Genomic DNA, 57,132 nt, shown 5'->3' on the forward strand with positions numbered 1-57,132 from the left:
AGGAAGGTCTGGTAGCAATAGCGAAGAGGTCACACCTGTTCCCATCTCGAACACAGAAGTTAAGCTCTTCAGCGTCGATGGTAGTTGGGGCTTTGCCCCTGCAAGAGTAGAACGCCGCCAGGCATTAGCTACGAGTGAAGATACATAATTGTATCTTTACTCTTTTTTTGTACAAATTTTGTTGATCGCATGCATACTAATAGACGAGAAACTCTATTTCATAAATGTACTATTAATAGATAAATCTTTCCAAAAGGGGGTTAAAGAGATGGATTACATAGATCAACTATTAGGGGATGACTTTCTACTAATTGTTCTTCGCCTATTTGTTGCCTTAATATTATCTGGGTTTATTGGATTCGAACGGGAGATAAACAACCATTCAGCGGGTTTTCGTACACATATTTTAGTTGGTGTCGGTTCATGTTTAATGATGATTTTGTCCTTATTCGGTTTTACCTCATTTTTGGAAGTGTACGACAATATTCGATTTGATCCTGCACGTATACCATCCTATGTTATTAGTGGAATTGGCTTTCTTGGAGCGGGCACGATTATCGTATACGGAGGAACCGTACGAGGTTTGACAACCGCTGCCTCAATTTGGACAGTTGCAGGTATGGGCTTGGTAGTCGGAGCAGGAATGTATAGTGTAGCAATTGTGGCAACACTAATTATTTTGGTCAGTCTAATATTTCTTAACCATATTGAAAATTTCTTTCCGAAATCGAAATCAGGTAATTTTATAGAAATTGTAGTAGAAAAGGATTTTAAAATCCATCAAGTGGTTGAAGTGATGGAGAGATATGATTTATCTATTAAAAGCATCGAAGTTTTTAGGATAGAAAGTAATTTAAGGAAGATTTATATCAAAACAAAATTAAGGAAAAGCCAAGATGTCATTGGATTATTCGAGGAAATATCAAGAATTGAGTATGTGAATCACATTACCAAATTAAATAATTAAACTGTTTCTAGAACCTTATACATATAATTTGTATAAGGTTTTTGTTTTGTTTCCTTAAAATTTGTCTATTATATATAAAGTAAGATGTTTGCATCTCTTTCAATTTGGCGTATAATAAACGTAAAGTCAAAGATAGTCAAAGTCAAAATACCAATACAAACTAAGATAAACTCATAAGATAAGAGGTGTAAGACGAAATGAGCAATATTTCGGATATTATTGAACAATATTTGAAAGACGTGCTTTTTACGAAGGGTGAAAATACCATTGAAATAAAAAGAAGTGAAATCGCTAATCAGTTTCAGTGTGTGCCTTCCCAAATAAATTATGTCATTAACACGCGTTTTACAATGGAAAAAGGGTATATAGTAGAGAGTAAGCGTGGTGGTGGTGGTTATATCCGTATTATGCGTGTAAAGCATGAGGATAAATCAGATTTAATCGATGAAATTATTCAGATGGTTGGTACAGCAGTCACCCAACGGTCTTCCATCCATGTACTTGAACGTCTATTGGAAGAAAAAATCATTACAAAGCGTGAAGCTAAAATTATGTTAAGCGCGATAGATCGTACTACATTGGCATTTAGTTTGCCACTAAGGGATGAGGTTCGTGCCCGAGTTTTTTCCGCTATGCTCTCTACACTTAAGTATTTAAGAGAATAAACAAGTAATTTCTAAATGCAAAGGGGGAATAACTTTGGAATGCCAAGAATGCAATGAGAGAACAGCCACACTACATTTTAAAAGGATTGTTAATGGGGAAGAAACAATTGTAAAAATGTGTGAAGAATGTGCTAAGAAGAAAGGATTTGTTCCCTATCCAGAAGACGGTTATTCTCTGCACGATTTGCTTACTGGTTTATTTAATTTTGATAACTTAAAAATGGCAAATCCTAGTGGAAACCAGATTAATCAAGTGAAGGATTTACAATGTTCTTCTTGTGGAATGACGTTTTCCGAGTTTAAAAAGGTAGGGAAATTTGGATGTGCCCAATGTTATGAGTCGTTCGCTTCCAGATTGGAGCCTATCTTTCGTAGAGTGCATGCAGGTAACACAAAGCATTTTGGGAAAATACCAAAACGCGCTGGAAGTGATTTACATGTAAAAAGGCAGTTGAAAAGTTATAAAGAAGAATTGCAGCATCTAATTGAAACGGAAGCCTTTGAAGAGGCAGCAAAAGTAAGAGATAAAATCAAAGCACTGGAAAAAGGGCATAGAGAGCCGGAAGCAGGTGAAGACATATGACCTTAGAACATTTTATTAATGAAGCGATTAGTCCATGGATGCTTGAAGATGGCCCGGATAAGGATATTGTCATGAGTAGCCGGATCCGGTTAGCGAGGAATTTTGCCAATGTACCATATCCGATCCTTGCTGGTCAGGAGAAGTTGGAGGAAATTCGTGAATTTTTTGAGAATGAATATGCACATCAATCGTTTCATACTTTTGAAAATCTGGAATTTGTCAACGTCAGAGAATTGACTCCCGTAGAAAAAAGTGTGCTGGTGGAAAAGCATTTGATTAGTCCCCATCTTGTTAGACACACGGAAGAAGGGGCAGTATTAATTTCAGAAAATGAGCAGTTATCTATGATGATAAACGAAGAAGATCATATTCGTATTCAAGTATACTTCCCTGGTCTACAGTTAAAGAAAGCGTTGGAACATGCGTTTAACTTAGATGATTGGCTGGAAGAGAAGGTGAATTATGCATTTGATGAGACAAAAGGGTACTTAACCAGTTGTCCAACTAATGTGGGCACGGGGATGCGAGCATCTGTGATGATGCATCTTCCGGCACTTGCAATGTCAAATCAAATTAATCGAATGATTCCTGCAATCAGCCAACTTGGACTAGTAGTCAGAGGTATATATGGTGAAGGCAGTGAAGCACTTGGCAATATCTTTCAAATTTCCAATCAGATTACACTTGGGAAGTCTGAAACGGATATTATTGAAGATCTGGAAAGTATCGTGAATCAGCTGATTGAACATGAAAGAACAGCACGTATGCATATACTAGAAAGATCGGAAATGAGACTTCAGGATCGCATCTTTCGCTCATATGGCGTGCTGCAATACAGTCGCATAATAGATTCAAAGGAAGCAGCAAGATGTATTTCAGACGTGCGACTAGGTATAGATTTAGGTATTATAGAGAATACATCAGGAAATATCCTAAATGAGTTAATGGTTCTTACACAGCCGGGTTTTCTTCAACAATATGCAAATAGAACTTTAAAAGCTGGTGAGCGTGACACATTAAGAGCAACGCTCATTCGCGAAAGATTAGAATTAGAAAAATAGGAGGGAAATCCAGATGATGTTTGGACGATTTACAGAAAGAGCGCAGAAGGTATTGGCATTATCACAAGAAGAAGCGGTACGACTTGGCCATAATAATATTGGTACCGAGCATATTTTATTAGGCCTTGTTCGCGAAGGTGAGGGCATTGCAGCGAAGGCTTTGCAATCCCTCGGGTTGGAAGTATCAAAGATTCAGGAAGAAGTTGAAAAGTTAATTGGTGTCGGCAAACAGCCGATGCAATCTATTCACTATACTCCACGAGCAAAGAAAGTGGTTGAGTTGTCTCAAGATGAGGCGAGAAAGCTAGGCCATTCCTATGTGGGAACAGAACATATTTTACTTGGTTTAATTCGTGAAGGTGAAGGTGTTGCTGCACGTGTTTTAAATAACCTTGGTGTAAGTTTAAACAAAGCGAGACAACAGGTATTGCAATTGTTAGGCAGTAATGAATCACAGGCAGGTCGCCAAGGACGAGCAGGACAGCAATCAAACGCTAGTACACCTACATTGGATTCATTGGCAAGAGATCTAACTGTAAGTGCCAAAGAGGGCAAAATTGACCCTGTTATTGGTCGTGCGAAGGAAATTGAACGCGTTATCCAGGTGTTGAGCCGCCGGACGAAAAATAACCCTGTATTAATCGGGGAACCGGGTGTTGGTAAAACAGCTGTAGCTGAAGGGCTAGCACAGCAAATTATTGATAATGAAGTGCCAGAAACATTAAGAGATAAACGGGTCATGACACTGGACATGGGTACGGTTGTGGCAGGTACAAAATACCGTGGTGAGTTTGAAGATCGCCTAAAAAAAGTGATGGAGGAAATCCGTCAGGCAGGAAATATTATTCTATTCATCGATGAGCTACATACATTAATTGGTGCTGGTGGAGCAGAAGGAGCAATTGATGCTTCTAATATTCTAAAGCCATCGCTTGCCCGTGGTGAGCTACAATGTATTGGTGCAACAACATTGGATGAATATCGTAAATATATCGAAAAGGACGCTGCACTTGAACGAAGATTCCAGCCAATTCAAGTTGATGAACCAACATTGGAGGAAACAATTCAAATTTTAGGTGGGCTGCGTGATCGTTATGAGGCACATCACCGTGTAACGATTACAGATGAGGCGATTGAAGCTGCTGCAACACTTTCAGATCGGTATATTACTGATCGCTTTTTACCGGATAAAGCAATTGACTTGATTGATGAAGCGGGCTCGAAAGTACGTCTTCGGTCGTACACAATTCCACCTAATCTAAAAGAGTTGGAGCAAAAGCTTGAAGAAGTACGTAAAGAAAAGGATGCTGCAGTACAAAGTCAGGAATTTGAAAAGGCTGCCTCTTTACGTGATTCGGAACAACGTCTTCGTGAGGAACTGGAAAAGACAAAAGATGAATGGAAAGAGAAGCAAGGTCAGACGGACTCTGAAGTCACGGTAGAGGATATTGCAAGTATTGTTTCCGCATGGACCGGTGTCCCTGTATCCAAATTAACAAAAGATGAGAGCCAGCGACTACTGAACATGGAAGAAATTTTGCATGACCGTGTTATTGGACAGTCAGAAGCTGTTGATGCTGTATCTAAAGCGATTCGTAGAGCACGTTCTGGATTAAAGGATCCGAAGCGCCCAATTGGTTCATTTATCTTCCTTGGTCCAACAGGTGTCGGAAAAACAGAACTTGCCCGTGCATTGGCAGAGGTAATGTTTGCTGATGAGGATGCGATGATTCGTATTGATATGTCTGAGTATATGGAAAGACATGCCACATCCCGTCTGGTCGGTTCACCTCCAGGGTATGTTGGGTATGAAGAAGGCGGACAACTTACTGAAAAAGTTCGTCGTAAACCATATTCAGTTGTTTTGTTGGATGAAATAGAAAAGGCTCACCCGGAAGTATTTAATATTTTACTGCAAGTACTTGAAGATGGGCGTTTAACTGATTCAAAAGGTCGACTCGTTGATTTTCGTAACACAGTAATCATCATGACTTCCAATGTTGGTGCAAGCGAACTGAAGCGAAACAAGTATGTTGGGTTTAATATGGGTGATGAGAAGCGGGAATACAGTGACATGAAATCCAAAGTAATGGAAGAGTTGAAAAAGGCTTTCCGCCCTGAATTCTTAAACAGGATTGATGAAACAATCGTATTCCATTCCTTAGAAAGAAAGCATATGAAGGATATTGTCACCCTAATGCTAGATCAACTTCAACGTCGCTTGAAAGATCAGGAAATCGATTTGTCCTTGACGGATAAAGCAGTTGAAAAAATTGCTCATGATGGATTTGACCCTGAATATGGTGCAAGACCAATGCGTAGGTCCATTCAAAAGAATATTGAGGATCTGTTATCAGAAGAACTGCTGAAAGGAAGCATTGCTAAAGGAGAAAGTGTAAAAATAGGTTTAAACAACAAAGGTGATTTTACCGTTCTTGCTTAGCATGAAAACATGGTGAACGAGAATGACATAATTAAATAGGAAAAGAGTTATAATATATGAAAGCTAGAAGAGTAGAATCTTCTAGCTTTTCCTTCCATCTATACACAGTTGTGGCATAATTAAGGTAAGAAATTTAATGAAATGATAGGATTCTGTAACCTACCAGGCTCAAAAATGTTTTACAATAGAAAAAGGGGATAGTGATTTGGCTAAAAGAAAAGTAAAGTTTTCCTGCCAGGAATGCGGATATGAATCAGCAAAATGGATGGGCAAATGCCCCAGTTGCAATAGTTGGAATTCAATGGTCGAAGAGATTGAAGCATCAGATGTTAGAGGGAGAGCTTCACTTTCGAATGGAACGCAGTCAGTCAGTAAACCGGAAAGTATAACTGCCATTGAGTCAGAGAAAGAACCGAGAGTTACAACTGCCATGAAGGAATTTAACCGAGTTCTTGGTGGTGGTATTGTTTTAGGTTCACTTGTATTGATTGGTGGCGATCCGGGTATTGGTAAGTCGACATTACTGTTGCAAATATCATCTCAATTAGCAGACAAGAAACTTCCTGTTCTTTATGTATCTGGAGAAGAATCAACACGTCAGACAAAACTTCGAGCAGATCGATTAGGAATCAAATCGGATTTACTATACGTGTTATCGGAAACCAATCTATTTGATATTAGCAAGCAAATTGGAGAAGTCCGTCCCTCATTTGTGGTGATTGACTCGATTCAGACCATTTTCAAAGAAGAAGTGACCAGTGCGCCGGGAAGTGTCTCACAGGTGCGAGAATGTACGGTTGAATTGATGAAGATTGCTAAGACAAATGGGATTCCAATATTTATCGTTGGCCATGTAACAAAAGAAGGTGCCATTGCAGGACCGAGATTATTAGAGCATATGGTTGATGCAGTTTTATATTTCGAAGGGGAAAGGCATCACACCTATCGTATTTTGCGTGGTGTAAAAAATCGCTTCGGCAGTACAAATGAAATGGGAATTTTTGAAATGAAAGAAGAAGGACTCAGGGAAGTGATGAATGCTTCTGAAATCTTCCTGGAAGAACGTGCTGAGGGTGCGGCAGGATCTACAGTGGTAGCTTCAATGGAGGGCACAAGACCAATACTAGTTGAAATACAAGCACTAATTTCTCCTACCAGTTTTGGTAACCCACGAAGAACTGCAACAGGTATTGACCATAATCGTGTACCATTAATTATGGCTGTGCTTGAAAAACGGGTTGGACTAATGCTGCAAAATCAAGATGCTTATATTAAAGTAGCCGGTGGCGTCAAACTGGATGAACCTGCAATCGATTTAGCCCTTGCTGTCAGTATTGCTTCCAGTTTCCGCGATCAACCTACAGATCCGAACGATATTTTTATTGGTGAGGTTGGTTTGACAGGAGAAATTAGAAGGGTCTCTCGTATTGAACAACGTGTACAGGAAGCGGCTAAACTTGGGTTTAAACGGGTTATCTGTCCTAAAAATAATTTAAGCGGGTGGACGTATCCGAAAGGCATTGAAATAGTTGGAGTCAGTACGGTTCAAGAGGCGCTTTCGGAGGGTATTAGGTAATATAGTTATGGTTCTTTATACAAAATCCTAGTATTTACTCTATACGATAGTCTTTTTAATTTATTTTAAGGTTATGATTTAAAAATAAAGGCAATAATAAATGTTAGGAGGTGACGATAGTGATCAATAAAGTAGTACATTTATTTTTTATTGTTTTAGGTGGTTCCATTGGGTATTTGTATATACCAGAATTAGTTAGGATATTGAACTTCACTGATTCTGGGTGGGTGAGTTCGCCATATTTAGGTATGATCATTGGTGCAATTATATTTTTTATCCTATCTTACTGGCTGGCAGACTATATCGTTGATTTTTTAAAGTGGGTAGAAGAGGCACTTATAAAACTCCCTGCAATGGATTTATTTTTTGGTAGTATCGGTTTAATTGTTGGATTGGTAATTGCTTACTTTATCATCATGCCAGTGCAGGATATCAATATTCAAGTCGTTTCACAGGTATTGCCATTATTTATTATGATTATACTCGGTTACCTAGGGTTCCAAGTAGGTTTCAGACGTAGAGAAGAGTTTGTCAATCTGATGAAAACAAACAAGAAAGAACGTCGTCGTTCAGTGGAAGGCGAGGATGCTGAAATCCTCACACCGAAAGCAAAAATATTGGATACGAGTGTTATCATTGATGGTAGAGTTGCAGATATCTGCCAAACAAATTTCCTGGAAGGTACCATTATTATCCCGGGGTTTGTTCTGGGAGAGTTGCAGCATATTGCAGACTCTTCCGATACACTAAAACGAAATAGGGGACGCCGAGGATTGGATGTATTAAACCGAATCCAAAAAGAATTGCCTGTAAAAGTAGAAATATATGAAGGTGATTTTGAGGAGATTCCTGAGGTGGACAGTAAGTTAATCAAGCTTGCTAAAGTAATCAATGGGATTGTTGTTACAAATGATTTCAATCTAAACAAAGTATGTGATCTTCAAGGTGTTTCTGTGTTGAATATCAATGACCTTGCGAATGCAGTGAAACCGGTCGTATTGCCTGGTGAAGAATTAGTCGTTCAGGTGATAAAAGATGGTAAAGAGCATAATCAAGGTGTTGCATATTTGGATGATGGCACAATGATTGTTGTTGAAGAAGGGCGCGATTATATCGGTAAGACAATCGAGGTAATTATTACGAGTGTGTTGCAGACATCTGCAGGCCGGATGATTTTTGCAAAACCAAAATTACTTGAAAAAGCTCTCTAAAAAAGGTATAACTGATAAGAATGTAGTAAAGTGATAACATATATGATGTTATCACTTTTTCATATAAGTGAGTGTTCAGGTAAGGAGGGTGAAAGTGACGTTGCTTTTACCCGAAGCTATCCGAACACAAGTAACGGAATCTTTATATTATGAGAGGGGCATCACCATGAGTAATGAAGTTCGCGTACGTTATGCGCCAAGTCCAACGGGTCATCTGCACATTGGAAACGCACGTACAGCTTTATTTAACTATTTATATGCTAAACATTTTAACGGGAAATTTATTATCCGTACGGAAGATACAGATGAGAAACGTAATGTGGAGGGTGGCGAAGAGAGTCAGCTGATGTTCCTCAAATGGTTAGGTCTGGAATGGGATGAAGGAGCTGATATTGGCGGAGATTATGGGCCATATCGTCAAACAGAGCGTCTGGAAATATATGATAAATATGTCACCGAACTTTTGGAAAGAAACCTTGCATATAAATGTTATGTGTCTGAAGAAGAGCTTGAAGCAGAACGGGAAAAACAACGTGCAAATGGGCAAGTACCTAAATATTCGGGTGCACATCGTAATTTGACTGAGGAACAAATTGCTGCCTACGTCGCGGAAGGTCGTAAGCCAAGTATCCGATTCCGTGTTCCGGAAAATGTTACCTATACTTTCGACGATCTCGTTCGTGGGGAAATCACTTTTGAATCCAGTGACTTCGGTGACTGGGTGATCGTTAAGAAAAATGGAATTCCTACATATAATTTCGCAGTAGCAATCGATGATCATTTAATGGGAATATCAGATGTTCTCCGCGGAGAAGAACATATTTCCAACACTCCGAAGCAAATGATGGTCTATGATGCATTTGATTGGAAAGCGCCAAATTATGGCCATATGACACTGATTCTTAATGAAGACCGCAAGAAATTGAGTAAACGTGATGAACATATTTTGCAGTTTATTGAGCAATACCGTAATCTTGGTTATTTACCGGAAGCAATGTTTAACTTCATTAGTCTCTTGGGATGGTCTCCTGTCGGTGAGGAAGAAATCTTCTCGCAAGAAAAATTGATTGAGATATTTGATCCGGAACGTCTTTCCACCTCTGCTGCTATTTTTGATCAGCAAAAGCTGAAATGGATGAATAACGAGTATATTAAAGCAGCTGAGTTAGAGGCAGTGATTGAACTTGCGATGCCACATTTAGTGGAAGCGGGTAAATTACCACAAGATATGGATGAGTTGCAGAGGAATTGGGCTGAGAATGTGATTACCTTATATCGTGAACAGTTGCGTTACGGTGCTGAAATCGTTGAGTTGACAGAGCTTTTCTTTAATGAAGATATCTCTTATGACGAAGCTGCCATGGAAGTACTAAACCAAGAACAAGTACCTGAAGTTCTTCAAGTCTTTACCGATAAGTTGATACATTTGGATGAATTCTCAAAGGATTCCATCAAGGCACAAATTAAAGCTACTCAAAAAGAGACGGGCCACCGTGGGAAGAAATTATTTATGCCGATTCGCGTTGCGACGACTGGCCAAATGCATGGACCAGAGCTTCCATTTGCAATTGAACTTTTAGGAAAAGAAGTTATTCTTGCAAGGCTTGATAAGGTATTAAAAAAATTAGGGGCTTAAACGTCACATTTAGACGATTGTAATAGTATAATGAGATAAAAATAGATGAACGTTGAAGAGGGAAAGTAAGGGCAGATTAGCTTATCCAGAGAGAATCACAAGTGCTGGGAGTGATTTTAAGCAGCTGTTCTGAAGTGCCCCTTGGAGTCTGGTATGGAAATTAAAGTACATAACAGCGGTACTCTCCCGTTATGAGAGCACAAGTTGGGAGTTGTTAAAACTTCAAACAGAGTGGAACCGCGCATGTAAGCGCCTCTGTGTATCTATTGCACAGAGGCGCTTTTTATTTCTTTTTTACAAAGTAAGGTAAAGGGGGATACAAATGGGGATATTAAAAATAATCAAAGAAGATATGGAAGTCGTATTCGAACAGGATCCGGCAGCAAGGACTTATTTTGAAGTAGTATTAACCTATTCAGGCTTACATGCAGTTTGGAACCATCGGATTGCACATTGGTTTTATAAGCGAAGACTATATTTTATTGCAAGATCCATCTCACAAATTAGCCGGTTTTTTACCGGGATTGAAATACACCCAGGTGCTGTTATCGGGCGACGTCTTTTTATTGATCATGGTATGGGAGTCGTTGTCGGGGAGACATGTGAGATTGGTGATAATGTTACCATATTTCAAGGTGTTACCCTTGGAGGTACCGGCAAGGAAAAGGGGAAGCGGCATCCTACCGTGAAGAATAATGCACTTATTTCTACAGGAGCAAAAGTCCTTGGAGACATCACGATCGGCGAGAATTCCAAAGTGGGTGGTGGATCTGTCGTATTAAAAGATGTACCTGATAATTCGACTGTTGTAGGGGTACCTGGTAGAATTGTTGTTCGGAATGGTGAAAAGGTACGAAGAGATCTTGATCATCATAAAATACCCGACCCTATAAATGATAGATGTGAGCACTTGCAGGAGCAAATTAATTCATTAGAAGCTGAAATTTTATTATTGAAAGAAAGGAGCAATCAAGATCATGCCCATAAAAGTCTATAATACCATGACACGAACAAAGGAGGATTTTAAACCTCTCGAAAAGGGTAAGGTAAGTATGTATGTATGTGGTCCAACCGTATATAACTATATTCACATCGGAAATGCACGACCAGCGATTGTATTTGACACGGTGAGAAGGTATTTTGAATATAAGGGATTCAACGTAGACTATGTTCTGAACTTTACCGACGTTGATGACAAAATTATAAATACAGCGCATAAACTAGGGGAAGAGGTACCAGACCTTGCAGATAAATTTATTGCAGCATATTTGGAGGATGTTGGTGCATTAGGTGTTAAAAAGGCAACACATAATCCGCGTGTGATGGATTCAATGGATGATATCATTTCATTTATTGATGTTCTCGTGCAAAGGGAATATGCTTACGTGGCGGATGGCGATGTATATTTTAAACCGCGGGCGTTTGAAGGATATGGCAAGCTTTCCCATCAATCCATTGATGAATTACGGTCAGGAGCAAGAATTCAAATTGGTGAAAAGAAAGAGGATCCACTTGACTTTGCTCTATGGAAACAAGTGAAAGATGGGGAGATTTCATGGGATTCACCTTGGGGGAAAGGTAGACCAGGCTGGCATATTGAATGTTCGGCAATGGTAAAAAAATACCTCGGAGATACGATAGATATTCATGCCGGAGGTCAGGATCTTACCTTTCCACATCATGAAAATGAAATTGCTCAATCCGAAGCAATGACAGGACATACATTTGCAAACTATTGGATGCATAATGGGTATATTAATATAGATAATGAGAAAATGTCTAAATCCCTTGGGAATTTTGTGCTAACTAGAGACTTAATAGCACATCATAACCCACAAGTATTAAGGTTCTTTATGCTTAGTGTGCATTATCGGAATCCAATTAATTTTACGGATGAATTACTGGAAAGTGCAACAAACAGTTATGAGCGAATTAAGACTGCATATCATAATTTGGAACATCGCAAAAAATCAAGTATGAACCTGGTGAATGATAGGGATACATGGCTAGAAAAAATTGATGGAATGAAGGCCCGCTTTGAGTCTGAAATGGATGATGACTTTAATACCGCAAATGCAATTTCAGTGCTTTTTGACTTGTCGAAGGAAGCAAATGTGTATTTACAGGCCAAGCAAACATCGAAAACGGTTATTAATTATTTTCAGGAAACAATGGGATCATTGCTTGAGGTGTTGGGGATAGATATCACTGAAACAGATACAGACGAATTATTAGATGAAACGATTGAAGCACTCATCGAAGAACGAAACGAAGCAAGGAAAAATCGCAGTTTTGCTCGTGCTGATGAAATAAGAGATTTACTAAAGGAGAAAAAAATCATTTTAGAAGATACACCCCAAGGGATCCGCTGGAAAAGAGGCTAATCATGAAAATGGAAGTAAAACAAATGAAAAGCTTAGCCTTGGCATATATGGGGGATGCTGTGTATGAAGTTCATGTCCGCGATTATTTGTTAAGGAAAGGGAAAGTAAAACCTAATCAACTACATCGGGAAGCAGTCACCTTTGTTTCGGGGAAAGCTCAAGCAACCGTTATTCGTAACTGGATTGAAACAGAAGGATTTCTGAGTGGGGAAGAAGCAAGTATTGTAGCAAGGGGCAAAAATGCCAAGTCTGGCACGACACCTAAGAATATCAGTGTTCTAACATACCGTTACAGTACAGCATTTGAAGCATTGCTTGGATATCATTATTTAATGGAAAATAAAAAGCGGCTGAAAGAACTAATGGACTTAAGCATCCAATTTGTTGAAGAAAGGAGTGAATAAGATGGACCAGGAAATGATTATTGGAAAGAATCCCGTAATAGAGGCACTAAAATCCGGACGTTCCGTGAATAAAGTATTGGTTTCAGAGCAATTGAATCCCAATTTGCAAAAGAAATTAAACCAACTGGCTAAAGAAGCGGGTACAATCATGCAAAATGTACCAAGAAACAAGCTCGATCAGCTTGATTCCGGTAACCACCAAGGTATTATTGCATATGTTGCCTCCTATCAATATGCATCCATTGAAGATTTATTTCAACTTGCAGAAGAAAGAAAAGAAGATCCATTTTTTATTATTCTGGATGAATTGGAGGACCCGCATAACCTTGGTTCGATTTTGCGAACGGCTGATGCAACCGGTGTCCATGGGGTTATTATTCCAAAAAGACGCTCGGTCGGACTGACAGCGACTGTTGCAAAAACGGCTGCAGGTGCTATAGAACATATCCCAGTTGCAAGAGTAACGAATATCGCAAATACCATTGATGAATTAAAAGAACGGAATGTATGGGTAGTTGGAACCGAAGCAGAAGCAACAGAGGATTTCCGCAAACTTGATGGTCACTTGCCTATTGCTTTAGTTATAGGAAATGAAGGAAAAGGAATCAGTAGATTAGTACGCAAGAAATGTGACTGGACAGTGAGCCTCCCAATGAAAGGGCAGGTTTCTTCCTTAAATGCATCTGTTGCATGTAGTCTGTTATTATATGAAGTGTATCGTAAAAGGTATCCACTGGGTGATTCCTGATGGTGATACTTGTTGTTGATGGATACAACATTATTGGTGCCTGGGAAGAACTTAAGCGACTGAAGGAGAAAGAAATAGGACAGGCCCGTGACCGTTTAATTGAAATTATGGCGGAATATCAGGCCTACTCCGGGCATAAGGTCATTATTGTTTTTGATGCTTACTATGTTAAAGGTGTTGCAAGTTCGTTAAAAAAATACAAGGTTGATGTTATATTTACGAAAGAGAAAGAAACAGCTGATGAATGTATTGAAAGGCTTATAAAAAAAATAAAAAATATAAAAACACAAGTTTATGTGGCAACCTCAGATTATGCGGAGCAGCGAACAATTTTTGGGCAAGGTGCACTGCGGAAATCCGCCCGTGAATTGTTAATTGAAGTTTCGGATATCGAGCGGGAGATAGAAGCCAGCATTGAGATACACAAAAATAACCAGTCCTCATCAAAGATTACTTTGGATCAAGAAATTCTGGAGAAATTTGAAAAGATGAGGAGAGGAGAAACATAGCATAGAAGTCTGACTTTTATGCTTTTTCGACATTTTTCGTCATGTAATCGCTTCGATAGCGTGTTGACGGTTTTGAAATCCATCCTGTATAATACTTCTATAGCGATTAAAGGTAGTCAGGAGGACGGTCTTGGTGAATGTTGAGCAGATAGAAAAAAGCAACATAAGTATAGACAAGCTTAGTGATAATGATTTGCTGGACTTGGTTCGCCAAGGGGACAGTCGTGCTTTGGATGTGCTTATAAATAGATATATAAACTTTGTTAGGGCTAAGGCACGGACCTATTTTTTAGTGGGGGCTGACAAGGAGGATATCATACAAGAAGGGATGATTGGTCTCTATAAAGCCATCCGTGATTATGATGGGGAAAAGCTTTCCTCATTTAAGGGATTTGCTGAACTTTGCGTAACAAGGCAGATTATTACGGCTATTAAAACGGCTACTAGACAGAAGCATATTCCACTTAATTCCTATGTATCATTGGACAAACCAATGTATGAAGAGGAATCGGACCGTACTTTATTGGATATTATTGGAGGATCAAAGGAAACAGATCCACAGGAAATGCTTGTCAATCAAGAAGATTATGGAAATATGGAATATAAATTATCTGAATTATTAAGCGATCTGGAGAAGCGGGTGCTCCATTTATATTTAGATGGAAGAACTTATCAGGAGATTTCTGTTAGTTTAAACAGACATGTTAAGTCAATCGATAACGCCCTGCAACGTGTCAAGCGAAAGCTGGAGCAATTGATGGAGGCTAACGGGGTAACGTTTTAACATGGGATATTTTTTATGTAAAGTAAATTTAACATGTTACAAAACCGGTGAGACGTTGACATAATGTACGGAGCCGTGCTACATTTGTAACAGTAAAAATACCCTAAATATGGGGTGAGAAGATGAGTAATAAGATAACTTTAGCGTGCTCGATATGTTCCAGTAGAAATTATTCAACTAATAAAAATGTAGCCATAAAATCTACAAGATTAGAAGTAAGGAAATATTGCAAGACATGTGGAGAGCATACTTTGCATCGCGAAACAAAATAGATTCATTACTTTAAAGAAAGTTGATGACTTCTAGATATATGGTGAAAATGAGAGTTAGGTAGGTTCGGGGGGTACAAGCATGTTTAAATTTCTGAAGAATGTTTCAAGAGAGATGAAGAAAGTCAGCTGGCCAAAAGGTAAAGAGCTATCAAATTATACAGTCATTGTTATTTCAACTGTTATTTTTGTATCAGTGTTCTTTTTCGTTGTTGATCTTGGAATTACACAGATTTTAAATGCATTTTTTGAATAACTAAGCTATACTATAGCTATACTGAAAACATGATATTCTTTTTATAAAACCCGCAGAGATAACGGGTTTTTTAATTTGGCTTAATAAGTTTAAAGGTATGTTTTGTGAACACCTTAAAAATAAGTGTCCAATAAAGAAGGATAAAAAGGGCTTTTTAAAAATCCTATAAATAAATGCTGCAAGGGAGGGAAGGGCAAGGCATTGTCCCGAAATGATATGGAGAAGAACTGGTATGTGGTTCATACGTATTCCGGATATGAAAACAAAGTGAAAATGAATCTGGAAAAAAGAGTGGAAACAATGGGTATGGAAGATAAGATTTTCCGTGTTATTGTCCCAGAAGATGAAGAGACAGAAATAAAGGATGGTAAAAAGAAAGTAACGATGAAGAAATCATTTCCAGGATATGTATTAACGGAAATGATTATGACAGATGACTCCTGGTATGTGGTTAGGAACACTCCAGGTGTAACTGGTTTTGTCGGCTCAAGTGGTCATGGTGCAAAACCTACACCATTAATGCCAGGAGAAATAGATGTGGTATTAAAACGTATGGGTGAAGCGCAATCAACAGTTCAAGTAGATTTCGAATTGAAAGAAAGTGTCCGAGTTGCTGACGGTCCGTTTACCGATTTTTCAGGCACTATCGAGCATATTGATGTCGATAAACAGAAAGTTAAAGTTCATGTAAATATGTTTGGAAGAGAAACACCAGTAGAACTAGATTTCTCGCAAGTGGAGAAACTTTAATAAAGAGAGTACTCAATAAAATTCTTAAGGAAACTTGCATTTTTATTTAATACATGGTAAAATTCTTTTGTTATTCATACCCTGAATCAAAAGGTGTGTTTGTACATTGGAGTGGGAGGGTTTTCCAAAAAATAAGACTGGACCCTATTACCACATCACGGACTTAAGGAGGTGTGTCACGTGGCTAAAAAAGTAATCAAATTAGTTAAATTGCAAATCCCAGCTGGTAAAGCTAATCCAGCACCGCCAGTAGGACCGGCACTAGGTCAAGCAGGTGTAAATATCATGGGATTCTGTAAAGAATTCAATGCTCGCACGCAAGATCAAGCGGGTCTAATTATTCCTGTTGAAATTACGGTGTTTGAAGACCGTTCATTTACATTTATTACTAAAACTCCGCCTGCAGCTGTTCTTTTGAAAAAAGCAGCCGGTATCGAGTCAGGTTCGGGTGAGCCGAACAAGAACAAGGTCGCTACAGTTAAACGCGATAAAGTAATGGAAATTGCAGAAACTAAAATGCCTGATCTAAATGCTGCTGATGTAGAATCGGCAATGCGTATGGTTGAAGGAACTGCACGTAGCATGGGAATCACTATCGAGGACTAATGCTCAAGGAGTTGAAGCTCTAGCTCAACTTTGAAACAAATCAATACGGTATAGGTTGCGGTTGGTTGACCATTCGCAACCTTTTTCGTGAATGTGCTGAACCTTTTTTCGGTTCAGTGCATGATTTATAAAAGCCAGGTGCTTTTATAAGTGGGAGGTATTACCGTTATAACCACAATAGAGGAGGAAATAAAATGGCAAAAAGAGGTAAAAAGTTTCAAGAAGCTGCTAAGCTTGTTGATCGTACAAAAAGTTATGAAGTAAAAGAAGCTATTGCACTTGCAAAGCAAACTGCTAAATCCAATTTTGATGAAACTGTTGAAGCGGCATTCCGTCTTGGGGTAGATCCGAAGAAAGCAGACCAACAAATCCGTGGTGCAATGGTATTGCCACATGGAACTGGTAAAACACAACGTGTGCTTGTATTCGCTAAAGGTGAAAAAGCAAAAGAAGCAGAAGCAGCTGGAGCAGATTATGTAGGAGAAGAAGAATATATCGAGAAAATCAACAAAGGTTGGTTTGAATTTGATGTAATCGTGGCAACTCCTGATATGATGGCTCAAGTTGGTAAGCTTGGTCGTGTGCTTGGACCAAAAGGACTTATGCCAAACCCTAAAACAGGAACAGTTACTTTCGAAGTGGAAAAAGCTGTTAATGATATTAAAGCTGGTAAAGTAGAATACCGTGTAGACAAGTCTTCCAATGTCCATGTTCCAATTGGGAAAATTTCCTTTGATGAAGAGAAATTGGTTGAAAACTTCGTGGCACTTACTGAACAACTTGTGAAGGTTAAGCCACAAGCTGCCAAAGGAACTTACATGAAGAATGTTTCGATCGCATCAACTATGGGGCCTGGAATTAAAGTAGACGTTTCTGGCTTCCGTAAATAAGGTGTTGACTTTTCCGGAAACTTTCGTTATACTAAATTGCGTTATATGAATCGAATACGTTATACCGTAGACAGTGGGTGCGAGCAATCGCTTAATGATCCTGCCGAGGTGTTTATAAACAAATGGGATGGTCGGTAAGATACCATTTGTTATATTAAGCTCCCATGTCTGCATGGGAGCTTTTACTTATGTCTGCTTGTTCTCGCATTTCGATCGGTGTAATGATAGTGAATATCTATAGGAGGTGGAACAATGTCTGGAATCATTGAAAAGAAAAAACAAGTGGTTGAAGAAATTACTGAAAAATTTCGTGCGAGTCAAACTGCAGTAGTAGTAGACTACCGTGGGCTTAACGTTGCTGAAGTTACAGCATTGCGTAAAGAGCTTCGTGACGCAGGAATTGAATTCAAAGTTTACAAAAACTCAATGACACGCCGTGCTGTTGAGGTTGTTGAATTAACTGAACTGAACGATACGTTGGTTGGACCAACTGCGATTGCTTTCAGTAACGATGATGTCGTAGCGCCTGCAAGAATTTTGAATAACTTCATGAAAGAACATGAAGCTTTAGAAATCAAAGGTGGAGTAATTGAAGGTGAAGTAGCTACCCTTGAGCAAATCAAAGAGCTTGCCGATCTTCCAAACTACGAAGGTATGGTTTCTATGTTGCTTAGCGTGCTTCAAGCACCAATCCGCAATTTTGCTTACGTTACAAAAGCTATTGCAGAACAGAAAGAAGAACAAGGCGCATAACTTGCCCTTAGCATTTAACATAAATTATAAATTAAAAATATTAGGAGGAAATTTATCATGACTAACGAAGAAATGATTGGCGCAATCAAAGAAATGTCTGTATTAGAATTAAACGATTTAGTTAAAGCGATTGAAGAAGAATTTGGAGTAACTGCTGCTGCACCGGTAGCTGCTGCAGGTGCTGCAGGTGGAGCTGCTGAAGAAGAACAAACTGAATTTGATGTAGTATTAACAGGTGCTGGCGCATCTAAAATCAAAGTTGTTAAAGCTGTTCGCGAAATCACTGGTCTTGGTCTTAAAGATGCAAAAGACATGGTTGATAACGCACCAAAAGCAATTAAAGAAGGCGTAGCTAAAGAAGAAGCTGAAGAAGTAAAAGCTAAACTTGCAGAAGCTGGCGCTGAAGTAGAAGTTAAATAATAGATTCTTTAACAATAGAAGCTCGTCGTATTTTCGGCGGGCTTTTTATCACGATTTCTCTTCTAAAGCATTTTTAGTATTTCAGTGAATTTAACAAAACCAAAGCTATTTTGTTGAGAAGGAAAAATCCGTTTTAATTTTTTCTGACTCAGGTAATTTATAGATGCACATTTATGAAACAAGTAGCAAGTCCTCTATCTTGCCGGTGTTTAATAGATATATCTAAGAAGAGCTATAAGGTAGCTTCTTAATTTCAAATACAATGTCAAAGTAGGTGCCTGTATGTCTGAGCATTACTTTTCCAATAAACCTCAATCTAAAACTTCACCAAGAACATGGACATATCAATTAAGAGGACAGGAATATACGTTTACTAGTGATGTGGGCGTTTTTTCAAAAAATGAAGTGGATTTCGGTTCCAAGTTGTTAATTGAACATTTTCAGGAGCCGGATATTTCCGGTGAATTATTGGATCTCGGATGTGGATATGGACCAATTGGTATTTCTTTAGCGGGTAGCTTTAAGGACCGTACTGTCGTAATGGCGGATGTGAACGAGCGTGCACTTGCGCTCGCTGAGAAAAACTCCTCAGGGAATAAGTTGGATAATACTATAGTTATTCAGAGTGATCGCTTTTCTAATCTGGGTGATAAATCATTCGCTGCGATTCTTACAAACCCACCAATTAGAGCTGGAAAAAAAGTTGTTCATCAGATGTTTGAGGAATCATTGGGAGCTTTGCGGCCAAATGGTGAACTGTGGGTGGTCATTCAAAAGAAACAAGGTGCCCCTTCTGCAATAAAAAAAATAGAAGAACTATTTGAAAATGTGGAAGTGGTGACGAAAAATAAAGGTTACTATATTTTGCGGGCGTTAAAAATTTGACCATAGGAATTTACTATGATAAGATTATAAGATGCTACTATGGGGATTCTCTTGTCAAGAGGTTTTTCATATGAAGAATGTATATTTCAAAGGCTAACGGCAACACTGGTATAATCGAAGAAAGTGAAGGTTTTTAATTAGGCCTTTTTTCTATTTTACCAAAATAATGGCCATCTGTACAACTAGAATTTAATTATATGCTTCTTGATGATTTAAAAACACTACGGACGCTAGTAGAATAGTGGTGTACATTTATCGTATTGACCTGGAAGTGATATTTTTTTCAGAGGGCTTAATCTAAAGTGGAGTTGGGCGGCCGTGCGTTAAGTATGTTAGTTTCAAAAAATAAATCCGGAGATAAAACTCTTTGGAGTTGTTTTTTTAAAATAGGATGAGCATTTTGTGTAAGAAACTACTAAAATGTATGATTTAAGGGGTGAAGCAGTTGGCAGGTCAACTAGTTCAGTATGGACGACACCGTAAGCGTAGAAGTTATGCACGTATTAGTGAAGTGTTGGAATTACCAAACCTAATCGAAATTCAAACAGCTTCTTATGAATGGTTTATGGAAGAAGGTTTGAGAGAAATGTTTGCGGATATTTCTCCGATTGAAGATTTTACAGGGAACTTATCACTAGAGTTTATCGATTACAGTTTAGCCGATCCGAAATACCCTGTAGGTGAATCGAAGGAAAGAGATGTCACGTACAACGCTCCACTTCGCGTAAAGGTCCGCTTGATTAATAATGAGACCGGCGAAGTAAAAGAACAAGAAGTGTTTATGGGAGATTTCCCACTCATGACAGATACAGGAACATTTATCATTAATGGAGCTGAGCGTGTAATCGTTTCACAGCTTGTACGTTCGCCTAGTGTCTATTATAATGAAAAGATTGATAAAAACGGTAAACGCGGCATTGCTGCAACTGTCATTCCGAACCGCGGTGCGTGGTTAGAATTTGAAACAGATGCTAAAGATGTTGCACATGTCCGTATCGACCGTACACGTAAAATGCCAATAACGGTGCTGTTACGTGCACTTGGTTTTGGCACAGATCAGGAAATCATTGATTTGCTTGGAGAAAATGAATACTTAAGAAATACACTTGAAAAAGATAACACAGAGACGACCGAAAAAGCGCTTTTGGAAATCTATGAGCGACTTCGCCCTGGTGAACCACCAACAGTTGAAAATGCGAAAAGTTTGCTCGTGTCCAGATTCTTTGATCCGAAGCGTTATGACCTAGCACATGTAGGTCGTTATAAAATGAATAAGAAGCTTCATATAAAAAATCGCCTTTTCAATCAGGTGCTGGCTGAGTCAGTAGTTGATCCGGAAACCGGAGAAGTTCTTGCTGAAAAAGGTGCGCGACTAGAGCGGAAACTGCTGGATAAAATCCTTCCTTATTTGGAAAGGGAAGAGAATCGATTTGGCGAGAGAACAATTGAACCACATGACGGTGTTTTGGAAGATGAGATTGCTATACAGTCTGTCAAAATCCTGGACCCGACAGATCCAAACGGGGAGCGTGAATTAACCGTTATTGGAAACGGAGGAGTTACAAAGGAAATCAAGAATATCACTCCTGCCGATATTCTTGCATCGATCAACTACTTCTTTAATCTTTTATATAAAGTAGGGGATACAGATGATATCGATCATCTAGGGAACCGTCGATTACGCTCTGTTGGAGAGTTACTGCAGAATCAATTCCGTATTGGTTTATCCCGCATGGAACGTGTGGTGCGTGAAAGAATGTCTATTCAGGATACTTCAAGCGTTACACCGCAGCAGTTAATCAATATAAGGCCAGTTATCGCGTCGATTAAAGAGTTTTTTGGTAGCTCACAATTATCTCAATTTATGGACCAAACCAATCCGTTGGGCGAGTTGACACATAAGCGTCGACTATCTGCGCTCGGACCTGGTGGTTTGACACGTGAACGTGCAGGGTTTGAAGTACGTGATGTTCACTATTCCCACTATGGCCGGATGTGTCCAATTGAAACTCCAGAGGGACCGAATATTGGGTTGATTAACTCCCTATCAAGTTATGCCAAAGTTAATAAGTTTGGTTTTATCGAATCACCATACCGTCGGGTTGACCCGGAAACTGGTGTCGTAACTAATCAAATTGATTATTTAACCGCGGATGAGCAAGATAGCTATATTGTTGCACAGGCGAATGCACCACTTGCTGACGATAATACATTTGTCAATGAAGAGATTGTCGCTCGTTTCCGAGAAGATAACATTATAGTTTCTCGAGACAAAATTGATTATATGGATGTATCACCGAAACAGGTAGTTTCAGCTGCGACAGCTTGTATTCCATTCTTGGAAAATGATGACTCCAACCGTGCGTTGATGGGCGCGAACATGCAACGTCAAGCTGTTCCATTGATGAAACCACAGGCGCCGATTGTCGGTACTGGTATGGAATATGTTAATGGGAAAGACTCTGGCGCTGCAGTTATTGCTTTGGGCGATGGTATTGTCGAGCGTGTAGAAGCAAAAGAAGTTCTTATTCGTAGCGTTTCTCAGGTAGATGGTAAAGAAGTTCAAGGTGATTTGGAACATTATAATTTGCAAAAGTTCAAGCGTTCCAACCAAGGAACTTGTTACAATCAACGCCCAATCGTTAGTGAGGGCGATCGTGTAACAAAAGGTGAAGTGCTTGCAGATGGACCATCCATGGAAGACGGAGAATTGGCTTTAGGTCAAAATGTTCTTGTTGGCTTTATGACATGGGAAGGTTATAACTATGAAGATGCCATCATTATGAGTGAAAGACTTGTTAAAGATGATGTGTACACATCCATTCATATTGAAGAATTCGAATCTGAGGCTCGTGATACGAAGCTTGGACCAGAAGAAATCACCCGTGATATTCCAAATGTTGGTGAAGATGCATTGAAGGATCTTGATGAGCAAGGAATTATCCGTGTTGGTGCAGAAGTAACAGATGGAGATATTCTGGTAGGAAAAGTTACTCCTAAAGGGGTTACAGAGCTTTCTGCTGAAGAACGTTTATTGCATGCCATTTTTGGTGAAAAAGCTCGTGAAGTACGAGACACCTCATTACGTGTTCCGCATGGTGGCGGCGGTATTGTTCTTGATGTTAAAATCTTTAACCGTGAAGATGGAGACGAATTGCCACCAGGTGTAAACCAATTGGTTCGTGCATATATTGTCCAAAAACGTAAAATTCATGAAGGGGACAAAATGGCTGGGCGTCACGGTAATAAAGGTGTTATTTCCAAAATATTACCTGAAGAAGATATGCCATTCATGCCTGACGGTACACCAATCGACATCATGCTTAACCCATTAGGGGTACCTTCACGAATGAATATCGGACAAGTGTTCGAATTACACTTGGGTATGGCCGCAAGACAACTCGGCATCCATGTTGCAAGTCCTGTATTTGATGGAGCAACGGAAGAAGATGTTTGGGAGACGCTTGATGAAGCTGGAATGCCTAGGGATGCTAAAACAGTTCTATATGATGGAAGAAGTGGAGAAGCATTTGATAACCGTGTATCTGTAGGTGTTATGTACATGATCAAACTTGCACACATGGTTGATGATAAACTTCACGCGCGTTCTACAGGACCGTATTCACTTGTTACACAGCAACCGCTTGGCGGTAAAGCACAATTCGGTGGACAACGTTTTGGTGAAATGGAAGTTTGGGCACTTGAGGCATACGGTGCTGCATACACATTGCAGGAAATATTGACAGTGAAATCCGATGATACGGTAGGACGTGTGAAAACATACGAAGCAATCGTTAAAGGGGATAATGTTCCTGAACCAGGTGTTCCTGAATCGTTTAAAGTACTTATCAAAGAATTGCAAAGTCTTGGATTAGATGTAAAGATGCTTAACAGCTCTGAAGATGAAATTGATATGCGTGAACTTGAAGAAGAGGACGTTCAAGCAGCAACGAAGCTTAATATAGAAGTGGAAGAAAAATAATTTAAGGGAGCCCAGAATCGGTTCGCTAATTTTATAAAAGATTAGTGAACCACTCTGGCTTGCGTATAAATTTTTACATGGATTCAGTGGTAAAATCGCACATTATAAAGGGAGGATTGCCCCTTGTTGGATGTAAATACGTTTGAGTATATGAAAATCGGGCTAGCATCACCGGAAAAGATTCGTTCTTGGTCATTTGGTGAAGTAAAGAAGCCAGAAACAATTAATTATCGTACACTAAAGCCGGAAAAAGACGGTTTGTTCTGCGAAAGAATTTTTGGACCGCAAAAGGACTGGGAATGTCATTGTGGAAAATACAAACGTGTACGTTACAAAGGTGTCGTTTGTGATCGTTGCGGAGTAGAAGTGACGAAATCAAAAGTTCGCCGTGAAAGAATGGGACATCTCGAACTAGCTGCACCTGTATCACATATCTGGTATTTTAAAGGAATTCCAAGCCGGATGGGACTTGTAATGGATATGTCGCCAAGAGCATTGGAAGAGGTAATCTACTTTGCAGCGTATATTGTTACAGACCCAGGCAACACGCCTTTAGAGAAAAAACAGTTGCTATCCGAAAAAGAATTCCGTGCATATTATGATAAATACGGTAATACGTTTAAGGCGCAAATGGGCGCCGAAGCCATCCGTAAACTTTTGCAGGATATCGACCTTGATAAAGAGGTTGATTCATTAAGAGAAGAATTAAAAAGCGCGAGTGGGCAACGTAGAACCAGAGCAATCAAACGCTTAGAAGTTATGGAAGCTTTCCGTCATTCAGGAAATGATACGAGCTGGATGGTATTGGATGTTCTTCCTGTTATACCACCGGAAATTCGCCCAATGGTACAGCTTGACGGTGGAAGGTTTGCTACTTCTGATTTGAATGATTTGTATCGTCGAGTTATCAACCGTAACAATCGTTTGAAGCGCTTATTGGATCTTGGAGCACCTAGCATCATCGTTCAGAACGAAAAGCGTATGTTGCAAGAAGCTGTTGATGCCTTGATTGATAACGGTAGACGTGGTCGTCCGGTTACAGGTCCAGGTAACAGACCATTGAAATCTCTATCGCATATGTTGAAAGGTAAGCAAGGTCGTTTCCGTCAAAACTTACTTGGGAAACGTGTCGATTATTCCGGTCGTTCTGTTATCGTCGTAGGTCCGAACCTTAAAATGTATCAATGTGGACTTCCGAGAGAGATGGCTTTGGAGCTATTCAAACCATTTATTATGAAAGAACTTGTTGCAAGGGGTCTTGCGCATAATATTAAATCTGCAAAACGTAAAATTGAGCGTGTGCATTCGGACGTCTGGGATGTCCTGGAAGATGTTATTCAAGAGCACCCTGTATTATTGAACCGTGCACCAACATTGCATAGATTAGGTATTCAAGCATTTGAACCAACATTAGTTGATGGTCGTGCAATTCGCTTACATCCATTAGTATGTACAGCATACAATGCCGACTTTGATGGTGACCAAATGGCTGTTCACGTTCCGCTTGGTGCAGAAGCTCAAGCAGAAGCTCGAATCCTTATGCTCGCTGCACAAAATATCTTGAATCCTAAAGATGGTAAACCAGTTGTTACACCTTCACAGGATATGGTACTAGGTAACTATTACCTAACACTTGAACGCGAAAAGGCTATTGGTGAAGGTAGTATTTTCAAAGATGCGAATGAGGCTAGAATCGCCTACCAGAATGGCTATGTACACTTGCATACAAGGGTAGCGGTAAATGCAGCAAGTCTTGAGAACAAAACATTTACGGAAGAACAAAATTCGCAAATATTACTTACAACGGTAGGTAAATTGATTTTTAATGAAATTCTGCCTGAATCGTTCCCATATATCAATGAGCCATCCAAAGTAAATCTGGAAGAAAAAACTCCAGAAAATTATTTTGTGGAACGCGGTACAGATATAAGAGAAGAAATTAAAAATCGTGAATTGGTGAAACCATTTAAAAAAGGGTTCCTTGGTGATATCATTGCTGAAGTGTTTAAAAATTTCAAGATCACCGAAACATCAAAAATGCTTGACCGTATGAAAGACCTTGGATTCAGCTACTCAACGAAAGCGGGTATGACTGTTGGTATTTCAGATATCGTAGTATTAAGTGAAAAAGAAGTCATACTTGACGAAGCACAAACCAAAGTAGATAACGTACTTAAGCAGTTCAGACGCGGTTTAATAACAGAAGAAGAACGCTATGACAGAGTTATCTCGATTTGGTCGAAAGCCAAAGATGTTATTCAAGATAAATTGATGGGTTCATTAAGTAATCGTAACCCTATATTCATGATGAGTGATTCAGGGGCGAGGGGTAACGCATCCAACTTTACGCAGCTTGCTGGTATGCGTGGCTTGATGGCTGACCCTGCAGGTAAAATCATTGAAATTCCTATCAAATCAAGTTTCCGTGAAGGTCTAACTGTACTGGAATACTTTATATCGACACATGGAGCGCGTAAAGGTCTTGCAGATACAGCACTGAAAACAGCGGATTCCGGATACTTGACAAGACGTCTTGTAGATGTTGCACAAGATGTAATTATTCGCGAAGAGGATTGCGGAACAGACCGTGGACTTCCGGTATCGGCGTTGGTTGATGGTTCAGAAGTAATCGAGCCATTAATTGACAGGTTAATCGGAAGAACGGCTTTCTTAACTGTAAATCATCCTGAAACAGGAGATATTATCGTTTCTAAAAATGAGTTAATTTCTGAGGATCAAGCAAAAGCGGTTATCGAGGCTGGTGTTGAGGAAGTAACAATTCGAACTGCATTCACATGTAATACAAAACATGGAGTCTGCCAAAAATGTTATGGTCGTAACCTGGCAACTGGTGCCGATGTTGAAGTCGGAGAAGCTGTTGGTATCATTGCCGCTCAATCAATTGGTGAGCCAGGTACACAGTTGACAATGCGTACATTCCATACTGGTGGGGTAGCCGGGGATGATATCACCCAAGGTTTACCACGTATCCAGGAGTTATTCGAAGCGCGTAATCCAAAAGGTCAGGCCGTCATAACTGAAATTGCTGGTTCTGTTTTGGAAGTGCAAGAAGTTAAAGATAAACAGGAAATTGTTATACAGGGTGAAGTGGAACAACGAAACTATGCAGTTCCATATAATGCTCGTATGAAAGTTGCCATCGGTGAAGCAGTAGAAGCAGGACAAGAGCTTACGGAAGGGTCTGTTGATCCAAAAGAACTTCTACGTATTAAAGGTGTAGAAGGCGTACAGGATTACTTGCTCCGTGAAGTTCAGCGCGTATACCGTATGCAAGGTGTAGAAATTGGTGATAAACACGTTGAAGTAATGGTTCGCCAAATGCTTCGTAAAATCCGTATTACTTCTTCAGGAGATACGGAAGTATTACCAGGTTCGTTACTTGAATTGCATCAATTTAAGGATGCTAACCACCCCGTGCTTAACAGTGGCGGTGAACCTGCAACAGGACGCCCTGTATTGCTTGGTATTACAAAAGCTTCGCTTGAGACAGATTCATTTCTATCAGCAGCGTCATTCCAAGAAACGACACGTGTTCTTACGGATGCAGCAATCAAAGGTAAACGTGATGAGTTGCTTGGGCTTAAAGAAAATGTCATCATCGGAAAACTTGTTCCTGCAGGTACCGGAATGCCACAATACCGTGACATCAAGTCGGGTATGGATCTACCGGAAACTACAGAAACAGAAGAAACAGAAACTGTTCAGTAAATAATTATTACCGGTTCATTAAAGACAGGGGGTGATTCATATAATCGCCCCCTCCTAACCGGGTTGATTGTTAACTAATCAGTTAATAAGGTGAATGCAAATAGTCATTTTTATGTTGACATTAAAAAAATAGAATGATACTATATTCAAGGTGATTACGATTATGCTTTTTACTTTGGAGATACTCAATTATCTTAAGAAGAAAGTAGCTAAAAAATAATCGGTTATAATCATTGAAATAAAGCAAACACTTAAAGCTATGAATAATAGTAAAATAAGTGAAGTGATAATTGCCGAAGATGCCAAGAGGCAATTACCACAAAAAGTAGTCAGTTTCGCAATTGAACTAGGTATACCTTGCAGTGTGTGGATACTATGAAAACACTCAGTCCCATATACGGTATAAAGGTTGGCGCATCTACTGTTACAATTAGGAAATAGCCGTTTTGACGATAATTTAATCGTTGAAGCATTATTTTTTACTTTAAGATGAACCACCTGGATGTGTGGTATTACATTCGGTGTTCAGATAATCTGATTGCTGTCTTAATTTCAATTAATATATGAAGGGAGGATATATAAATGCCTACAATTAATCAGTTAGTACGTAAAGGACGCGTAAATAAAACGAAAAGTACTGATTCTCCAGCACTTAACAAAGGTTACAACAGTTTCAAAAAGAAACTAACTAACCAAAATTCTCCGCAAAAGCGTGGTGTGTGTACCCGTGTTGGTACTTTGACTCCAAAGAAACCAAACTCAGCACTTCGTAAATATGCACGTGTTCGTTTGTCAAACAGCATGGAAGTAACTGCTTATATTCCTGGAATCGGCCATAACCTACAAGAGCATAGTGTTGTACTGCTCCGTGGTGGTCGTGTGAAAGATTTACCGGGGGTTCGTTATCATGTTGTTCGTGGAGCACTTGACACTGCCGGTGTAGAAGGACGTATGCAAAGTCGTTCTAAATACGGTGCAAAGAAACCTAAAGAAAAAAAATAAACTCTAACAACATAGACAGGAAAGGAGGATACAAATATGCCTCGTAAAGGACCAGTACCAAAACGTGATGTATTGCCAGATCCGCTTTATAATTCAAAATTAGTAACACGCTTGATCAATCAAATCATGGTTGACGGAAAACGTGGAAAAGCACAAAAAATCCTTTATAATGCGTTTGAACTTGTTGCTGAAAAAAGCGGCCAAAACGCAATGGAAGTTTTTGAGCAAGCTATGAAAAATGTAATGCCTGTACTTGAAGTACGTGCCCGCCGTGTAGGTGGTTCAAACTACCAAGTACCAATTGAGGTTCGTCCAGAACGTCGTCAAGCTTTAGGGCTTCGTTATATCGTTAACTATTCTCGACTACGTGGAGAGAAGACAATGGAAGAACGTCTTGCTAATGAAGTTTTAGATGCTTCTAACAATACAGGAGCTGCTGTTAAGAGACGCGAAGAAATGCATAAGATGGCAGAAGCAAACAAAGCATTCGCACACTACCGTTGGTAATATAAATCTAACAAAAGCTTTTAAAAGAAAGGAGAAAAACACATGGCTAGAGAGTTCTCCTTGGAAAAGACACGTAATATTGGGATTATGGCGCATATCGATGCTGGTAAGACCACAACTACTGAGCGTATTCTTTTCTATACAGGACGTATACACAAAATTGGCGAAACACATGAAGGTGCTTCACAGATGGACTGGATGGAGCAGGAACAAGAGCGTGGAATTACGATTACTTCCGCTGCAACAACTGCTTCTTGGAAAGAACATCGTATCAACATTATTGATACACCGGGACACGTAGACTTCACTGTTGAGGTTGAACGTTCATTGCGTGTACTTGATGGGGCTGTTACAGTTCTGGATGCACAATCAGGTGTAGAACCACAAACGGAAACAGTGTGGCGCCAAGCTACAACATACGGTGTACCACGTATTGTTTTCATCAATAAAATGGACAAAACAGGTGCAGACTTCCTTTATTCTACTAAAACACTGAGAGAGCGCCTTGGTGCTAACGCGCATCCGGTTCAAATGCCAATCGGTGCTGAAGATGAATTTGAAGGAATTATCGACCTAACTACAATGGAAGCTCATTTTTATACTGATGACTTAGGTACAGTTGATGAAGCTCGTGAGATTCCAGCAGAATTATTAGAGCAAGCTGAAGAATTACGTGCTAACTTAGTAGAAGGTGTTTCTGAAACAGATGAAGATCTGATGATGAAGTATCTTGAAGGGGAAGAAATTTCCAACGAAGAGTTAAAAGCAGCTATTCGTAATGCAACATTGAATGTTGATTTTTATCCAGTATTCTGCGGTTCAGCATTTAAAAACAAGGGTGTTCAATTAATCCTTGATGGCGTTATCGACTATCTACCTGCTCCAACAGACGTACCACCAATCGAAGGTATTGTACCTGGAACAGAAGATAAGGTTACTCGTCCATCTTCAGATAACGCGCCATTCTCTGCATTAGCATTTAAAGTTATGACAGACCCATACGTAGGTAAATTAACATTCTTCCGCGTATACTCTGGAACTTTACAATCGGGGTCATATGTTAAGAACTCTGTAAAGGATAAACGTGAACGTGTAGGACGTATTCTACAAATGCACGCTAACTCCCGCGAAGAGATTTCTGTTGCATATTCCGGAGAAATCGCTGCTGCTGTAGGTCTAAAAGATACATCAACTGGTGATACACTATGTGACGAAAAAGATCTTGTGATTTTAGAATCCATGGAATTCCCAGAACCGGTTATCTCTGTTGCGATTGAACCAAAAACAAAAGCAGACCAAGATAAAATGGGTACAGCATTAGCTAAACTTGCTGAAGAAGATCCAACCTTCAGAACTGAAACAAACGTTGAAACTGGTCAAACAATTATTTCTGGTATGGGTGAACTTCACCTTGATATCATTGTTGACCGTTTAAGACGTGAATTCAAAGTGGATGCTAACGTTGGTGCACCTCAAGTTTCATATCGTGAAACTTTCCGTGCTTCTGCTGAAGTAGAAGGTAAATTTGTACGTCAGTCTGGTGGACGTGGACAGTTCGGGCACGTTTGGATCAAATTTGAGCCAAACGAAGAAGGCGCTGGATTTGAATTCGAAAACAAAATTGTCGGTGGGGTTGTTCCTCGTGAATATATTCCTGCTGTTGAACAAGGTGTTCGTGAATCATTGGAAAACGGTGTAATAGCTGGTTATCCATTAATTGATATCAAAGCAACCCTGTATGATGGTAGTTATCATGATGTTGACTCGAATGAGATGGCATTTAAAGTTGCTGCATCAATGGCTTTGAAATCAGCGAAAAACAAATGTAAACCAGTTCTTCTTGAACCAATGATGAGAGTTGAAATCGTTATTCCTGAAGAATATATGGGAGACATTATGGGTGATGTTACTTCTCGTCGTGGTAGAATTGAAGGTATGGAAGCTCGTGGTAATGCACAACTTGTTAAAGGTTTTGTGCCATTAGCTGAGATGTTTGGTTATGCAACAGCATTACGTTCTAACACTCAAGGTCGTGGAACATACACAATGTCATTTGATCATTATGAAGAAACACCGAAAAGCATTACAGAGGAAATTATTAAGAAAAATTCCGGAGAATAATTTGATTTTTTCTTCTAACTGACGTATAACATTTAGTAAAGGCTAATGGAATAGACCGCATGCACTATTTCATTAGCGAAAAAATAATACAACAATAATTGTTATTTATTTAAAGGAGGAACTATAAATGGGTAAAGAAAAATTTGATCGCTCGAAAAGTCACGTTAACGTTGGGACTCTTGGACACGTTGACCATGGTAAAACAACTCTAACAGCTGCAATTACAACTGTTATGAATAAAAGAAACGGTTCTGGTACTGCAATGGGGTATGACCAAATTGATGGTGCTCCAGAAGAAAAAGAGCGTGGAATTACAATTTCAACTTCTCACGTAGAATATGAAACTGAAACTCGTCACTATGCACACGTTGACTGCCCAGGTCACGCTGACTATGTTAAAAACATGATCACTGGTGCTGCTCAAATGGACGGAGCTATTCTAGTAGTATCTTCTGCTGATGGCCCAATGCCACAAACTCGTGAGCATATTCTTCTATCTCGTAACGTTGGGGTACCTGCATTCGTAGTATTCCTTAACAAAACGGATATGGTTGATGATGAAGAACTTCTTGAATTAGTAGAAATGGAAGTTCGCGATCTTTTAACTGAATATGACTTCCCTGGTGATGATGTACCAGTTATTAAAGGTTCTGCTCTTAAAGCTCTTGAAGGCGATGCAGAATATGAAGAGAAAATCGTTGAATTAATGGCTGCAGTTGACGAATATATCCCAACTCCAGAACGCGACAAAGAAAAACCATTCATGATGCCAGTTGAGGATGTATTCTCAATCACTGGACGTGGAACAGTTGCAACAGGTCGTGTTGAACGTGGTGAAGTTAAAGTTGGGGACGAAGTAGAAATCATTGGTCTTACTGAAGCACCTGGTAAAACTACTGTAACTGGTGTTGAGATGTTCCGTAAGCTTCTTGATTATGCTGAAGCTGGAGATAACATTGGTGCATTGCTTCGTGGTGTAGCTCGTGAAGACATTAACCGTGGTCAAGTACTAGCTAAGCCTGGTACAATTACTCCACATACAAACTTCAAATCTGAAGTTTATGTATTATCAAAAGAAGAAGGTGGACGTCATACTCCATTTTTCTCAAACTATCGTCCGCAGTTTTACTTCCGTACAACTGACGTTACTGGAGTTATTCAACTTCCAGAAGGCGTAGAAATGGTAATGCCTGGAGATAACATTGAAATGACAATTGAACTTATTTCACCAATCGCAATTGAAGACGGTACTCGTTTTTCAATCCGTGAAGGTGGACGTACAGTAGGTTCTGGTGTTGTATCATCAATCCAAAAATAATAAAATTTATATAAAAACAGACAGCGTGACGACGCTGTCTGTTTTTATATGTATAGGTTGGTTTCTGGATCAATGCTACTGCGCACTGCTTGTCCCATTGAAAAGGAATAGTTTATTTGACCAAAACATATAAACTCCGAAGTAACTACTGGTTTTCTATCAGTATGCAGAAACTTTGGCGACCGCTTTGGGAAATACACTTCGCGCAGCTTATGGCGGCTGGTAGCCCCCTAAATGCTGACGCAGACTCCCACCTATGCTTCTTTTCTCGCAGGAGTCTTCAGTATTTTCCAGAGATGGTTAGAAGTTTAAAATCAATTAACTGCATTAGTGATTGTTAAGAAATCTCGTCATACAGCCTACCAGTCCGGGTGAGTGGAGGGTGGTGACTCCTGCGGGAAAAGCACGCGTCCGCCCGCAACAATTCCGAACGGCAGCAATAGCAGAAAGTTTTGTGAATAAGTTTATAGTTACGTCGTAGTTTCTCAACTGCGAGATTAATAAAAATAACAATTCTTGTCGTGAGGACGATTAAACGCAGTCCCAAAAATTAATAGGATAGCATATGTTTTACTGTAATCAAGGTCAGGAAGTATCATTACCTGTTAGTAATAGACTGCCGTTATTTTATGAGTTAGTCAATGATCCTGGTAAAAGTATAGAAATATATCATAGGCACTTGCAATCATTACGAAATCTATGTATAATACAGGAATGCAGAAACGTCTATTATTTTTTTTATAAATAGGGGTTGCATTGACCAGAGATTTTTAGTATACTACTAATGTTGGTCATTTAAAGGCGATGAAGTGGAAGGTTGTTGGCACACCCGGCCCCTTTGCCATGGCGAGGTGTTGAGAAATTTCCATGGAGAATGTCTATAATAATATGGGCGAAAAGGAGGGAAAATAATGGCAAAAGAAAAAATTAGAATCCGTTTAAAAGCATATGATCATCGAGTTTTAGATCAATCTGCTGAGAAGATTGTGGACACAGCGAAACGTTCTGGTGCAAAAGTATCTGGTCCGATTCCGCTACCAACTGAGAGATCTGTATATACAGTATTGCGCGCGGTGCATAAGTATAAAGATTCTCGTGAGCAATTCGAGATGCGTACACATAAACGTTTGATCGATATTGTGGATCCAACACCAAAGACTGTTGATGCGTTAATGCGTCTTGATTTACCGTCTGGTGTGGATATTGAAATTAAATTATAAAAATTAAGTTTAAATATAGGAGGTGTAACGGATGACGAAAGGAATCTTAGGTCGTAAAATCGGCATGACTCAGCTTTTTTCTGAAAATGGAGAGTTGATCCCTGTAACAGTTATACAGGCTGAGCCAAACGTAGTATTGCAGAAGAAGACATTAGAAAATGATGGTTACGAGGCGTTGCAAATCGGTTTTGCTGATAACAAGGAATCACGTACAAACAAAGCGGAAAAAGGTCATGCTGAAAAAGCAAACACAGCTCCTAAGCGCTACGTTCGTGAATTCCGTAACGCAGAACTTGACAACCACGAAGTTGGCCAAGAAATCAGCGTTGAAGTTTTCCAAGCAGGAGACAAAGTTGATGTAACAGGTACTTCTAAGGGTAAAGGTTTCCAAGGCGCAATTAAGCGACATAATTTTCAACGCGGTCCATCATCCCACGGGTCACATTTTCACAGAAGTCCAGGTTCAATGGGTATGGCAGCTGATCCAGCACGCGTGTTTAAAGGTAAAAAATTACCAGGTCAAATGGGTTCTGAACAAGTAACAATACAAAACCTAGAAATCGTAAGTGTGGACAATGAAAAGAATCTACTACTAGTAAAAGGAAATGTTCCTGGTGCTAAGAAATCTTACGTTAAAGTATCAAGTGCAGTAAAAGGTAACTAATCACACATACGAAGGGAGGATATGTCATGCCTAAAGTAGCACTTTTCAAACAAGATGGAAGTAATGCAGGAGATATCGAGTTGAACGATTCCGTTTTCGGTATTGAACCTAATACACATGTTTTACACGAAGCAGTAGTTATGCAACGTGCATCAATGCGTCAAGGAACGCACGCTGTTAAAAATCGCTCTGAAGTACGTGGTGGCGGACGTAAGCCATGGCGTCAAAAAGGAACTGGTCGCGCTCGTCAAGGGTCAATCCGCTCACCGCAATGGGTTGGTGGTGGAACTGTATTCGGACCAACTCCACGTAGCTACAGCTATAAATTACCGAAAAAAGTTCGTCGTTTAGCTCTTAAATCTGCATTATCTTCTAAAGTAAAAGAAGAAAGCTTGTTTGTTTTAGATAGCATTGCAATCGATGCACCTAAAACAAAAGAAGTTATCAAAATGCTGAATGCTCTTAAAGTAGATACGAAAGCATTGATCGTTCTTGCTGAGAAAGATGAAGCAGTTATCCGTTCAGCAAACAATCTTCAATCTGTTAAAGTATTAACTGTAGAAGAAATGAATGTTCTAGACTTGCTTTCGCATGACACGCTCATCATTTCTAAAGATGCAGCTGAAAAAGCAGGGGAGGTGCTCGTATAATGAAAGATATACGCGATGTAATTAAGCGCCCTGTCATTACAGAGAATTCTTCTGATTTGATGGCAGAGAAAAAATATACGTTTGAAGTATCTCCGAAAGCTAATAAAACAGAGATTAAAAATGCAGTAGAAGTTATCTTTGGTGTGAAAGTTGAACAAGTAAACACTATGAATGTCAAAGGTAAATTTAAGCGAATGGGCCGTTACGGTGGATATCGCTCGAATCGCAAAAAAGCTATCGTACAGCTTACAGAAGACAGCAAAGAACTGGACTTCTTTGAAGCTTAATCCAAGAAAAAAGTGAAGGAGGGAAAAAGATGGCGATTAAAAAATTCAAACCAACCTCAAATGGTAGACGTAATATGTCTGTGCTAGATTTTGCAGAAATTACTACAGATACACCAGAAAAATCCCTGTTAAGCCCATTGCATAACCGCGGTGGACGTAATAACCAAGGGAGATTAACTGTTCGTCATCAAGGTGGCGGTCATAAGCGTCAATATCGTATTATCGACTTTAAACGTGATAAAGATGGTATACCAGGACGCGTTGCTACAATTGAGTATGATCCAAACCGCACAGCAAACATTGCATTAATTCATTATGCTGACGGTGAGAAGCGTTACATTTTAGCTCCTAAAGGACTAAAAGTAGGGCAAGTAATCGAATCAGGTGAAAACGCAGATATCAAATCAGGCAATGCACTTCCACTTGGAAACATTCCTGTAGGTACAGTTATTCACAACATTGAATTGAAACCAGGACGCGGTGGGCAACTTGCTCGTTCAGCTGGTGCAGAAGCACAAATACTAGGACGTGAAGAAAAATATACACTTGTGCGTTTATCTTCAGGTGAAGTTCGTTTGATCCTAACTACTTGCCGTGCTACAATCGGTCAGGTTGGTAATATTGAACATGAACTTGTTCGTATTGGTAAAGCTGGTCGTTCACGTTGGTTAGGTAAACGCCCAACAGTTCGTGGTTCTGTAATGAACCCTAATGATCACCCACACGGTGGTGGTGAAGGACGCGCACCAATCGGTCGTAAATCACCAATGTCACCATGGGGTAAACCAACACTTGGTTACAAAACACGTACACGCAACAAGCCGTCTGATAAATATATCGTTCGTAAACGTAAAAAATAAACGGAATAATGGACGGGAACAAAGACCCGTCTCTCAATTGCGGAAGGAGGTTTATCCATGGGTCGTAGTTTGAAAAAAGGACCTTTTGCAGATGACCATCTATTAAAGAAAATTGACGTTTTAAATGAAGGTGACAAGAAGCAAGTTGTTAAAACTTGGTCACGTCGCTCAACAATTTTCCCAACTTTTATTGGTCATACAATAGCTGTTTATGATGGACGCAAACATGTGCCGGTTTATATAACAGAAGATATGGTCGGACATAAATTAGGTGAATTCGCGCCAACTCGTACGTACAGAGGACACGCTGGTGACGATAAGAAAACAAGACGTTAATGAGAGGAGGTATTAGGCATGCAAGCTAAAGCCGTTGCGAAATCAGTTCGTATTGCTCCTCGTAAGGTTCGTTTAGTAGTAGATCTAATTCGAGGAAAAAATGTTGGCGAGGCAATTGCCATTCTACGCCATACACAACGCGGTGCTTCTCCGGTCATAGAAAAAGTTTTGAATTCTGCTATTGCAAATGCAGAACATAACTATGAGATGGATACAGATAATCTAGTGATTTCTGAAGCATTCGTAAATGAAGGTGCTACAATGAAACGTTTCCGTCCACGTGCACAAGGACGCGCAAGTAAAATCAACAAACGCACAAGCCACATCACAGTAGTGGTAACAGAAAAGAAGGAGGGATAGTCAGTGGGTAATAAAGTGAATCCAACAGGTCTTCGCATAGGTGTCATTAAAGACTGGGAGTCTAAATGGTATGCTGGTAAAGACTATGCAGACTTGCTGCATGAAGATATTAAAATCAGAGAATATCTTGAAAACCGCTTAAGTACAGCTGCTGTTTCTTCTATCGAAATCGAACGTGCAGCAAACCGTGTAAACATTACAATTCATACTGGGAAACCGGGAATGGTAATTGGTAAAGGCGGCTCAGAAGTTGAAGCTCTACGTAAATCATTAAACAGCTTGACAGGCAAGAGAGTTCATATCAATATCGTTGAAATCAAAAAAGTGGATCTTAACGCTAAATTGGTTGCTGAGAACATTGCTCGTCAATTAGAAAATCGTATTTCATTCCGTCGTGCTCAAAAGCAAACTATCCAACGTGCAATACGTGGGGGAGCTAAAGGAATTAAAACTCAAGTTTCCGGACGTCTTGGCGGAGCAGATATCGCTCGTGCGGAACATTATAGTGAAGGAACAGTACCACTACACACATTACGTGCTGATATTGACTATGGTACAGCAGAAGCTGATACTACTTATGGTAAATTAGGTGTTAAAGTGTGGATTTATCGTGGAGAAGTCCTTCCAACTAAAACCAACAAATAAGGGAGGGTACTCATTACAATGTTAATGCCTAAACGTGTTAAATATCGTAGACAACATCGTGGGAAAATGAGAGGCCAAGCAAAAGGTGGCGCAACTATTGCTTTTGGTGAATATGGTTTGCAAGCTACAGAAGCTTCATGGATTACAAGCCGCCAAATCGAGGCAGCTCGTATTGCAATGACTCGTTATATGAAACGTGGTGGTAAAGTCTGGATCAAGATTTTCCCAGATAAACCATACACTGCAAAACCTCTAGAAGTTCGGATGGGTTCCGGTAAAGGTGCTCCAGAAGGATGGGTAGCAGTAGTAAAACCAGGAAAAATTCTATTTGAAATCGCTGGTGTGGAAGAAGAAGTTGCTCGTGAAGCACTAAGACTTGCTTCTCATAAACTACCGATTAAAACTAAATTTGTAAAACGTGAAGAAATTGGTGGTGAAAGCAATGAAGGCTAATGAAATTAGAGATCTAACCACTGCCGAAATTGAACAAAAAGTTAAATCGTTAAAAGAAGAATTATTTAATTTACGCTTCCAGCTTGCTACTGGCCAGTTAGAAAATACTGCTCGCATCCGTGAAGTACGTAAAGCAATTGCTCGTATGAAAACCGTTGTACGTCAACGTGAATTAAGCGTAAATAACTGAATCTAAAGAGAGGAGGTTAGCCTCAATGACTGAACGTAATAATCGTAAAGTATATACAGGCCGTGTTGTGTCCGACAAAATGGATAAAACAATCACTGTTTTAGTTGAAACTTACAAATTCCATCAATTATATGGTAAACGCGTTAAATATTCTAAGAAATTAAAAGCACATGATGAAAGCAATGTTGCAAAAACAGGTGATGTGGTTCGCATTATGGAAACTCGCCCGCTATCAGCTACAAAACGTTTTCGTTTGCTAGAAGTAACAGTAGAAGCGGTAACTATCTAACTAAAGTTCGCTCGGAAGGTATCCGAAGGGAGGTCACAGTGTTATGATTCAACAAGAAACTCGTTTGAAAGTTGCAGATAACTCTGGTGCTCGTGAAGTATTGACGATCAAAGTATTGGGTGGATCAGGACGTAAAACTGCTAATATTGGTGATGTAATTGTTTGCACCGTAAAACAAGCAACACCAGGCGGCGTTGTCAAAAAAGGCGAAGTTGTTAAAGCAGTAATTGTACGTACTAAATCTGGCGCACGCCGCAAAGATGGATCTTACATCCGTTTTGATGAAAATGCTGCCGTAATTATCCGTGATGATAAAAGTCCAAGAGGTACTCGTATCTTCGGACCAGTTGCACGTGAATTACGTGATGCTAAGTTCATGAAAATCGTATCTCTAGCTCCAGAAGTTTTATAATGAAGAATTACCTTGTCAAGGAGGTGCGTTAAGCATGCATGTAAAAAAAGGTGATAAAGTTAAAGTATTATCCGGTAAAGACCGTGGTAAAACAGGTACAATATTAGAAGCATTTCCGAAAAAAGAGCGTGTGCTGGTTGAAGGGATTAATATGATCCAAAAGCACGCGAAACCTTCTCAAGAAAACCCGCAAGGCGGAATTCTTAACATAGAAGCTCCGATTCATGTTTCTAATGTAATGCCAATTGATCCAAAATCCGGTGAACCAACACGTGTTGGATATGAAGTGCGAGATGGAAAGAAAGTCCGCATTGCTAAAAAATCCGGTGAAGCATTAGATAAATAATTTGTGCTGTGAAAGGAGGGCGCCACTATGAACCAATTAAAACAAAAATACCAAGATGAAATTACATCATCTTTAATGAATAAATTTAATTATGATTCTGTTATGCAAGTACCAAAAGTAGAGAAAATCGTTATTAACATGGGTGTTGGTGATGCAGTTCAGAACTCAAAAGCATTAGATAGTGCTGTTGAAGAACTTTCTTTAATTTCTGGTCAGAAACCATTAATTACTCGTGCTAAGAAATCTATTGCTGGTTTCCGCCTTCGCGAAGGGATGCCAATCGGTGCAAAAGTTACTCTTCGCGGTGAGCGTATGTACGAATTCCTTCAAAAGTTAATCGGTGTATCACTTCCACGCGTTCGTGATTTCCGTGGTATTTCCAAAAAAGCTTTTGATGGCCGTGGTAACTACACATTAGGTGTTAAAGAACAACTGATTTTCCCAGAAATTAACTATGATAAGGTAAGCAAAGTTCGTGGTATGGATATTGTTATTGTTACAACTTCTAATACCGACGAAGAAGCTCGTGAACTTTTAGCTCAGCTAGGCATGCCTTTCCAAAAATAAGCTAAAAGCTAATACAAGGAGGGAAAATTGTGGCTAAAAAATCTATGATTGCGAAACAAAAACGTACTCCGAAATATCAAGTACAAGGATACACACGCTGTGAGCGTTGTGGCCGTCCGCACTCTGTAATTCGTAAATTCAAACTTTGCCGTATTTGTTTCCGTGAACTTGCCTATAAAGGTCAAATTCCTGGTGTCAAAAAAGCAAGCTGGTAAACCCCGATTCGGGAAGGAGGTAATTAGTAATGGTTATGACAGATCCAATCGCAGATATGCTTACACGCATTCGTAATGCAAATATGGTTAAACATGAAAAATTAGAGCTTCCTGCTTCTAACATGAAAAAAGAGATCGCCGATATTCTGAAACGTGAAGGTTTCGTTAAAGATTATGAATTAGTTGAAGACAACAAACAAGGTGTTTTGCGTATCTTCCTTAAGTACAGTGTAAGTGAAGATAGAGTTATTACAGGCATCAAACGTATCAGTAAACCAGGTTTACGCGTATACGCTAAAGCTGACGAAGTACCACGTGTACTTAATGGTTTAGGTATAGCTATCGTATCAACTTCTAAAGGTGTGTTATCTGACAAAGAAGCACGCTCGCAGGCTGTTGGCGGCGAAGTTCTTGCGTATGTTTGGTAATTAACATTTTTTAATGAGGAGGTGCATGGAATGTCTCGTATAGGACTTAAACCGGTTGAAATCCCAGAAGGTGTAGAACTTAAACTTGATGGCACTACGGTTACTGTTAAAGGACCAAAAGGTGAATTAACAAGAGAATTACACCAGGATATGAAAGTTAATATAGAAGGAAACATTCTTACTGTCGAACGCCCAAGTGACCATAAAGATCATCGTGCCCTGCACGGAACTACTCGCAGCCTGATCTCCAACATGGTTGAAGGCGTAAGTAAAGGTTTCGAAAAGTCACTTGAAATAATTGGTGTTGGGTATCGTGCACAAAAACAAGGAAACAAACTTGTTATTAACGCAGGTTATTCACATCCAATTGAAATCGATCCAATTGATGGAATCGAGATTGATGTCCCTAAAAACACACAATTGACTGTAAAAGGTATCGATAAAGAATTGGTTGGTGCAATTGCTGCTAACATCCGAGCAATCAGACCTCCAGAGCCTTACAAAGGTAAAGGTATTCGTTATACTAATGAATATGTTCGCCGTAAAGAAGGTAAAACTGCTAAGTAAGATTAGTTAGGCGAGAAAGGAGTGACCTAGATGATCACAAAACCTGACAAGAATATTATTCGTAAAAAAAGACATGGTCGTGTGCGTAAGAACCTTTTTGGCACTGAGCAACGTCCTCGTCTAAATGTATATCGTTCAAATAAAAACATTTACGCTCAATTAGTAGATGATATTAATGGAGTAACTGTTGCAAGTGCTTCAACTGTTGATAAGGAGCTTAATATTAGCGGTGGTGCTAATGTTGAAGCTGCTAAGCAAATCGGAGAAGCTATTGCTAAACGCGCTCAAGATAAAGGTTACAAATCGGTTGTATTTGACCGCGGAGGCTATCTTTATCATGGACGTATTCAAGCATTGGCTGATGCTGCTCGTGAAGCAGGTCTTGAATTTTAATTCGAAGGAGGGAACCATTGTATGAGAACTAACATTGATCCGAACAAACTAGATCTTGAAGAACGCGTTGTTACTATCAACCGAGTAGCTAAAGTAGTTAAAGGTGGACGTCGCTTCCGTTTTGCAGCATTAGTTGTAGTTGGAGACAAAAATGGTCATGTAGGTTTCGGTACTGGTAAAGCACAAGAAGTACCAGAAGCAATTAAAAAAGCAGTTGATGATGCTAAGAAAAATCTGATTACTATACCAATCGTTGGAACTACAATTCCACATGAAATTAATGGACGGTTTGGTTCTGGTAACGTATTAATGAAGCCAGCTGCTGAAGGTACTGGAGTTATCTCCGGTGGTCCAGTTCGTGCTATTTTAGAACTTGGCGGCGTGGGTGACATTCTAACAAAATCACTTGGTTCTAACACACCAATTAATATGATCCGTGCAACATTAAACGGCTTAACAAACTTGAAAACAGCTGAAGACGTAGCTAAACTACGTGGAAAGACTGTAGAAGAACTGTTAGGATAAGGAGGGAAACACTATGTCTAAAAAATTAGAAATAACCCTCAATCGCAGTATTATTGGTGGCTCACCAGTTCAAAAGAAAACTGTAGAAGCATTAGGGTTAAAGAAAATTCGTCAATCCGTTGTACGTGAAGATACTCCAGCCATTCGTGGTATGGTTAATAGAGTGTCCCACTTATTGACAGTTAAAGAAGTTTGATTATACATTAGCGTAGAGGAGGTGCTCGCATGAAACTTCATGAATTGAAGGCAGCAGAAGGAACTCGTAAAGAGAGAAATCGTGTTGGTCGTGGTATGTCTTCTGGTAACGGAAAAACTTCCGGTCGTGGACATAAAGGTCAGAAAGCACGTTCAGGCGGTGGTGTACGTCCAGGTTTTGAAGGTGGACAAATGCCTTTATTCCAACGTTTACCTAAACGTGGATTTACAAACATCAACCGTAAAGATTATTCTATCGTAAACCTAGACACATTAAATCGCTTTGATGAAGGAACTGAAATTACACCTGAGTTTTTACTTGAAAAAGGTGTCGTAAGCAAACTTAATGCTGGTATTAAAATACTTGGTAATGGTGCTATCGAAAAGAAATTAACAGTAAAAGCTCATAAGTTCTCAAGCTCAGCTAAAGAGGCAATTGAGGCAGCGGGCGGTCAAACTGAGGTGATCTAATGTTTCGCACAATCTCCAATTTTATGCGCGTTGCTGATATTAGAAGGAAAATAATTTTTACATTGTTAATGTTGATTGTCTTCCGCTTAGGTACATTTATACCTGTACCGTTTACTGATAAAGCAGCAATTGATTTTATGAACCAGCAAAATGTTTTCGGGTTTCTGAACACCTTTGGTGGCGGAGCCTTACAAAACTTCTCTATCTTTGCGATGGGAATTATGCCATACATTACAGCGTCCATCATCATGCAATTATTGCAAATGGATGTTGTACCTAAATTTACCGAATGGAAAAAGCAAGGTGAAATGGGTCGTAAAAAGATTGCGCAAGTTACTCGCTATGGCACAATTGTTCTTGCTTTTATTCAAGCAATTGCAATGTCAGTCGGTTTCAATGCGATGGCTGGCGGTATGTTAATAACTGATCCTACCATAATGAAATTTCTGATCATTGCTATTGTATTAACAGCTGGAACGGCATTTCTAATGTGGGTTGGTGAGCAAATCACTGCAAATGGTGTCGGTAATGGGATCTCTATCCTAATATTTGCTGGTATCGTTGCGGCAGTACCAAATGGTGTTGGTCAACTTTACACCCAGTATTTTGTTAATCCTGGTGATGAGTTATTTATAAACATCGTTATTGTTTTACTGATTGCATTGGTTGCTATAGCTGTAACAGTTGGAGTTATTTTTGTAAACCAGGCATTAAGGAAAATTCCAATCCAGTATGCAAAGAAGACTGTAAATCGATCTCCAGTTGGTGGTCAATCAACACATTTACCTATTAAAGTAAATGCTGCTGGTGTTATTCCTGTGATTTTCGCGATTGCATTTATGATTGCACCAACTACAATTGCTGGTTTCTTTGAAGGCAGTCAAATTGCTTCAACGATTTCGTATGTATTTGATTATACGCAGCCGGTCGGTATGGTAATATATGCAGCACTAATTATTGCTTTCACATATTTCTATACGTTCATTCAGGTTAATCCTGAACAGATGGCTGAAAACTTGCAAAAACAAGGTGGATATATTCCTGGTATACGTCCTGGAAATAATACAGAACAGTACCTTACTCGTGTTATGTATCGTTTAACATTTGTAGGTTCACTTTTCTTAGCTGCTGTTTCTATATTTCCTATGATATTGGGTGGTCTTGCTAATCTACCGACAGCAGTACAAATAGGTGGCACAAGTTTACTAATCGTTGTAGGGGTAGCATTACAGACAATGAAACAACTAGAAAGTCAATTAGTGAAGCGTCACTACAAAGGATTTATTAAGTAATTTCCTGCTGCCAATAAAGAGCGAGGGGAAAATATTGAATTTAATTTTAATGGGATTACCTGGTGCTGGTAAAGGTACACAGGCAGAGAAAATAAATGAAAAATATAATATCCCACATATTTCAACAGGGGATATGTTCCGTTTGGCTATTAAAGAAGGTACTGATCTTGGATTAAAAGCTAAGGAATATATGGATCAAGGTAATCTTGTACCTGATGAGGTAACTATTGGAATTGTAAAAGAACGTTTAAGTAAAGCTGATTGTGCGAACGGATTTCTCTTGGATGGTTTTCCAAGGACTATTGCGCAAGCAGAAGCTTTACAACAACTTCTTATTGATTTGAATCGATCTATTGATTATGTTCTACATGTGGATGTACCAGAAGAAAAATTGGTAGAGCGTTTAACAGGACGGAGAATTTGTCCAGCTTGTGGAACAACTTATCACGTAGCATACAACCCTCCTAAAGTGGAAGGTATATGTGATAAGGATGGTTCTGAGTTAATTCAACGGGATGACGATCAGCCAGAGACGGTTAAAAAACGTTTGTCTGTAAATATAGAGCAAACACAACCATTACTTGATTTTTATCAGGATAAAGGTTATCTTGTGAAGGTAAACGGAGATCGGGATATTGAATTAGTCTTTCAGGATATTCAATCTATTTTAGAGAAGTAAGTTATTTATTGCCTTTTATACAGATTAGATGCATTTCTTTCTCTGTGTTATAATAAGTGACGTGAGTTGACTAGAATTTATTAGTTACTCTATTTCTACCTATTATAGAATTTAAACGATAGCCTAAGTGATTGTGAGCGCTGTTGTGCGAAAATGATTCGATTCCTCGGAAGGGTCAGGTTGTTCGTATGAAGCAAGGAAGCGATTTGGTCAGTATGCAATTGCAATAGTAATTGTTGTTGATCAGTTTATTCTGCTGGCCGACGGGGAAAAGCGCATAACGAATAGACCAATAAAGAAGAATCTGCATCATATAGAGACAATGGACTATTATGTTCCAGAAGTCCCAGAACAGCCTTCTAGAAACTGGTCGTGTCACAAATAGGAAATAATGATATACCATAACGAAATTTATCGGTGTGGTTGTGACTGATTTGAAGAAGGGAGATCAACTCAGGTGGCGAAAGATGATGTAATTGAAGTTGAAGGTACCGTAACGGATACATTGCCAAATGCGATGTTTAAAGTTGAGCTTGAAAATGGCCATACGGTTTTAGCGCATGTATCTGGTAAAATCCGTATGCACTTTATCCGTATACTACCGGGTGATAAAGTGACGGTTGAACTTTCTCCGTATGATTTAACCAGAGGGCGAATTACGTACCGTTATAAATAAACGAGCTCCGATATAAAAGGAGGTAAAGATGATGAAAGTAAGAGCATCTGTTAAACCAATTTGCGAAAAATGTAAAGTCATCAAACGCAAAGGTAAAGTAATGGTGATTTGTGAAAATCCGAAACATAAACAAAAACAAGGCTAAAAACAGGAGGTGCTAAATATCTATGGCACGTATTGCAGGTATTGATATTCCACGTGACAAACGCGTTGTAATTTCACTGACTTACGTTTACGGAGTTGGGAAAACAACTGCACAGAAAGTCCTTAAAGAAGCAGGCGTTTCTGAAGACACACGTGTACGTGATTTAACAGAAGAAGAATTAGGTAAAATTCGTCAAGCAATTGAACAGTATAATGTTGAGGGTGACCTTCGTCGTGAAGTTTCACTTAACATCAAACGTCTGATTGAAATCGGATCTTATAGAGGTATTCGTCACCGTCGTGGTTTACCAGTTCGTGGACAACATACTAAAAACAACTCACGTACTCGTAAAGGCCCACGTAAAACTATGGCTAATAAGAAAAAGTAATGTAAGGAGGTAAGCTAATCAATGGCACGTAAAACAAATACACGTAAACGTCGTGTGAAAAAGAATATTGAATCAGGTGTAGCACATATCCGTTCTACATTTAACAATACAATTGTTACAATTACCGACACTCGCGGTAATGCTGTTGGATGGAGTTCTGCTGGTGCATTAGGCTTCAAAGGTTCTCGTAAATCAACCCCTTTTGCAGCTCAAATGGCAGCTGAATCTGCTGCGAAAACAGCAGTTGAAAATGGCATGAAAACATTAGAAGTTACTGTTAAAGGCCCAGGTGCTGGTCGTGAAGCTGCAATTCGTTCACTTCAAGCTGCAGGTTTAGAAGTTACTGCAATTGTTGACGTAACACCAGTTCCTCATAATGGTTGCCGCCCACCAAAACGTCGTCGTGTGTAATTATACCGTATAAAAATTGTTACCCTGTCTATAATGGATTATGATGGCTTAAATATAAGCACGATTAATCAGTATTTTGACAGACATGTACGAAAGAATTACAGGTAGCGCAGAAACGCCAACTGCCTTATTTGAGGAATTTCGGTTAGACAGTTGTCTAGCCGGGGTTTCGACGTTTTAAAGGAGGGTTTTGTTGAATGATCGAAATTGAAAAGCCAAAAATTGAAACGCTTGAAATTAGCGATGATGCTACATTTGGAAAATTTGTGGTTGAACCGCTTGAACGTGGATATGGTGCCACTCTTGGAAACTCCTTGCGTCGTATCTTATTATCCTCACTTCCAGGTGCTGCAGTTACTACAGTTCAAATAGACGGGGCACTGCATGAGTTTTCAACGATTGATGGTGTTGTAGAAGATGTAACATCCATAATTTTGAATCTGAAAAAACTTGCTTTAAAAATTTATTCTGATGAACCAAAAACATTAGAATTAGATGTACAAGGTGAAGGGAAAATTACTGCTGCTGATCTAACCTATGATAGTGATGTAGAAGTAATGAATCCTGAATTGGAGATTGCTACGCTAAACAGCAAAGGTAACTTGCATATGAAATTAACAGCTGAACGTGGTCGTGGCTATCGTCAAGCTGAAGAAAATAAAAGTGAGGAACAACCAATTGGTGTTATTCCGATTGACTCCATTTTCACTCCAGTATCACGTGTAACTTACCAAGTAGAAAATACACGTGTTGGCCAATTGGCAAACTATGATAAATTAACTTTGGATGTATCAACAGATGGTAGTATTCGTCCTGAGGAAGCTGTTTCTTTAGGTGCTAAGATTATCACAGAACATCTCAATATATTTGTTGGTTTAACGGATGAAGCCCAAAAAGCTGAGATCATGGTTGAAAAAGAAGAAGACCAAAAAGAGAAAGTCATGGAAATGACAATCGAAGAGCTTGATCTATCTGTTAGATCGTACAATTGCTTAAAACGCGCTGGAATCAATACTGTTCAGGAGCTTGCTAACAAGTCTGAAGAGGACATGATGAAAGTACGTAATTTAGGTCGTAAATCTTTAGAAGAAGTAAAAGTAAAATTAACGGACCTAGGTTTAGGTTTACGTAATGATGACTGATTTATACAGTCACCTTTAATGTTTCAAAAAAGGGAGGGATAGTCCGTGGCTAGAAAGTTAGGACGTACAACAGACAATCGTATGGCACTACTTCGCAACCTTGCATCTGATTTAATTATTCATGAACGGATTGAAACAACAGAAGCAAAAGCGAAAGAGCTTAAATCGGTAGTAGACAAAATGATTACACTTGGAAAACGTGGGGATCTTCATGCCCGTCGTCAAGCGGCAGCATTTTTATATAATAAACAAGCAGATGAAGAAACCAGCGTTCTTCAAAAACTATTTGATGATGTTGCTAAGCGTTATGAAGAACGACAAGGTGGATATACACGTGTTCTTAAACTCGGCGAACGCCAAGGTGATGGAGCAAAAATGGCAATCATTGAATTGGTATAATCAGCTACAAGCGGGCAAGGGCAGGACTCAATCTCTCTCACGAGGTTAATCCAAGCCCTTTTTTTGTAGTATTGAAAGGCGGAGGCGACCGCAGCTTCTGGGAGTCGGAGCTGGATCTAGAAAGAAAAGTATAGCGGGCTGTTCAGAGACGCAGGACATAAGTAGGGGACCGTAGAGCACACGGGTTTAGCGCGGAGTGTCTAATGCTTATGCTCCGTAGTCTCTAGTCCAAGCGATACTAGACAGGAAAGGCTGGCACTGTCAAGAGTGTTTAAAATAGATAGAATGCAGGTTTAAGGAGATAATGAAACATAAGTAAAGGGTTAAGAGTATCTATCTCTTATCTCTCTCCCCCTTCATAATCAATCCACGTTCTACTAGACAGACAGCTTTTTTCAACTTAAACTGATGAGATATTATATATTATCTTTTCAGGCGGTACAAAACATACTACATACATAATAAATTGGGTCTTCAGATAGAGGTAGAGGAGGTTTCACGATGAGTAAGAAATTAGTTGAGTTCAGAAATGTATCTTTTAGGTACGATGAAGATGGACCCTGGGTATTAAAAAACTGTTCATTTGAAATCTATGAAAATGAATGGGTTGCGATTATTGGTCATAACGGTTCCGGAAAGTCAACGATAGCTAAGTTATTGAATGGATTGTTATTCCCTCAAGAAGGTGAGATTGTTATCGGTGGACAGCAAGTAAATGAGGAATCGATCTGGAGTATTCGTAAAGAAGTAGGAATGGTTTTTCAGAATCCTGATAATCAATTTGTTGGTGCGACTGTACAGGATGATGTCGCATTTGGTATGGAGAATCGAGGAGTTCAAAGAGACGAAATGCAGAAACGAATTACAGAAACCTTATCTGCTGTTCGTATGCAGGACTACCGGCTAACGGAGCCACATCGATTATCTGGTGGACAAAAGCAGCGCGTTGCAATAGCAAGTGTATTGGCAATCTCCCCGAAGGTGCTCATTTTGGACGAAGCTACCGCTATGCTGGATCCTAGTGGACGGAAAGAGATTATGGATACGGTTGGGGAAATTCAGGAGAGTAGTGGATTATCACTGATCACCATTACACATGATTTACAAGAAGTAGTTCAGGCTGATCGTGTTATTGTTATGAACAATGGAAATAAATGGAGGGAAGCTTCCCCACGAGAAATTTTTCTGGAGAAAGATGCATTGCGCACCATCGGTCTGGATGTTCCTTTCGTAGCCATCTTAGCAGAAGAATTGAAACATGCAGGTGTCAGTTTGAAGTCGACACCATTAAATCAGGAAGAATTGTTGGAGGACCTATGGATATTACATTCAAGAACGTAACCTATATCTACCAACCAAATACGCCCTTTTCACATAAGGCAATAGAAGACCTATCCTTTCAAGTAGAATCAGGAACATTTATGGCGATAATCGGGCACACGGGTTCGGGTAAATCAACCTTAATTCAGCATTTAAATGGCCTCTCTGTCCCAACAGATGGAGAAGTAGTAATTGGAGAATATAGACTATCAAAACACGATAAACCAAGGGATATGAAAGAATTACGCAGTCGTGTCGGTGTCGTTTTTCAGTACCCAGAACATCAGTTGTTTGAAGAGACGGTTGCAAAGGACATAGCTTTTGGACCGCAAAACTTTGGTGTAAATGAAGCTGAGATTGGGCAACGGATTAAAGAAATTATTCCAGCTGTAGGACTTAATGAAACGGTCTTAGAACGTTCTCCATTTGATTTAAGTGGTGGACAGATGCGCAGGGTTGCTATTGCGGGTGTGCTGGCTGTGAAGCCGGATGTGCTTGTGCTCGATGAACCGACTGCAGGCCTTGATCCAAGAGGACAGAAGGAAATCATGGATATGTTTTATAAATTACACAAGGAACAGGGCCTAACAACCATTCTTGTAACACATAGTATGGAAGATGCTTTAAAATATGCTGATCAGGTGCTAATTCTAAATAAAGGTACAAAGTTTATGGAAGGTACACCACTAGAGGTCTTTAATGAAAAGGATGCACTTCAAAGTGTCCAGTTAGATGTACCAGAAATCGTCCAGTTTTTAAATCGTTTTGAGGAAAAGTTTGGGCAGACTATTCCATTCCAAAAACAATCAATCAAAGAAATTGCACAATCGATTCAGCAGATCATTGAAGGGGCTGAATCCAGATGAATAATTCATTGATTATCGGTCAATATGTTCCAGGTAATTCGTTAGTACACCGTCTTGATCCAAGAACAAAAATTACGATTATCTTCTTTTTTGTATTTATCGTTTTTTTTGCTAATAATATTGCAAGCTATAGTTTATTAACTGTTTTTGCGCTGACATGTATGTTTACCTCTAAGGTACCGATTCGTTTTATTATAAAGGGTCTAACACCAGTATGGTTTTTAATTATTTTTACTTTTATTTTGCACTTATTTGTTACAAGAGAAGGAACGGTTATACTGGAGTTCTGGATTTTTGAATTTTATTCTGGTGGGCTTATTCAGGGGATAGCTATTGCTCTGCGCTTTTTCTTATTAATTCTAGTTACATCATTATTGACGTTAACAACGACACCAATCGAAATTACCGATGCAATTGAAGACATGCTCCATCCCCTAAAACGATTTAAGTTTCCCGTCCATGAATTAGCGTTAATGATGTCTATTTCATTAAGATTCATACCTACATTGATGCAAGAAACAGATAAAATTTCAAGGGCACAGGCATCCCGCGGCGTCGATTTTAAAACCGGTCCCATCAAAGAAAGAATCAAAGCAGTTGTGCCACTTTTAGTACCATTATTTGTAAGTGCATTTAAACGTGCAGAGGAACTTGCAATGGCAATGGAAGCACGAGGATATCAGGGTGGCGAAGGTCGATCAAAACTCAGGGAGTTAAAAATAGAAAAACGCGATATTTTTATTTTTATTTTGTTCGCTATCGTAGTTGCCGCATTACTATTGATTAGGTCGTATAGCTAAAGAAAGGCTGAAGAATAATGGCTAGATTAAAATGTGTTGTTGAATATGATGGATCTGGATTTTCTGGGTTTCAGGTCCAACCACAAAACCGGACCGTACAGGGGGTCCTGGAAAGAGTTCTTAAAGAGATACATAAAGGATCAGGAATTCGATTGCAAGCTTCAGGGCGCACGGATACGGGCGTACACGCAGTTGGACAGGTGATTCACTTTGATTCCATATACGATATTTCCGAAAAGAACTGGAAACGTGCTCTGAATACACTCCTTCCTGATGATGTTTTCATTAAGGAGGTTATCAAAGTTTCAGAAGATTTTCATGCTAGATATAGTGTATTTGAGAAAGAGTATCATTATTATGTTCGAAATACGGTAGAACCGGATGTATTTAAACGTAATTATTCTTACCACTTTCCATATGAACTTGATATTAATAAAATCTCACAAGCCTGTAAGTACTTAGAAGGAACACATGATTTCACTACATTTTCTTCAGCGAAATCAACGATTAAAGGAGAGAAAGTACGAACGCTTTACCATGCATCCTGTACAAAGCAGGGAGATGAAGTGGAATTTATTTTCCGTGGGAGCGGCTTTCTATATAATATGGTTCGTATTATGGTCAGTGTTCTACTGGATATTGGACAAGGGCGAAGGGAACCGGAAGATATTCTTATCCTGATCGAGAAGAAGGATCGTGGGCAAGCAGGAAAAACTATCTCACCAAATGGCTTATATTTATGGAATGTGAAATATGATAAAGAAATGCAATAAATAACAGGATTAAATGTCCTAAGCCCTTGACAAATCATTGCTTTTTATAGTAACATAATATATGGCATTTTATTTCTAAACCATGATTAGCCCCGGAATCTAATTATGTTAAGAATATAAAAAAACGAATGAAAATAATAATGAATTTTTGATATATGGAGGGAAATCTATCATGCGCACAACTTTCATGGCGAATGAATCAAATATTGAACGCAAATGGCTTGTTGTGGATGCTGAAGGCCAACGTCTTGGTCGTCTAGCGAGTGAAGTTGCTGCTATCCTTCGCGGAAAGCAAAAACCAACTTACACACCACATGCTGACACTGGTGATAATGTGATCATTATCAATGCAGAGAAAATCGAATTAACAGGTAACAAAATCAATGACAAAATGTATTACCGTCACTCTAACCACCCAGGTGGATTAAAAGAACGTAATGCTGATGAAATGCGTACAAAATACCCTGAGCAAATGCTTGAACTTGCTATCAAAGGTATGCTTCCAAAAGGTCCATTAGGCCGTAAAATGATTAAAAAATTACATGTATTCAGAGGCGCTGAACATACACATCAAGCACAAAAACCAGAAGTTTACGAACTTCGCGGATAATTTAAAGGAGGTTAATCAATTGGCACAAGTACAATATTACGGCACAGGTCGTCGCAAAAGCTCAACTGCCCGTGTACGTCTAATCCCAGGTACAGGTAATATCACAATCAATGGTCGTGATGCAAGAGACTACTTCCCGTATGAAACTCAATTGTTGATTTTAAATCAACCATTAGTAACTACGGAAACACAAGGAACTTATGACGTTTTAGTTAACGTTCATGGTGGAGGATTCACTGGTCAAGCTGGTGCTATTCGTCACGGTATCTCTCGTGCGCTTCTAGAAGCAGATCCAGAATACCGTCCAAGCTTAAAGAGTGCAGGCTTCTTAACTCGTGATTCACGCATGAAAGAACGTAAAAAATACGGTCTTAAAGGCGCACGTAAAGCACCTCAGTTCTCAAAACGTTAATTTTATATTATCGTTACAAGGCTCTCAACCGATTTGGTTGGGGGCTTTTTTTTGATAAAAACCGGGGGTGGCAGGCATCCCCCCGGTTTTTATGTTCGATCCCAAAAGCGTTGTTTGGCGATTGCGGAGATATAAATTCACTTTCGAAGTTAGGGTTGTTAGTGGCAAAGACAATTCCAGCTAAGTTATTTTTATCAGATCTGTGAATATAAGACTGTCCAATTGAGGCGATACCAATAGGTTTATAATGCTTGTATGCTTCATTTACGAATGTCAGGATGTTTTGATGGAAATTTGCTTCATTCTTGGCATTTCCACCAACAACATATTGCGAGTCATACAAGATAGGGTAAGTTGTAATAAATGTCTTATCAACTTCGATTTTTGTACCATTTACCCCTGTAATAGTACCTAAATTTTCACTTACAACTTCTATAAAGACCCCATATTGTTGAAAGACGTTCAAAGTATTTTCTACTTCTTTATCGTTAAATCCGTTACCAATCAAAACAGCAACTCTTTGTGTACAGGCATAAAATGGTGTATTCATTTGGCTTAGGGATGGATAACTCTTTTCAACTTGCACATGTGATTTCTTCGGTCGTTCAACCCCAACATTTTCAGCTAAAATGCATGCCATTTCTTGGTCTACATTGGCCCACATTTCGACATTTTCTGCCTAACCGATGCGCTTTTCACTCTGCCAAGGTGATAGATAAATGTTTCCACAAGATCTTGTTTTTCTATCTGTGAAAGACTGTTCCAAAACATTCTTGGCTGTGAAAAGAAATCGTAAAACGAGTCACTTGGAAGTTCTCTTGTAACGTGACCTTCTACTTTTTGTGGATAATTGACAAATCCACCCTCTTCAAATGATGCTTCAGACGGTGTATTACCAGCTAATGAATTATTATGATAATCCACTGCATCAACATCTATCCGATATTTCATACGCCCTTTACGAAGATTAAAGTTCTTTTCAGCAAGAGATTTGTTCACTGGGAGATCTTCAAAATTGGATGAATGGTGTCGATATAATTCAGTATCCCGGTAGGCCATTGCTCTTCCCTGTAGTGCAGGGTCATTGGTGAAATCAATTCCTGGAACAAGATTGGATGGGTCAAAAGCTGATTGTTCTTCTTCAGCAAAGAAATTGTCAACTAACCGATTTAACGTCATTTTACCAATAGTTTGAACAGCAATTACTTCCTCAGGCCATAATTTTGTATCATCTAATACATCAAAATCATACTTGAATTCATCTTCTTCGGCGATTAACTGTACACCAAGTTCATATTCAGGATAGGCTCCATTTTCAATCGCTAGAACGATATCCCGACGATGGAAGTCTGGGTCAACCCCTCCAATTATGTTTGCTTCATCCAGTAATAAGGAATGAACACCAAGTTTTGGAATCCATTTAAATCTAACAAAAGTTGATTTTCCTTGTTCATTAATAAATCGAAATGTATTGATTGGCCAACCATCCATCATCCGTCATTTTCTTGCCTGGCCCTGTATTTTTTCGCGGTATTGGTCTAGTTGATCGTCCTTAGGATTGTTGTCATCATCCTTTTTGTTCCTCTTTTCATCCTGTTCATCCATGTAATCACAACCCTTTCGTTTAGATTTTTCAATCCAATTATATTCATATGGGACTTTACTAAAAATAAGAACATGAATGAAAATCCAGGGAAGGGCAGAACCTATTTAGGAATGAATAAATCTAGGGAGGTTTTCAATATGAGCAAAAAGCCGAGGAATAAACTAAGTGGAGCAATGAGCGACGAGCAAGCGGTTCGAGGAAAGTTATCAAAGGAATTTGATCATGAGTTTGCCAATGAACCCTTGACCCCAGCAGAGAAATATAATAATAAAAAAACAAAAAAACGACAGTAACAGAATTCAACAAAAACTGTGCAGTGACAGGCACTGTTTGTATCACCGTTCGGGTGTAGGTAAAAAAAACCGCTTTGGTATATACCAAAGCGGTTTTCAATTTATAGTCCAAATAACTGTGGTAGGAACAAGCTTAATTGTGGGATAAATGTTACAAATAACAGAACCACAATAACTACTGCAAAGAATGGAAGCAAGGTTTTAATAACTTGTTCAATTCTAACATCGGCTACAGTTGCTCCAACAAATAGTGCACTACCTACAGGCGGTGTCATGTTTCCAATACATAAAGCAAAACATAATACCATTCCAAAGTGAACAGGATCCATTTGGAATGTTTCTGCTACTGGTAAGAATATAGGTGTAAATATGAGTACAGCAGGTGTGATATCCATAAATGTACCGACAAGAAGCAGAATCAAAAGCATAATAAGCAGTATTCCAACTTGATTATCTGTTATAGATAATAGTGCATCACTGATTAATTGCGGTAAGCTCATGTAGGACATAATCAATGAAAATAATGCAGAAGCAGTGATTAGGAATAGAATCATCCCAGTAATTTCAATGGTTTCTTTTAATATGACCGGAAAATCCTTTAACTTTAAGCTTTTATATATTAGTGAGAGTACAGTGGAATAAAGTACTGCGACGGCTGCACCCTCTGTTGCTGTGAATATCCCGGCAATAATCCCGCCAATAACGATAACGATTAATAGTAAACTTGGAATAGCACTCCAGATAATATAGAGCACGTCTTTAAAGGTTGGTAAGCTTGATACCGGATAATTTTCTTTCCTAGCCATGAAATAAGCAACAACCATTACCCCAAGCCCCCAAAGAATCCCAGGTATATAGCCAGCCATGAATAATGCTGCAATCGAAGTACCACCACTGACAAGTGAGTAAACGATTAGCACAGAACTTGGGGGGATAATTAAACCTGTCGGTGCAGATGCAATGTTTACTGCTGCAGAATAGGTTCTTTTATATCCTTGATTGTCTTGCATTGGTGTCATAATACGACCCATTGCTGCCGCCGATGCAACACTAGAACCAGCAATCGATCCAAAGAGCATGTTTCCAACTACATTCGTATGTGCAAGAGAACCAGGTAGCTTACCGACAAGTATCTTGGCGAAGTTAACTAAACGAAACGCTATTCCGCCCGTATTCATAATAATCCCTGATAGTACGAATAATGGAATAGCGAGCATTGTAAAGTTATCAATCCCGGTAACCATACGTTGGGCCGAGGTCATGATTGCTACATCAAATGGTAGTACGAGTAAAAAGGTCACTACGGAGCTGGCAATGATTGCGATTGCAATTGGAGCCCCAAACCACAATAATAAGAGAAAGCTGGCAAATAATACGATCGCTGCTATAGTTTCCATTATACTCCAACCTCCTCATTATGGCTTTCCTTGCCTGTTAACATGCTGTGGATCGTATACATAATAATTAAGATTCCACAGACTGGTAATGCAGCATAGACGAATGCCATAGATATTCCAGTTGCTGCGGCAGTTTGTGCAGAAGTTAATAGCACAACTCTAATGCCTCCATAAACCATAAGAATCCCAGTAAGTAAAATAATCAGTATATCGGTAATCCGCTCAAATAAAATAACTGTTTTACCACTGAATTTTTCTCTGAAAAATAGGATGGCAATATGTTTCTTTGCTCCAAATACATATGCAGCTGTCATTAATCCAAACCAAATTAGTAAGTATCTTGTTGCTTCTTCAGTACCGGGAGACGAAATATTAAATACATATCGCGCTAATACTTGCCATAGGGAAAGGATAACCATCATAATCAGCAAAAAGGATGAAAACGTTAAAAGTGTTTTATCCAGCTTGTCTTTAAATTTAATCATTCGCTTTCCCTCCCATAATTAGCTCATAAATATCTTTTGTCTTTTCATCATTGGCATATGCTTCATGAAGCGGTTGTACAGCTTCGATAAATGGCCCTTTGTCTACTTCAATAAATTGCACGCCCATCTCATTTTTGGCTGTGTCTGTTTGCTCCTTTATTGCTTTCGCCCATACATCTTCATGGTAGACGGTTGATTCATCTCCTGCTTCCTGGATAAGTGCCTGTTCTTCTTCGGAAAATTGGTTAAATCGTTCGGCATTCATAATCAACATATCCGGAACGATTTGGTGGCCTGTATACATATAATACTTGGCAACTTCCCCATGATTATTTCCAACTAAGGCGGTTTCATTGTTCTCGGCAGCGTCAATGATTCCAGATTGCAGGGAAGTATATACCTCACCATACGCCATTGCTGTCGGTATACCCCCTAAAGCTTCAATCATGTTTACACTTGTCTGACTGGGCTGAACCCTTACTTTTAAGCCACTCATATCTGATAAATCATTTACTTCCCTATCTTTTGTATATAGATGACGCATGCCAGCATTATAATAGGTTAGTCCAATAAAGCCAATATCCTCTGTCTGTTGATAAATCTGATCAGTAATCGAATTTGTATTCATTACGTGTTCGAATTCCTCATATTCTTCAAAAACATATGGCAGACTAAAAATAGAGTAATCGGATTCAAATCCTTCCAAGGCACTGGCACTGACTTTTGCAACATCAACTGCTCCTGTTTGCGTTAGTTCAATTACTTCCCGTTCACTTCCCAACTGGCCATTCGGAAAAATTTCCACTTGGATTGTATCATTTGACTTCTCCTCCACTAATCTGCCAAATTCCACTAATGAAAGGTGTACAGGGTGATCCAGTGTTTGATTATGTGCAATCTTCAACT

The 57,132-nt window shown here is 39.3% G+C and carries 69 protein-coding genes, 1 rRNA gene and 2 other annotated features (1 of these 72 only partly in view); of the genes, 65 read left to right on the forward strand and 5 right to left on the reverse strand.

Annotated elements, in window-relative coordinates:
- Positions 1–7 precede the first annotated feature (7 nt).
- The 64 genes from rrf (at position 8) to rpsI (ending at position 52,445) form a co-directional block, all read left to right on the forward strand.
- Positions 8–123 (forward strand): 5S ribosomal RNA (rrf, locus tag BV906_RS18040).
- A 145-nt stretch (positions 124–268) separates the two neighbouring features.
- Positions 269–967: an MgtC/SapB family protein gene (locus BV906_RS18045; RefSeq protein ID WP_087975016.1), complete on the forward strand. Its 699-nt coding sequence runs from the start codon at positions 269–271 to the stop codon at positions 965–967.
- Between the two features lie 197 nt (positions 968–1,164).
- The gene (locus BV906_RS18050; RefSeq protein ID WP_087975017.1) at positions 1,165–1,632 is read left to right on the forward strand and encodes a CtsR family transcriptional regulator; all 468 of its coding nucleotides are present in this window, start codon (positions 1,165–1,167) and stop codon (positions 1,630–1,632) included.
- Positions 1,633–1,666: 34 nt separating this feature from the next.
- The gene (gene mcsA / locus BV906_RS18055; RefSeq protein ID WP_087975018.1) at positions 1,667–2,215 is read left to right on the forward strand and encodes a protein-arginine kinase activator protein McsA; all 549 of its coding nucleotides are present in this window, start codon (positions 1,667–1,669) and stop codon (positions 2,213–2,215) included.
- Positions 2,212–3,276, forward strand: a complete 1,065-nt coding sequence (gene mcsB / locus BV906_RS18060; protein WP_087975019.1) for a protein-arginine kinase McsB — start codon at positions 2,212–2,214, stop codon at positions 3,274–3,276. The genes mcsA and mcsB overlap by 4 nt, the downstream gene beginning before the upstream one ends.
- Before the next feature lie 13 nt (positions 3,277–3,289).
- Entirely contained in the window at positions 3,290–5,719 is a 2,430-nt protein-coding gene (clpC, locus tag BV906_RS18065) for an ATP-dependent protease ATP-binding subunit ClpC (protein ID WP_087975020.1), read from the forward strand.
- Positions 5,720–5,924: 205 nt separating this feature from the next.
- Entirely contained in the window at positions 5,925–7,295 is a 1,371-nt protein-coding gene (gene radA, locus BV906_RS18070) for a DNA repair protein RadA (protein WP_087975021.1), read from the forward strand.
- 119 nt (positions 7,296–7,414) lie between these two features.
- Complete coding sequence (locus BV906_RS18075; protein WP_087975022.1) at positions 7,415–8,506, forward strand: PIN/TRAM domain-containing protein; 1,092 nt, start codon at positions 7,415–7,417, stop codon at positions 8,504–8,506.
- A gap of 166 nt (positions 8,507–8,672) precedes the next feature.
- A complete protein-coding gene (gene gltX, locus BV906_RS18080; protein ID WP_087975112.1) occupies positions 8,673–10,142 on the forward strand; it encodes a glutamate--tRNA ligase in 1,470 nt (489 codons plus the stop codon).
- Between the two features lie 43 nt (positions 10,143–10,185).
- Positions 10,186–10,402: a binding site (T-box leader), on the forward strand.
- 62 nt (positions 10,403–10,464) lie between these two features.
- Positions 10,465–11,139, forward strand: coding sequence for a serine O-acetyltransferase (cysE, locus tag BV906_RS18085; RefSeq protein WP_176330413.1), 675 nt, complete (start codon positions 10,465–10,467; stop codon positions 11,137–11,139).
- Positions 11,120–12,526 (forward strand): cysteine--tRNA ligase, encoded by a 1,407-nt coding sequence (cysS, locus tag BV906_RS18090; RefSeq protein WP_087975023.1) that lies wholly within the window; start codon positions 11,120–11,122, stop codon positions 12,524–12,526. Before cysE ends, cysS begins: the two co-directional genes overlap by 20 nt.
- Positions 12,527–12,528: 2 nt before the next feature.
- Positions 12,529–12,930, forward strand: a complete 402-nt coding sequence (locus tag BV906_RS18095) for a Mini-ribonuclease 3 (protein WP_087975024.1) — start codon at positions 12,529–12,531, stop codon at positions 12,928–12,930.
- Position 12,931: 1 nt separating this feature from the next.
- Positions 12,932–13,678, forward strand: coding sequence for a 23S rRNA (guanosine(2251)-2'-O)-methyltransferase RlmB (gene rlmB / locus BV906_RS18100; RefSeq protein ID WP_087975025.1), 747 nt, complete (start codon positions 12,932–12,934; stop codon positions 13,676–13,678).
- On the forward strand, positions 13,678–14,187 hold the full coding sequence (locus BV906_RS18105) for an NYN domain-containing protein (protein ID WP_087975026.1): 510 nt from the start codon (positions 13,678–13,680) through the stop codon (positions 14,185–14,187). Before rlmB ends, BV906_RS18105 begins: the two co-directional genes overlap by 1 nt.
- 130 nt (positions 14,188–14,317) lie before the next feature.
- Positions 14,318–14,971, forward strand: a complete 654-nt coding sequence (gene sigH, locus BV906_RS18110) for an RNA polymerase sporulation sigma factor SigH (protein WP_087975027.1) — start codon at positions 14,318–14,320, stop codon at positions 14,969–14,971.
- 122 nt (positions 14,972–15,093) lie between these two features.
- Complete coding sequence (rpmG, locus tag BV906_RS18115) at positions 15,094–15,243, forward strand: 50S ribosomal protein L33 (protein ID WP_087975028.1); 150 nt, start codon at positions 15,094–15,096, stop codon at positions 15,241–15,243.
- 79 nt (positions 15,244–15,322) lie between these two features.
- Positions 15,323–15,496 carry a preprotein translocase subunit SecE gene (secE, locus tag BV906_RS18120; protein WP_087975029.1) on the forward strand — a complete coding sequence of 58 codons (174 nt, stop codon included), beginning with the start codon at positions 15,323–15,325 and terminating at the stop codon, positions 15,494–15,496.
- A gap of 216 nt (positions 15,497–15,712) precedes the next feature.
- Positions 15,713–16,246, forward strand: a complete 534-nt coding sequence (gene nusG, locus BV906_RS18125) for a transcription termination/antitermination protein NusG (RefSeq protein WP_087975114.1) — start codon at positions 15,713–15,715, stop codon at positions 16,244–16,246.
- Positions 16,247–16,426: 180 nt separating this feature from the next.
- Positions 16,427–16,852, forward strand: coding sequence for a 50S ribosomal protein L11 (gene rplK, locus BV906_RS18130; RefSeq protein WP_140322026.1), 426 nt, complete (start codon positions 16,427–16,429; stop codon positions 16,850–16,852).
- A 194-nt stretch (positions 16,853–17,046) separates the two neighbouring features.
- On the forward strand, positions 17,047–17,742 hold the full coding sequence (gene rplA, locus BV906_RS18135; RefSeq protein WP_087975031.1) for a 50S ribosomal protein L1: 696 nt from the start codon (positions 17,047–17,049) through the stop codon (positions 17,740–17,742).
- A 46-nt stretch (positions 17,743–17,788) separates the two neighbouring features.
- Positions 17,789–17,937, forward strand: a sequence feature (ribosomal protein L10 leader region).
- 57 nt (positions 17,938–17,994) lie between these two features.
- Positions 17,995–18,495: a 50S ribosomal protein L10 gene (gene rplJ / locus BV906_RS18140; RefSeq protein WP_087975032.1), complete on the forward strand. Its 501-nt coding sequence runs from the start codon at positions 17,995–17,997 to the stop codon at positions 18,493–18,495.
- A gap of 57 nt (positions 18,496–18,552) precedes the next feature.
- Positions 18,553–18,915: a 50S ribosomal protein L7/L12 gene (rplL, locus tag BV906_RS18145; protein WP_087975033.1), complete on the forward strand. Its 363-nt coding sequence runs from the start codon at positions 18,553–18,555 to the stop codon at positions 18,913–18,915.
- A 282-nt stretch (positions 18,916–19,197) separates the two neighbouring features.
- Complete coding sequence (locus BV906_RS18150; RefSeq protein WP_087975034.1) at positions 19,198–19,800, forward strand: class I SAM-dependent methyltransferase; 603 nt, start codon at positions 19,198–19,200, stop codon at positions 19,798–19,800.
- Positions 19,801–20,245: 445 nt separating this feature from the next.
- Positions 20,246–23,782: a DNA-directed RNA polymerase subunit beta gene (rpoB, locus tag BV906_RS18155; protein WP_087975035.1), complete on the forward strand. Its 3,537-nt coding sequence runs from the start codon at positions 20,246–20,248 to the stop codon at positions 23,780–23,782.
- A gap of 123 nt (positions 23,783–23,905) precedes the next feature.
- Complete coding sequence (rpoC, locus tag BV906_RS18160) at positions 23,906–27,511, forward strand: DNA-directed RNA polymerase subunit beta' (RefSeq protein ID WP_087975036.1); 3,606 nt, start codon at positions 23,906–23,908, stop codon at positions 27,509–27,511.
- Positions 27,512–28,093: 582 nt separating this feature from the next.
- Complete coding sequence (gene rpsL / locus BV906_RS18170; protein WP_087975037.1) at positions 28,094–28,513, forward strand: 30S ribosomal protein S12; 420 nt, start codon at positions 28,094–28,096, stop codon at positions 28,511–28,513.
- A gap of 36 nt (positions 28,514–28,549) precedes the next feature.
- Positions 28,550–29,020, forward strand: coding sequence for a 30S ribosomal protein S7 (rpsG, locus tag BV906_RS18175; protein WP_087975038.1), 471 nt, complete (start codon positions 28,550–28,552; stop codon positions 29,018–29,020).
- Between the two features lie 42 nt (positions 29,021–29,062).
- The gene (gene fusA, locus BV906_RS18180) at positions 29,063–31,141 is read left to right on the forward strand and encodes an elongation factor G (RefSeq protein ID WP_087975039.1); all 2,079 of its coding nucleotides are present in this window, start codon (positions 29,063–29,065) and stop codon (positions 31,139–31,141) included.
- 127 nt (positions 31,142–31,268) lie between these two features.
- On the forward strand, positions 31,269–32,459 hold the full coding sequence (tuf, locus tag BV906_RS18185) for an elongation factor Tu (RefSeq protein ID WP_087975040.1): 1,191 nt from the start codon (positions 31,269–31,271) through the stop codon (positions 32,457–32,459).
- Positions 32,460–33,370: 911 nt separating this feature from the next.
- Positions 33,371–33,679: a 30S ribosomal protein S10 gene (gene rpsJ / locus BV906_RS18190; protein WP_087975041.1), complete on the forward strand. Its 309-nt coding sequence runs from the start codon at positions 33,371–33,373 to the stop codon at positions 33,677–33,679.
- Between the two features lie 31 nt (positions 33,680–33,710).
- Entirely contained in the window at positions 33,711–34,343 is a 633-nt protein-coding gene (gene rplC, locus BV906_RS18195; protein WP_087975042.1) for a 50S ribosomal protein L3, read from the forward strand.
- Positions 34,344–34,369: 26 nt separating this feature from the next.
- Entirely contained in the window at positions 34,370–34,993 is a 624-nt protein-coding gene (gene rplD / locus BV906_RS18200) for a 50S ribosomal protein L4 (protein ID WP_087975043.1), read from the forward strand.
- Entirely contained in the window at positions 34,993–35,280 is a 288-nt protein-coding gene (gene rplW, locus BV906_RS18205) for a 50S ribosomal protein L23 (protein ID WP_087975044.1), read from the forward strand. The genes rplD and rplW overlap by 1 nt, the downstream gene beginning before the upstream one ends.
- Positions 35,281–35,309: 29 nt before the next feature.
- Positions 35,310–36,140: a 50S ribosomal protein L2 gene (gene rplB / locus BV906_RS18210; protein ID WP_087975045.1), complete on the forward strand. Its 831-nt coding sequence runs from the start codon at positions 35,310–35,312 to the stop codon at positions 36,138–36,140.
- Positions 36,141–36,197: 57 nt separating this feature from the next.
- Positions 36,198–36,476: a 30S ribosomal protein S19 gene (gene rpsS, locus BV906_RS18215; protein WP_087975046.1), complete on the forward strand. Its 279-nt coding sequence runs from the start codon at positions 36,198–36,200 to the stop codon at positions 36,474–36,476.
- Positions 36,477–36,494: 18 nt separating this feature from the next.
- A complete protein-coding gene (gene rplV, locus BV906_RS18220; protein WP_087975047.1) occupies positions 36,495–36,836 on the forward strand; it encodes a 50S ribosomal protein L22 in 342 nt (113 codons plus the stop codon).
- A gap of 3 nt (positions 36,837–36,839) precedes the next feature.
- The gene (gene rpsC, locus BV906_RS18225; protein ID WP_087975048.1) at positions 36,840–37,481 is read left to right on the forward strand and encodes a 30S ribosomal protein S3; all 642 of its coding nucleotides are present in this window, start codon (positions 36,840–36,842) and stop codon (positions 37,479–37,481) included.
- Between the two features lie 18 nt (positions 37,482–37,499).
- Positions 37,500–37,934: a 50S ribosomal protein L16 gene (gene rplP / locus BV906_RS18230; protein ID WP_087975049.1), complete on the forward strand. Its 435-nt coding sequence runs from the start codon at positions 37,500–37,502 to the stop codon at positions 37,932–37,934.
- Positions 37,924–38,124: a 50S ribosomal protein L29 gene (gene rpmC / locus BV906_RS18235; RefSeq protein ID WP_087975050.1), complete on the forward strand. Its 201-nt coding sequence runs from the start codon at positions 37,924–37,926 to the stop codon at positions 38,122–38,124. Before rplP ends, rpmC begins: the two co-directional genes overlap by 11 nt.
- 25 nt (positions 38,125–38,149) lie before the next feature.
- Positions 38,150–38,413, forward strand: coding sequence for a 30S ribosomal protein S17 (gene rpsQ / locus BV906_RS18240; protein ID WP_087975051.1), 264 nt, complete (start codon positions 38,150–38,152; stop codon positions 38,411–38,413).
- Positions 38,414–38,456: 43 nt separating this feature from the next.
- Positions 38,457–38,825, forward strand: a complete 369-nt coding sequence (rplN, locus tag BV906_RS18245) for a 50S ribosomal protein L14 (protein WP_036578659.1) — start codon at positions 38,457–38,459, stop codon at positions 38,823–38,825.
- Between the two features lie 34 nt (positions 38,826–38,859).
- Positions 38,860–39,171, forward strand: a complete 312-nt coding sequence (gene rplX / locus BV906_RS18250) for a 50S ribosomal protein L24 (protein WP_067729239.1) — start codon at positions 38,860–38,862, stop codon at positions 39,169–39,171.
- Positions 39,172–39,198: 27 nt separating this feature from the next.
- Positions 39,199–39,738, forward strand: a complete 540-nt coding sequence (gene rplE, locus BV906_RS18255; protein ID WP_087975052.1) for a 50S ribosomal protein L5 — start codon at positions 39,199–39,201, stop codon at positions 39,736–39,738.
- Positions 39,739–39,767: 29 nt separating this feature from the next.
- Positions 39,768–39,953: a type Z 30S ribosomal protein S14 gene (locus BV906_RS18260; RefSeq protein WP_087975053.1), complete on the forward strand. Its 186-nt coding sequence runs from the start codon at positions 39,768–39,770 to the stop codon at positions 39,951–39,953.
- Positions 39,954–39,982: 29 nt separating this feature from the next.
- The gene (rpsH, locus tag BV906_RS18265) at positions 39,983–40,381 is read left to right on the forward strand and encodes a 30S ribosomal protein S8 (protein ID WP_087975054.1); all 399 of its coding nucleotides are present in this window, start codon (positions 39,983–39,985) and stop codon (positions 40,379–40,381) included.
- A gap of 30 nt (positions 40,382–40,411) precedes the next feature.
- Complete coding sequence (gene rplF, locus BV906_RS18270) at positions 40,412–40,948, forward strand: 50S ribosomal protein L6 (RefSeq protein ID WP_087975055.1); 537 nt, start codon at positions 40,412–40,414, stop codon at positions 40,946–40,948.
- 30 nt (positions 40,949–40,978) lie between these two features.
- The gene (rplR, locus tag BV906_RS18275; RefSeq protein WP_087975056.1) at positions 40,979–41,341 is read left to right on the forward strand and encodes a 50S ribosomal protein L18; all 363 of its coding nucleotides are present in this window, start codon (positions 40,979–40,981) and stop codon (positions 41,339–41,341) included.
- A 21-nt stretch (positions 41,342–41,362) separates the two neighbouring features.
- The gene (gene rpsE, locus BV906_RS18280; protein WP_087975057.1) at positions 41,363–41,866 is read left to right on the forward strand and encodes a 30S ribosomal protein S5; all 504 of its coding nucleotides are present in this window, start codon (positions 41,363–41,365) and stop codon (positions 41,864–41,866) included.
- A 13-nt stretch (positions 41,867–41,879) separates the two neighbouring features.
- Positions 41,880–42,062 carry a 50S ribosomal protein L30 gene (gene rpmD, locus BV906_RS18285; RefSeq protein WP_087975058.1) on the forward strand — a complete coding sequence of 61 codons (183 nt, stop codon included), beginning with the start codon at positions 41,880–41,882 and terminating at the stop codon, positions 42,060–42,062.
- A 29-nt stretch (positions 42,063–42,091) separates the two neighbouring features.
- On the forward strand, positions 42,092–42,532 hold the full coding sequence (rplO, locus tag BV906_RS18290) for a 50S ribosomal protein L15 (protein WP_087975059.1): 441 nt from the start codon (positions 42,092–42,094) through the stop codon (positions 42,530–42,532).
- Positions 42,532–43,824, forward strand: coding sequence for a preprotein translocase subunit SecY (gene secY / locus BV906_RS18295; RefSeq protein ID WP_087975060.1), 1,293 nt, complete (start codon positions 42,532–42,534; stop codon positions 43,822–43,824). The genes rplO and secY overlap by 1 nt, the downstream gene beginning before the upstream one ends.
- A gap of 34 nt (positions 43,825–43,858) precedes the next feature.
- Positions 43,859–44,503: an adenylate kinase gene (locus tag BV906_RS18300; RefSeq protein ID WP_087975061.1), complete on the forward strand. Its 645-nt coding sequence runs from the start codon at positions 43,859–43,861 to the stop codon at positions 44,501–44,503.
- Positions 44,504–44,960: 457 nt separating this feature from the next.
- On the forward strand, positions 44,961–45,179 hold the full coding sequence (infA, locus tag BV906_RS18310) for a translation initiation factor IF-1 (RefSeq protein WP_010652072.1): 219 nt from the start codon (positions 44,961–44,963) through the stop codon (positions 45,177–45,179).
- Between the two features lie 31 nt (positions 45,180–45,210).
- Positions 45,211–45,324: a 50S ribosomal protein L36 gene (gene rpmJ, locus BV906_RS18315; RefSeq protein ID WP_010095733.1), complete on the forward strand. Its 114-nt coding sequence runs from the start codon at positions 45,211–45,213 to the stop codon at positions 45,322–45,324.
- Between the two features lie 22 nt (positions 45,325–45,346).
- The gene (rpsM, locus tag BV906_RS18320) at positions 45,347–45,712 is read left to right on the forward strand and encodes a 30S ribosomal protein S13 (protein ID WP_087975062.1); all 366 of its coding nucleotides are present in this window, start codon (positions 45,347–45,349) and stop codon (positions 45,710–45,712) included.
- A 21-nt stretch (positions 45,713–45,733) separates the two neighbouring features.
- Positions 45,734–46,123: a 30S ribosomal protein S11 gene (gene rpsK, locus BV906_RS18325; RefSeq protein ID WP_087975063.1), complete on the forward strand. Its 390-nt coding sequence runs from the start codon at positions 45,734–45,736 to the stop codon at positions 46,121–46,123.
- Positions 46,124–46,320: 197 nt separating this feature from the next.
- On the forward strand, positions 46,321–47,265 hold the full coding sequence (locus tag BV906_RS18330; RefSeq protein WP_087975064.1) for a DNA-directed RNA polymerase subunit alpha: 945 nt from the start codon (positions 46,321–46,323) through the stop codon (positions 47,263–47,265).
- Positions 47,266–47,310: 45 nt separating this feature from the next.
- Complete coding sequence (rplQ, locus tag BV906_RS18335; protein WP_087975065.1) at positions 47,311–47,664, forward strand: 50S ribosomal protein L17; 354 nt, start codon at positions 47,311–47,313, stop codon at positions 47,662–47,664.
- Between the two features lie 501 nt (positions 47,665–48,165).
- Positions 48,166–49,005 (forward strand): energy-coupling factor ABC transporter ATP-binding protein, encoded by an 840-nt coding sequence (locus BV906_RS18340; protein WP_087975066.1) that lies wholly within the window; start codon positions 48,166–48,168, stop codon positions 49,003–49,005.
- Positions 48,981–49,850, forward strand: a complete 870-nt coding sequence (locus BV906_RS18345) for an energy-coupling factor ABC transporter ATP-binding protein (RefSeq protein ID WP_087975067.1) — start codon at positions 48,981–48,983, stop codon at positions 49,848–49,850. Before BV906_RS18340 ends, BV906_RS18345 begins: the two co-directional genes overlap by 25 nt.
- Complete coding sequence (locus BV906_RS18350; RefSeq protein WP_087975068.1) at positions 49,847–50,650, forward strand: energy-coupling factor transporter transmembrane component T family protein; 804 nt, start codon at positions 49,847–49,849, stop codon at positions 50,648–50,650. The genes BV906_RS18345 and BV906_RS18350 overlap by 4 nt, the downstream gene beginning before the upstream one ends.
- A gap of 17 nt (positions 50,651–50,667) precedes the next feature.
- The gene (gene truA / locus BV906_RS18355) at positions 50,668–51,423 is read left to right on the forward strand and encodes a tRNA pseudouridine(38-40) synthase TruA (RefSeq protein WP_087975069.1); all 756 of its coding nucleotides are present in this window, start codon (positions 50,668–50,670) and stop codon (positions 51,421–51,423) included.
- Between the two features lie 172 nt (positions 51,424–51,595).
- Positions 51,596–52,033: a 50S ribosomal protein L13 gene (gene rplM, locus BV906_RS18360; RefSeq protein WP_087975070.1), complete on the forward strand. Its 438-nt coding sequence runs from the start codon at positions 51,596–51,598 to the stop codon at positions 52,031–52,033.
- Between the two features lie 19 nt (positions 52,034–52,052).
- Positions 52,053–52,445, forward strand: a complete 393-nt coding sequence (gene rpsI / locus BV906_RS18365) for a 30S ribosomal protein S9 (RefSeq protein ID WP_087975071.1) — start codon at positions 52,053–52,055, stop codon at positions 52,443–52,445.
- Between the two features lie 13 nt (positions 52,446–52,458).
- On the opposite strand, the gene BV906_RS20180 is transcribed toward rpsI, so the two are convergent.
- Positions 52,459–53,085 carry a DJ-1/PfpI family protein gene (locus tag BV906_RS20180; protein ID WP_342744423.1) on the reverse strand — a complete coding sequence of 209 codons (627 nt, stop codon included), beginning with the start codon at positions 53,083–53,085 and terminating at the stop codon, positions 52,459–52,461.
- Positions 53,086–53,093: 8 nt separating this feature from the next.
- Entirely contained in the window at positions 53,094–53,936 is an 843-nt protein-coding gene (locus BV906_RS20185; protein ID WP_342744424.1) for a catalase, read from the reverse strand.
- A gap of 252 nt (positions 53,937–54,188) precedes the next feature.
- Between BV906_RS20185 and sspO the strand changes: the two genes are divergently transcribed.
- Positions 54,189–54,344 carry a small acid-soluble spore protein O gene (gene sspO / locus BV906_RS18375; RefSeq protein ID WP_087975072.1) on the forward strand — a complete coding sequence of 52 codons (156 nt, stop codon included), beginning with the start codon at positions 54,189–54,191 and terminating at the stop codon, positions 54,342–54,344.
- A gap of 101 nt (positions 54,345–54,445) precedes the next feature.
- Here sspO and BV906_RS18380 read toward each other — a convergent pair whose 3' ends face one another.
- The 3 genes in view from BV906_RS18380 to BV906_RS18390 are tightly spaced (each overlapping or abutting the next) and all read right to left on the reverse strand, a layout consistent with a single transcriptional unit that may run on beyond the window.
- Entirely contained in the window at positions 54,446–55,741 is a 1,296-nt protein-coding gene (locus BV906_RS18380; protein WP_087975073.1) for a TRAP transporter large permease, read from the reverse strand.
- Positions 55,741–56,226, reverse strand: a complete 486-nt coding sequence (locus BV906_RS18385) for a TRAP transporter small permease (protein ID WP_087975074.1) — start codon at positions 56,224–56,226, stop codon at positions 55,741–55,743. The genes BV906_RS18380 and BV906_RS18385 overlap by 1 nt, the downstream gene beginning before the upstream one ends.
- Positions 56,219–57,132, reverse strand: partial view of a TRAP transporter substrate-binding protein gene (locus BV906_RS18390; RefSeq protein WP_087975075.1) — the 3' portion only. 91 nt of this gene lie beyond the right edge of the window; only the last 914 of its 1,005 coding nucleotides appear in the window; the start codon falls outside the window, past its right edge — the gene reads right to left on this strand; it ends in the stop codon at positions 56,219–56,221. Before BV906_RS18390 ends, BV906_RS18385 begins: the two co-directional genes overlap by 8 nt.

Source organism: Oceanobacillus rekensis (assembly GCF_002153375.1).
Taxonomy (GTDB): domain Bacteria; phylum Bacillota; class Bacilli; order Bacillales; family Amphibacillaceae; genus Oceanobacillus; species Oceanobacillus rekensis.

Excerpts from the sequence above, each read along its gene's own strand:
- BV906_RS18045 (WP_087975016.1), top strand. The coding sequence starts at position 269 with ATGGATTACATAGATCAACTATTAGGGGATGACTTTCTACTAATTGTT.
- BV906_RS18050 (WP_087975017.1), top strand. The coding sequence starts at position 1,165 with ATGAGCAATATTTCGGATATTATTGAACAATATTTGAAAGACGTGCTT.
- mcsB (WP_087975019.1), top strand. The coding sequence starts at position 2,212 with ATGACCTTAGAACATTTTATTAATGAAGCGATTAGTCCATGGATGCTT.
- clpC (WP_087975020.1), top strand. The coding sequence starts at position 3,290 with ATGATGTTTGGACGATTTACAGAAAGAGCGCAGAAGGTATTGGCATTA.
- gltX (WP_087975112.1), top strand. The coding sequence starts at position 8,673 with ATGAGTAATGAAGTTCGCGTACGTTATGCGCCAAGTCCAACGGGTCAT.
- cysE (WP_176330413.1), top strand. The coding sequence starts at position 10,465 with ATGGGGATATTAAAAATAATCAAAGAAGATATGGAAGTCGTATTCGAA.
- cysS (WP_087975023.1), top strand. The coding sequence starts at position 11,120 with ATGCCCATAAAAGTCTATAATACCATGACACGAACAAAGGAGGATTTT.
- BV906_RS18095 (WP_087975024.1), top strand. The coding sequence starts at position 12,529 with ATGAAAATGGAAGTAAAACAAATGAAAAGCTTAGCCTTGGCATATATG.
- rlmB (WP_087975025.1), top strand. The coding sequence starts at position 12,932 with ATGGACCAGGAAATGATTATTGGAAAGAATCCCGTAATAGAGGCACTA.
- BV906_RS18105 (WP_087975026.1), top strand. The coding sequence starts at position 13,678 with ATGGTGATACTTGTTGTTGATGGATACAACATTATTGGTGCCTGGGAA.
- rpmG (WP_087975028.1), top strand. The coding sequence starts at position 15,094 with ATGAGTAATAAGATAACTTTAGCGTGCTCGATATGTTCCAGTAGAAAT.
- secE (WP_087975029.1), top strand. The coding sequence starts at position 15,323 with ATGTTTAAATTTCTGAAGAATGTTTCAAGAGAGATGAAGAAAGTCAGC.
- nusG (WP_087975114.1), top strand. The coding sequence starts at position 15,713 with ATGGAGAAGAACTGGTATGTGGTTCATACGTATTCCGGATATGAAAAC.
- rplA (WP_087975031.1), top strand. The coding sequence starts at position 17,047 with ATGGCAAAAAGAGGTAAAAAGTTTCAAGAAGCTGCTAAGCTTGTTGAT.
- rplJ (WP_087975032.1), top strand. The coding sequence starts at position 17,995 with ATGTCTGGAATCATTGAAAAGAAAAAACAAGTGGTTGAAGAAATTACT.
- rplL (WP_087975033.1), top strand. The coding sequence starts at position 18,553 with ATGACTAACGAAGAAATGATTGGCGCAATCAAAGAAATGTCTGTATTA.
- BV906_RS18150 (WP_087975034.1), top strand. The coding sequence starts at position 19,198 with ATGTCTGAGCATTACTTTTCCAATAAACCTCAATCTAAAACTTCACCA.
- rpsL (WP_087975037.1), top strand. The coding sequence starts at position 28,094 with ATGCCTACAATTAATCAGTTAGTACGTAAAGGACGCGTAAATAAAACG.
- rpsG (WP_087975038.1), top strand. The coding sequence starts at position 28,550 with ATGCCTCGTAAAGGACCAGTACCAAAACGTGATGTATTGCCAGATCCG.
- fusA (WP_087975039.1), top strand. The coding sequence starts at position 29,063 with ATGGCTAGAGAGTTCTCCTTGGAAAAGACACGTAATATTGGGATTATG.
- tuf (WP_087975040.1), top strand. The coding sequence starts at position 31,269 with ATGGGTAAAGAAAAATTTGATCGCTCGAAAAGTCACGTTAACGTTGGG.
- rpsJ (WP_087975041.1), top strand. The coding sequence starts at position 33,371 with ATGGCAAAAGAAAAAATTAGAATCCGTTTAAAAGCATATGATCATCGA.
- rplC (WP_087975042.1), top strand. The coding sequence starts at position 33,711 with ATGACGAAAGGAATCTTAGGTCGTAAAATCGGCATGACTCAGCTTTTT.
- rplD (WP_087975043.1), top strand. The coding sequence starts at position 34,370 with ATGCCTAAAGTAGCACTTTTCAAACAAGATGGAAGTAATGCAGGAGAT.
- rplW (WP_087975044.1), top strand. The coding sequence starts at position 34,993 with ATGAAAGATATACGCGATGTAATTAAGCGCCCTGTCATTACAGAGAAT.
- rplB (WP_087975045.1), top strand. The coding sequence starts at position 35,310 with ATGGCGATTAAAAAATTCAAACCAACCTCAAATGGTAGACGTAATATG.
- rpsS (WP_087975046.1), top strand. The coding sequence starts at position 36,198 with ATGGGTCGTAGTTTGAAAAAAGGACCTTTTGCAGATGACCATCTATTA.
- rplV (WP_087975047.1), top strand. The coding sequence starts at position 36,495 with ATGCAAGCTAAAGCCGTTGCGAAATCAGTTCGTATTGCTCCTCGTAAG.
- rplP (WP_087975049.1), top strand. The coding sequence starts at position 37,500 with ATGTTAATGCCTAAACGTGTTAAATATCGTAGACAACATCGTGGGAAA.
- rpmC (WP_087975050.1), top strand. The coding sequence starts at position 37,924 with ATGAAGGCTAATGAAATTAGAGATCTAACCACTGCCGAAATTGAACAA.
- rpsQ (WP_087975051.1), top strand. The coding sequence starts at position 38,150 with ATGACTGAACGTAATAATCGTAAAGTATATACAGGCCGTGTTGTGTCC.
- rplN (WP_036578659.1), top strand. The coding sequence starts at position 38,457 with ATGATTCAACAAGAAACTCGTTTGAAAGTTGCAGATAACTCTGGTGCT.
- rplX (WP_067729239.1), top strand. The coding sequence starts at position 38,860 with ATGCATGTAAAAAAAGGTGATAAAGTTAAAGTATTATCCGGTAAAGAC.
- rplE (WP_087975052.1), top strand. The coding sequence starts at position 39,199 with ATGAACCAATTAAAACAAAAATACCAAGATGAAATTACATCATCTTTA.
- rpsH (WP_087975054.1), top strand. The coding sequence starts at position 39,983 with ATGGTTATGACAGATCCAATCGCAGATATGCTTACACGCATTCGTAAT.
- rplF (WP_087975055.1), top strand. The coding sequence starts at position 40,412 with ATGTCTCGTATAGGACTTAAACCGGTTGAAATCCCAGAAGGTGTAGAA.
- rplR (WP_087975056.1), top strand. The coding sequence starts at position 40,979 with ATGATCACAAAACCTGACAAGAATATTATTCGTAAAAAAAGACATGGT.
- rpsE (WP_087975057.1), top strand. The coding sequence starts at position 41,363 with ATGAGAACTAACATTGATCCGAACAAACTAGATCTTGAAGAACGCGTT.
- rpmD (WP_087975058.1), top strand. The coding sequence starts at position 41,880 with ATGTCTAAAAAATTAGAAATAACCCTCAATCGCAGTATTATTGGTGGC.
- rplO (WP_087975059.1), top strand. The coding sequence starts at position 42,092 with ATGAAACTTCATGAATTGAAGGCAGCAGAAGGAACTCGTAAAGAGAGA.
- secY (WP_087975060.1), top strand. The coding sequence starts at position 42,532 with ATGTTTCGCACAATCTCCAATTTTATGCGCGTTGCTGATATTAGAAGG.
- rpmJ (WP_010095733.1), top strand. The coding sequence starts at position 45,211 with ATGAAAGTAAGAGCATCTGTTAAACCAATTTGCGAAAAATGTAAAGTC.
- rpsM (WP_087975062.1), top strand. The coding sequence starts at position 45,347 with ATGGCACGTATTGCAGGTATTGATATTCCACGTGACAAACGCGTTGTA.
- rpsK (WP_087975063.1), top strand. The coding sequence starts at position 45,734 with ATGGCACGTAAAACAAATACACGTAAACGTCGTGTGAAAAAGAATATT.
- BV906_RS18330 (WP_087975064.1), top strand. The coding sequence starts at position 46,321 with ATGATCGAAATTGAAAAGCCAAAAATTGAAACGCTTGAAATTAGCGAT.
- BV906_RS18340 (WP_087975066.1), top strand. The coding sequence starts at position 48,166 with ATGAGTAAGAAATTAGTTGAGTTCAGAAATGTATCTTTTAGGTACGAT.
- BV906_RS18345 (WP_087975067.1), top strand. The coding sequence starts at position 48,981 with ATGGATATTACATTCAAGAACGTAACCTATATCTACCAACCAAATACG.
- BV906_RS18350 (WP_087975068.1), top strand. The coding sequence starts at position 49,847 with ATGAATAATTCATTGATTATCGGTCAATATGTTCCAGGTAATTCGTTA.
- truA (WP_087975069.1), top strand. The coding sequence starts at position 50,668 with ATGGCTAGATTAAAATGTGTTGTTGAATATGATGGATCTGGATTTTCT.
- rplM (WP_087975070.1), top strand. The coding sequence starts at position 51,596 with ATGCGCACAACTTTCATGGCGAATGAATCAAATATTGAACGCAAATGG.
- BV906_RS20180 (WP_342744423.1), bottom strand. The coding sequence starts at position 53,085 with ATGGCATGCATTTTAGCTGAAAATGTTGGGGTTGAACGACCGAAGAAA.
- BV906_RS20185 (WP_342744424.1), bottom strand. The coding sequence starts at position 53,936 with ATGGATGGTTGGCCAATCAATACATTTCGATTTATTAATGAACAAGGA.
- sspO (WP_087975072.1), top strand. The coding sequence starts at position 54,189 with ATGAGCAAAAAGCCGAGGAATAAACTAAGTGGAGCAATGAGCGACGAG.
- BV906_RS18380 (WP_087975073.1), bottom strand. The coding sequence starts at position 55,741 with ATGGAAACTATAGCAGCGATCGTATTATTTGCCAGCTTTCTCTTATTA.
- BV906_RS18385 (WP_087975074.1), bottom strand. The coding sequence starts at position 56,226 with ATGATTAAATTTAAAGACAAGCTGGATAAAACACTTTTAACGTTTTCA.